Annotated in this window: 55 protein-coding genes and 1 riboswitch (1 of these 56 only partly in view); of the genes, 32 read left to right on the top strand and 23 right to left on the bottom strand. The window is 64.8% G+C overall.

Going from position 1 to position 55,212, the window contains the following annotated elements; all coding sequences use genetic code 11:
- Window positions 1-410: 410 nt before the first annotated feature.
- Window positions 411-1,115 carry a glutathione binding-like protein gene (locus ACMGF8_RS16705; RefSeq protein WP_102864156.1) on the bottom strand — a complete coding sequence of 235 codons (705 nt, stop codon included), beginning with the start codon at window positions 1,113-1,115 and terminating at the stop codon, window positions 411-413.
- Between the two features lie 218 nt (window positions 1,116-1,333).
- Between ACMGF8_RS16705 and ACMGF8_RS16700 the strand changes: the two genes are divergently transcribed.
- Window positions 1,334-1,996 (top strand): histidine phosphatase family protein, encoded by a 663-nt coding sequence (locus ACMGF8_RS16700; RefSeq protein WP_115582094.1) that lies wholly within the window; start codon window positions 1,334-1,336, stop codon window positions 1,994-1,996.
- On the opposite strand, the gene ACMGF8_RS16695 is transcribed toward ACMGF8_RS16700, so the two are convergent.
- From ACMGF8_RS16695 to ACMGF8_RS16680, 4 genes are read right to left on the bottom strand one after another with little or no spacing between them, the layout of a single operon-like run.
- On the bottom strand, window positions 1,997-3,286 hold the full coding sequence (locus tag ACMGF8_RS16695) for an NAD(P)/FAD-dependent oxidoreductase (protein WP_416756800.1): 1,290 nt from the start codon (window positions 3,284-3,286) through the stop codon (window positions 1,997-1,999).
- Window positions 3,283-4,029, bottom strand: coding sequence for an amino acid ABC transporter ATP-binding protein (locus ACMGF8_RS16690; protein ID WP_060838613.1), 747 nt, complete (start codon window positions 4,027-4,029; stop codon window positions 3,283-3,285). Before ACMGF8_RS16690 ends, ACMGF8_RS16695 begins: the two co-directional genes overlap by 4 nt.
- Entirely contained in the window at window positions 4,026-4,682 is a 657-nt protein-coding gene (locus tag ACMGF8_RS16685; protein WP_011060581.1) for an amino acid ABC transporter permease, read from the bottom strand. Before ACMGF8_RS16685 ends, ACMGF8_RS16690 begins: the two co-directional genes overlap by 4 nt.
- Before the next feature lie 60 nt (window positions 4,683-4,742).
- Window positions 4,743-5,507: an ABC transporter substrate-binding protein gene (locus tag ACMGF8_RS16680; protein WP_416756799.1), complete on the bottom strand. Its 765-nt coding sequence runs from the start codon at window positions 5,505-5,507 to the stop codon at window positions 4,743-4,745.
- A 170-nt stretch (window positions 5,508-5,677) separates the two neighbouring features.
- On the opposite strand from ACMGF8_RS16680, the gene ACMGF8_RS16675 reads away from it, so the two are divergent.
- The 3 genes from ACMGF8_RS16675 to ACMGF8_RS16665 all read left to right on the top strand — a co-directional run bounded on the left by ACMGF8_RS16675 (window position 5,678) and on the right by ACMGF8_RS16665 (window position 8,959).
- Window positions 5,678-6,454, top strand: coding sequence for an IclR family transcriptional regulator (locus tag ACMGF8_RS16675; RefSeq protein ID WP_060838611.1), 777 nt, complete (start codon window positions 5,678-5,680; stop codon window positions 6,452-6,454).
- Between the two features lie 709 nt (window positions 6,455-7,163).
- Entirely contained in the window at window positions 7,164-8,219 is a 1,056-nt protein-coding gene (locus ACMGF8_RS16670) for a permease (protein WP_416756798.1), read from the top strand.
- Between the two features lie 398 nt (window positions 8,220-8,617).
- Window positions 8,618-8,959, top strand: coding sequence for a DUF3077 domain-containing protein (locus tag ACMGF8_RS16665; protein WP_416756796.1), 342 nt, complete (start codon window positions 8,618-8,620; stop codon window positions 8,957-8,959).
- Between the two features lie 52 nt (window positions 8,960-9,011).
- Here the strand turns inward: ACMGF8_RS16665 and mnmH are convergent, their stop codons facing one another.
- From mnmH to ACMGF8_RS16650, 3 genes are read right to left on the bottom strand one after another with little or no spacing between them, the layout of a single operon-like run.
- Window positions 9,012-10,112: a tRNA 2-selenouridine(34) synthase MnmH gene (gene mnmH, locus ACMGF8_RS16660; protein WP_416756795.1), complete on the bottom strand. Its 1,101-nt coding sequence runs from the start codon at window positions 10,110-10,112 to the stop codon at window positions 9,012-9,014.
- On the bottom strand, window positions 10,112-11,146 hold the full coding sequence (gene selD / locus ACMGF8_RS16655) for a selenide, water dikinase SelD (RefSeq protein ID WP_060838607.1): 1,035 nt from the start codon (window positions 11,144-11,146) through the stop codon (window positions 10,112-10,114). The genes mnmH and selD overlap by 1 nt, the downstream gene beginning before the upstream one ends.
- 45 nt (window positions 11,147-11,191) lie before the next feature.
- Window positions 11,192-11,557 carry a DUF4440 domain-containing protein gene (locus ACMGF8_RS16650; protein WP_416756792.1) on the bottom strand — a complete coding sequence of 122 codons (366 nt, stop codon included), beginning with the start codon at window positions 11,555-11,557 and terminating at the stop codon, window positions 11,192-11,194.
- 250 nt (window positions 11,558-11,807) lie between these two features.
- Between ACMGF8_RS16650 and ACMGF8_RS16645 the strand changes: the two genes are divergently transcribed.
- The 3 genes from ACMGF8_RS16645 (at window position 11,808) to ACMGF8_RS16635 (ending at window position 14,261) form a co-directional block, all read left to right on the top strand.
- Complete coding sequence (locus ACMGF8_RS16645; protein ID WP_102864139.1) at window positions 11,808-12,755, top strand: nucleoside-specific channel-forming protein Tsx; 948 nt, start codon at window positions 11,808-11,810, stop codon at window positions 12,753-12,755.
- 108 nt (window positions 12,756-12,863) lie between these two features.
- Complete coding sequence (locus ACMGF8_RS16640; protein WP_416756790.1) at window positions 12,864-13,892, top strand: purine-nucleoside phosphorylase; 1,029 nt, start codon at window positions 12,864-12,866, stop codon at window positions 13,890-13,892.
- Between the two features lie 141 nt (window positions 13,893-14,033).
- Window positions 14,034-14,261 (top strand): DUF6555 family protein, encoded by a 228-nt coding sequence (locus ACMGF8_RS16635; protein ID WP_011060569.1) that lies wholly within the window; start codon window positions 14,034-14,036, stop codon window positions 14,259-14,261.
- Between the two features lie 46 nt (window positions 14,262-14,307).
- Here ACMGF8_RS16635 and ACMGF8_RS16630 read toward each other — a convergent pair whose 3' ends face one another.
- Entirely contained in the window at window positions 14,308-14,478 is a 171-nt protein-coding gene (locus ACMGF8_RS16630; RefSeq protein ID WP_102864137.1) for a metallothionein, read from the bottom strand.
- Window positions 14,479-14,730: 252 nt separating this feature from the next.
- Between ACMGF8_RS16630 and glcD the strand changes: the two genes are divergently transcribed.
- Genes glcD through glcF form a run of 3 tightly spaced genes read left to right on the top strand, consistent with a single transcriptional unit; the run spans window position 14,731 to window position 18,515 of the window.
- A complete protein-coding gene (glcD, locus tag ACMGF8_RS16625) occupies window positions 14,731-16,230 on the top strand; it encodes a glycolate oxidase subunit GlcD (RefSeq protein ID WP_115582089.1) in 1,500 nt (499 codons plus the stop codon).
- Entirely contained in the window at window positions 16,230-17,294 is a 1,065-nt protein-coding gene (gene glcE / locus ACMGF8_RS16620) for a glycolate oxidase subunit GlcE (RefSeq protein WP_102864135.1), read from the top strand. Before glcD ends, glcE begins: the two co-directional genes overlap by 1 nt.
- A 3-nt stretch (window positions 17,295-17,297) precedes the next feature.
- The gene (gene glcF, locus ACMGF8_RS16615; RefSeq protein ID WP_416756789.1) at window positions 17,298-18,515 is read left to right on the top strand and encodes a glycolate oxidase subunit GlcF; all 1,218 of its coding nucleotides are present in this window, start codon (window positions 17,298-17,300) and stop codon (window positions 18,513-18,515) included.
- Window positions 18,516-18,592: 77 nt separating this feature from the next.
- Here the strand turns inward: glcF and ACMGF8_RS16610 are convergent, their stop codons facing one another.
- Complete coding sequence (locus tag ACMGF8_RS16610; protein ID WP_102864133.1) at window positions 18,593-19,042, bottom strand: DMT family transporter; 450 nt, start codon at window positions 19,040-19,042, stop codon at window positions 18,593-18,595.
- A 2-nt stretch (window positions 19,043-19,044) separates the two neighbouring features.
- The gene (locus ACMGF8_RS16605; protein WP_249735905.1) at window positions 19,045-19,470 is read right to left on the bottom strand and encodes a DMT family transporter; all 426 of its coding nucleotides are present in this window, start codon (window positions 19,468-19,470) and stop codon (window positions 19,045-19,047) included.
- Window positions 19,471-19,662: 192 nt separating this feature from the next.
- Between ACMGF8_RS16605 and ACMGF8_RS16600 the strand changes: the two genes are divergently transcribed.
- Entirely contained in the window at window positions 19,663-20,610 is a 948-nt protein-coding gene (locus ACMGF8_RS16600; protein ID WP_416756788.1) for a LysR family transcriptional regulator, read from the top strand.
- Between the two features lie 80 nt (window positions 20,611-20,690).
- On the opposite strand, the gene ACMGF8_RS16595 is transcribed toward ACMGF8_RS16600, so the two are convergent.
- Window positions 20,691-22,010, bottom strand: coding sequence for an Nramp family divalent metal transporter (locus ACMGF8_RS16595; protein ID WP_416756787.1), 1,320 nt, complete (start codon window positions 22,008-22,010; stop codon window positions 20,691-20,693).
- Between the two features lie 157 nt (window positions 22,011-22,167).
- On the opposite strand from ACMGF8_RS16595, the gene ACMGF8_RS16590 reads away from it, so the two are divergent.
- Complete coding sequence (locus ACMGF8_RS16590) at window positions 22,168-22,629, top strand: thiol-disulfide oxidoreductase DCC family protein (RefSeq protein WP_416756786.1); 462 nt, start codon at window positions 22,168-22,170, stop codon at window positions 22,627-22,629.
- A 22-nt stretch (window positions 22,630-22,651) separates the two neighbouring features.
- Here ACMGF8_RS16590 and ACMGF8_RS16585 read toward each other — a convergent pair whose 3' ends face one another.
- From ACMGF8_RS16585 to folE, 3 genes are read right to left on the bottom strand one after another with little or no spacing between them, the layout of a single operon-like run.
- A complete protein-coding gene (locus tag ACMGF8_RS16585; protein ID WP_102864128.1) occupies window positions 22,652-23,179 on the bottom strand; it encodes a DUF3833 domain-containing protein in 528 nt (175 codons plus the stop codon).
- 24 nt (window positions 23,180-23,203) lie between these two features.
- Window positions 23,204-23,731 (bottom strand): chalcone isomerase family protein, encoded by a 528-nt coding sequence (locus tag ACMGF8_RS16580; RefSeq protein WP_115582084.1) that lies wholly within the window; start codon window positions 23,729-23,731, stop codon window positions 23,204-23,206.
- The gene (gene folE, locus ACMGF8_RS16575; RefSeq protein WP_102864126.1) at window positions 23,732-24,292 is read right to left on the bottom strand and encodes a GTP cyclohydrolase I FolE; all 561 of its coding nucleotides are present in this window, start codon (window positions 24,290-24,292) and stop codon (window positions 23,732-23,734) included.
- A 439-nt stretch (window positions 24,293-24,731) separates the two neighbouring features.
- On the opposite strand from folE, the gene ACMGF8_RS16570 reads away from it, so the two are divergent.
- The 5 genes from ACMGF8_RS16570 to ACMGF8_RS16550 all read left to right on the top strand — a co-directional run bounded on the left by ACMGF8_RS16570 (window position 24,732) and on the right by ACMGF8_RS16550 (window position 29,979).
- Window positions 24,732-25,514 carry a hypothetical protein gene (locus ACMGF8_RS16570; RefSeq protein ID WP_115582083.1) on the top strand — a complete coding sequence of 261 codons (783 nt, stop codon included), beginning with the start codon at window positions 24,732-24,734 and terminating at the stop codon, window positions 25,512-25,514.
- Window positions 25,515-25,611: 97 nt separating this feature from the next.
- A complete protein-coding gene (locus ACMGF8_RS16565) occupies window positions 25,612-26,388 on the top strand; it encodes a helix-turn-helix domain-containing protein (RefSeq protein WP_115582082.1) in 777 nt (258 codons plus the stop codon).
- A 99-nt stretch (window positions 26,389-26,487) separates the two neighbouring features.
- Window positions 26,488-27,402, top strand: a complete 915-nt coding sequence (locus tag ACMGF8_RS16560) for a DMT family transporter (protein ID WP_416756784.1) — start codon at window positions 26,488-26,490, stop codon at window positions 27,400-27,402.
- 187 nt (window positions 27,403-27,589) lie between these two features.
- On the top strand, window positions 27,590-29,233 hold the full coding sequence (locus tag ACMGF8_RS16555; RefSeq protein ID WP_242553918.1) for a B12-binding domain-containing radical SAM protein: 1,644 nt from the start codon (window positions 27,590-27,592) through the stop codon (window positions 29,231-29,233).
- Between the two features lie 167 nt (window positions 29,234-29,400).
- Window positions 29,401-29,979, top strand: coding sequence for a hypothetical protein (locus ACMGF8_RS16550; protein ID WP_115582079.1), 579 nt, complete (start codon window positions 29,401-29,403; stop codon window positions 29,977-29,979).
- Here ACMGF8_RS16550 and ACMGF8_RS16545 read toward each other — a convergent pair.
- The 4 genes from ACMGF8_RS16545 to ACMGF8_RS16530 form a co-directional block, all read right to left on the bottom strand.
- Complete coding sequence (locus ACMGF8_RS16545; protein ID WP_305948333.1) at window positions 29,973-30,371, bottom strand: hypothetical protein; 399 nt, start codon at window positions 30,369-30,371, stop codon at window positions 29,973-29,975. The two genes, ACMGF8_RS16550 and ACMGF8_RS16545, sit on opposite strands and share 7 nt — an antisense overlap.
- Window positions 30,372-30,493: 122 nt before the next feature.
- On the bottom strand, window positions 30,494-31,606 hold the full coding sequence (locus ACMGF8_RS16540; protein WP_305948332.1) for a M14 family metallopeptidase: 1,113 nt from the start codon (window positions 31,604-31,606) through the stop codon (window positions 30,494-30,496).
- Between the two features lie 114 nt (window positions 31,607-31,720).
- A complete protein-coding gene (locus ACMGF8_RS16535) occupies window positions 31,721-32,500 on the bottom strand; it encodes an ABC transporter substrate-binding protein (protein ID WP_102864119.1) in 780 nt (259 codons plus the stop codon).
- A gap of 273 nt (window positions 32,501-32,773) precedes the next feature.
- The gene (locus tag ACMGF8_RS16530; RefSeq protein WP_102864118.1) at window positions 32,774-33,208 is read right to left on the bottom strand and encodes a rhodanese-like domain-containing protein; all 435 of its coding nucleotides are present in this window, start codon (window positions 33,206-33,208) and stop codon (window positions 32,774-32,776) included.
- A gap of 103 nt (window positions 33,209-33,311) precedes the next feature.
- Here ACMGF8_RS16530 and ftrA point away from each other — a divergent pair, with 103 nt between their 5' ends.
- Window positions 33,312-34,280 carry a transcriptional regulator FtrA gene (gene ftrA, locus ACMGF8_RS16525; RefSeq protein ID WP_115582076.1) on the top strand — a complete coding sequence of 323 codons (969 nt, stop codon included), beginning with the start codon at window positions 33,312-33,314 and terminating at the stop codon, window positions 34,278-34,280.
- Window positions 34,281-34,340: 60 nt separating this feature from the next.
- Here ftrA and cobF read toward each other — a convergent pair whose 3' ends face one another.
- Window positions 34,341-35,102 carry a precorrin-6A synthase (deacetylating) gene (gene cobF, locus ACMGF8_RS16520; protein WP_416756781.1) on the bottom strand — a complete coding sequence of 254 codons (762 nt, stop codon included), beginning with the start codon at window positions 35,100-35,102 and terminating at the stop codon, window positions 34,341-34,343.
- Between the two features lie 87 nt (window positions 35,103-35,189).
- A complete protein-coding gene (locus ACMGF8_RS16515; RefSeq protein ID WP_102864115.1) occupies window positions 35,190-35,753 on the bottom strand; it encodes a histidine phosphatase family protein in 564 nt (187 codons plus the stop codon).
- Between the two features lie 212 nt (window positions 35,754-35,965).
- On the opposite strand from ACMGF8_RS16515, the gene ACMGF8_RS16510 reads away from it, so the two are divergent.
- The 11 genes from ACMGF8_RS16510 (at window position 35,966) to ACMGF8_RS16460 (ending at window position 50,036) form a co-directional block, all read left to right on the top strand.
- On the top strand, window positions 35,966-37,963 hold the full coding sequence (locus tag ACMGF8_RS16510; protein WP_416756779.1) for an EAL domain-containing protein: 1,998 nt from the start codon (window positions 35,966-35,968) through the stop codon (window positions 37,961-37,963).
- A 650-nt stretch (window positions 37,964-38,613) separates the two neighbouring features.
- Window positions 38,614-39,468, top strand: a complete 855-nt coding sequence (locus ACMGF8_RS16505) for a MurR/RpiR family transcriptional regulator (RefSeq protein ID WP_102861851.1) — start codon at window positions 38,614-38,616, stop codon at window positions 39,466-39,468.
- Between the two features lie 2 nt (window positions 39,469-39,470).
- Window positions 39,471-40,115, top strand: a complete 645-nt coding sequence (locus ACMGF8_RS16500) for an isochorismatase family cysteine hydrolase (protein ID WP_102861852.1) — start codon at window positions 39,471-39,473, stop codon at window positions 40,113-40,115.
- Entirely contained in the window at window positions 40,112-41,467 is a 1,356-nt protein-coding gene (locus ACMGF8_RS16495) for a glutamine synthetase (RefSeq protein WP_416756778.1), read from the top strand. The genes ACMGF8_RS16500 and ACMGF8_RS16495 overlap by 4 nt, the downstream gene beginning before the upstream one ends.
- Entirely contained in the window at window positions 41,451-42,203 is a 753-nt protein-coding gene (locus tag ACMGF8_RS16490; RefSeq protein ID WP_115582070.1) for an N-formylglutamate amidohydrolase, read from the top strand. Before ACMGF8_RS16495 ends, ACMGF8_RS16490 begins: the two co-directional genes overlap by 17 nt.
- Window positions 42,204-42,387: 184 nt before the next feature.
- On the top strand, window positions 42,388-43,737 hold the full coding sequence (locus ACMGF8_RS16485) for an APC family permease (RefSeq protein ID WP_102861855.1): 1,350 nt from the start codon (window positions 42,388-42,390) through the stop codon (window positions 43,735-43,737).
- A gap of 174 nt (window positions 43,738-43,911) precedes the next feature.
- Complete coding sequence (locus ACMGF8_RS16480) at window positions 43,912-44,928, top strand: arginine N-succinyltransferase (RefSeq protein ID WP_115582069.1); 1,017 nt, start codon at window positions 43,912-43,914, stop codon at window positions 44,926-44,928.
- A gap of 49 nt (window positions 44,929-44,977) precedes the next feature.
- Window positions 44,978-46,051, top strand: coding sequence for an arginine N-succinyltransferase (locus ACMGF8_RS16475; protein WP_102861857.1), 1,074 nt, complete (start codon window positions 44,978-44,980; stop codon window positions 46,049-46,051).
- A gap of 33 nt (window positions 46,052-46,084) precedes the next feature.
- Window positions 46,085-46,288, top strand: a riboswitch (cobalamin riboswitch).
- Between the two features lie 97 nt (window positions 46,289-46,385).
- Complete coding sequence (locus tag ACMGF8_RS16470; protein WP_240321969.1) at window positions 46,386-48,362, top strand: TonB-dependent receptor plug domain-containing protein; 1,977 nt, start codon at window positions 46,386-46,388, stop codon at window positions 48,360-48,362.
- 11 nt (window positions 48,363-48,373) lie between these two features.
- Entirely contained in the window at window positions 48,374-49,126 is a 753-nt protein-coding gene (locus tag ACMGF8_RS16465) for a (2Fe-2S) ferredoxin domain-containing protein (RefSeq protein ID WP_416756774.1), read from the top strand.
- On the top strand, window positions 49,119-50,036 hold the full coding sequence (locus ACMGF8_RS16460; protein ID WP_102861860.1) for an ABC transporter substrate-binding protein: 918 nt from the start codon (window positions 49,119-49,121) through the stop codon (window positions 50,034-50,036). The genes ACMGF8_RS16465 and ACMGF8_RS16460 overlap by 8 nt, the downstream gene beginning before the upstream one ends.
- A gap of 186 nt (window positions 50,037-50,222) precedes the next feature.
- Here the strand turns inward: ACMGF8_RS16460 and ACMGF8_RS16455 are convergent, their stop codons facing one another.
- Window positions 50,223-51,305 carry a diguanylate cyclase gene (locus ACMGF8_RS16455; RefSeq protein WP_207167408.1) on the bottom strand — a complete coding sequence of 361 codons (1,083 nt, stop codon included), beginning with the start codon at window positions 51,303-51,305 and terminating at the stop codon, window positions 50,223-50,225.
- A 276-nt stretch (window positions 51,306-51,581) separates the two neighbouring features.
- Between ACMGF8_RS16455 and ACMGF8_RS16450 the strand changes: the two genes are divergently transcribed.
- Complete coding sequence (locus tag ACMGF8_RS16450; protein ID WP_416756772.1) at window positions 51,582-52,976, top strand: VOC family protein; 1,395 nt, start codon at window positions 51,582-51,584, stop codon at window positions 52,974-52,976.
- 146 nt (window positions 52,977-53,122) lie between these two features.
- Window positions 53,123-54,529: an FAD-binding oxidoreductase gene (locus tag ACMGF8_RS16445; protein ID WP_115582065.1), complete on the top strand. Its 1,407-nt coding sequence runs from the start codon at window positions 53,123-53,125 to the stop codon at window positions 54,527-54,529.
- Window positions 54,530-54,544: 15 nt separating this feature from the next.
- Here the strand turns inward: ACMGF8_RS16445 and ACMGF8_RS16440 are convergent, their stop codons facing one another.
- On the bottom strand, window positions 54,545-54,901 hold the full coding sequence (locus tag ACMGF8_RS16440; RefSeq protein WP_240321968.1) for a hypothetical protein: 357 nt from the start codon (window positions 54,899-54,901) through the stop codon (window positions 54,545-54,547).
- Window positions 54,902-55,103: 202 nt separating this feature from the next.
- On the opposite strand from ACMGF8_RS16440, the gene ACMGF8_RS16435 reads away from it, so the two are divergent.
- Window positions 55,104-55,212 carry the 5' end (the start) of a hypothetical protein gene (locus tag ACMGF8_RS16435; RefSeq protein ID WP_250330318.1) on the top strand. It continues 278 nt past the right edge of the window, so 109 of the gene's 387 nt are visible here — the first part of the coding sequence; it begins with the start codon at window positions 55,104-55,106; its stop codon lies beyond the right edge, outside the window.

The raw sequence follows: 55,212 nt of genomic DNA, 5'->3' as shown, positions 1-55,212 counted from the left end.
CCCAGCCGGCCGAGCGCAGGCGTTGCGTAGGGGGCAGCTCGGCATGGATGCCGAGCTAGCCGCCACCCGGCCATGGATGGCCGGTTGGCGGCGGGCCCCCGGAGCAATGCCGAAGCGAGGGAACCCCGAGCCCCAGCGAGGGGCCCATGGAGGGGCAAGCGTTTTTTGGTTCCTTTTTTTGGCGTTTGAAAAAAAGGGACTCGCCGTAAGGGCGAAACCCTAAGCAGCCGCACCCGCAGGAATGGATATGTCCCCCCTCCCACTCGCTGCAAGAGCGAAACCTTATGCGGCCGTTACCACAGCACCGGATATGTACCCCATCAACCTCGCCACAAAGACAAAACCGCCAGCCGCAACACCCGCAACACCGAATGTGTACCCCCCTTCACGCCCCACCCTAAAAAAACACCTCAAACCACCTTGGGAATCTCCAACCCACGAATCACCGCCGGCCGCGCCACAAACTTGGCCAGCACCCGCTGCACCTGCGGGAAGCTATCAATCCCCACCAACCCGCCCGCCTCATAAAACCCGACCAGATTCCGAATCCACGGAAAAGTCGCAATATCGGCAATGGTGTAGCGCTCGCCCATGATCCACTCGCGCCCCTCCAGGTGCTTGTCCAACACCCCCAGCAACCGCTTGGCCTCGTTCACATAACGCTCCAGCGGCCGCTTGTCCTCGTAGTCCTTGCCGGCGAATTTGTGGAAGAACCCCACCTGCCCGAACATCGGCCCGATGCCGCCCATCTGGAACATCAGCCACTGGATGGTTTCATAACGCGCCGCCGATTCCTGGGCCAGCAACTGCCCGCTCTTGTCCGCCAGGTAAATCAGGATCGCCCCCGATTCGAACAATGCCAAAGGCTGGTCGCCAGGACCATGGGGATCGAGAATCGCCGGGATCTTGTTGTTCGGGCTGACGCTGAGGAACTCCGGGGTCATCTGGTCCTGGGTCTCGAAGCTGACCCGGTGCGCTTCATAAGGCAGGCCGATCTCTTCGAGCATGATCGAAACCTTGACCCCGTTGGGGGTCGGCAGGGAGTACAGCTGAATCCATTCGGGGAATTGCGCAGGCCATTTCTGGGTAACGGCAAAAGCGGAAAGATCGGTCATGACAGGCTTCCAATGACAGTCAAAGGGGGGCGCCACACGAGGCAACGGTCGGCGATTATCCGCCGGGTTTTCTTAAATCGGCAACATACCGCGGTTAGTCTGGCGCCTCATCGAACCAAACGCCGTCCAGGGACTCAGAAGCACTGCCTTCACCGGCCGTGATGACAGGGAACACACAGGTTTGTCAGCCTCCACCCCTTGCGCTGAAGAATCCCGCCATGCCCCTGCTCCGCCGCTTCAAGAACCGCGCCTACCTGCTGCTACCGGCCTTGCTGCTGGGCAGCGCCCTGTGCCTGTCGCTGGAGTCCAGCGTCAGCCGCGCGCAACCGGTGGACGGCACTCAGACCCTGGTGTTCCTGCGCCACGCGGAAAAGCCCGCCGGCGGCCTCGGCCAGCTCAACTGCCAGGGCCTGAACCGAGCCCTCGACCTGGCCTCGCTGCTGCCGGAAAAATTCGGCAAGGCGCAGTACGTGTTCGCCGCCAACCCGACACGCAATGTCGAGGAAGGCGAGCTGGACAACTCCTACAGCTACATCCGCCCCTTGATGACCATCAGCCCCAGCGCCATCAAGCTCGGCCTGCCGGTCAACATCGATTTTGCCGCCAACGACACCAGCGACCTGGCGGACGAGCTGCTGCACAACCGCTACCACAACGCGATCATCTACACCGCCTGGTCCCACGGTTACCTGCCGGAGCTGATCAACAAGGTCGCCGAAGAGGCCGTGGGCCAGAAGCGCCCGATCACCGAGGACTGGGCCTCCAGCGACTTCGACTCGCTGTACGTGCTGACCCTGACCTGGCGCAACGGCAAGGCCAGCCTGCACAGCCAGAGCTACAAGCAGGGCCTGGACGGCGGCGAGCAGGATTGCCCGAGCTGATCAGCCCAGGGCGTCGAGCAACCGGTACCAGGCAATCCCCGCCCCCAGGTAGAGGCGTTGCAGGCCATGCAGCGGAATCGGCCGCACGGGCGTGAGCGGAAACGGAAAGGCCTGCCCCGCTCCCGTCAGCCGCGCCGCCAGGTGTTTGCCCAGCAGGGTCGACAAGGCAATGCCGCGCCCGTTATAGCCCAGCAGGATCGACAACCCCGGCGCCGGTTCGTGCAGCTGCGGCAGAAAGCTCGGGGTCAGGGCCACGCGCCCGCTCCAGCGGTACTCGATGGGGGTGCCCGCCAACTGGGGAAACAGGTTCAGCAACGAGCGCTCCAGATGGTTCCAATCGGCATCCCGGCGCGGCTCGGAAAACGGTCCGCGCCCGCCCAGCAGCAGGCGTCCCTGGGCGTCCTGCTTGAAATACAGCAGCAGGCGCCGGGCATCGGAACACACCTCGCCGCCCGGCAGGATGCTCTGGCGCAGCTCGGCGGGCAGTGGCCGGGTGGCGATGATGAAACTGTTGGCGGCGATCACCGTCTGGCGCAGCCCCGGCCACAGGTCGTCGGTGTAGCCATTGGTGGCCAGCAGCACCTTCGGGGCGCGCACCCGCGCGCCACAGTCGGTCTCCAGGGTCCAGCGCCCGCCGTCGCGCTGCAGCTGCCGGACCCGGCTCTGGCCGTGAATGCTCACCCCCAGCCCCATCGCCACCCGGGCCAGGCCCCGGGCGTAGTTCAGCGGGTGCAGGCTGCCAGCCCGCGGGTCGACCCAGCCGCCCAGGTACTGCGGGCTGCCGATGCGCTGGCTTACCGCCGCCTTGTCCAGCAACTCCACGGCCACGCCGCGCTCGCGCCACTGCTCGGCGCGCTGCTCCAGGGTGCGCATCGCCGCGCCGGAAAACGCCGGCTGGATCCAGCCCTTGCGCGTGGCGTCGCAGCGAATGCGGTGTTCCTTGATCAGCTCGAACACTTCATCGGCCGCCGAGCCCACGGCTTCGATCAGTGCCTCTCCCCGCACCTGGCCGAATTTGGCCAGCAGTTGCTCGGGGTCGAACTTGAGCCCGGGGATCACCTGCCCGCCATTGCGCCCGGAGGCGCCCCAGCCGGGCTCGCCGGCATCCAGCACACAGACACGGGCACCGCTCTGGGCCAGGCGCAAGGCACTCACCAGCCCGGTGTAGCCGGCGCCGACAATCGCCACATCGACCTCCCGGTCCTCGGTCAGCGCCGGGGTGTGCTCGGCCGGCATGGCCGTGGCCGCCCACAGCGAGGGCGGCATGCGCAGAGGCTCGGACGCACTCATGCCTGCACCTCCGCACCCTGGTTGAGCAGGCGCCGCAGGAAGTCCTGGGTGCGCGGGTGGCTCGGGGTGCTGAGCACAGTGCGCGCCGGCCCGGCCTCGACGATGCGCCCGCTGTGAAGGAAGCACACCTGGTCCGCCACGTCCTGGGCAAAGCCCATTTCATGAGTGACCACGATCATGGTCATGCCCTCGTCGGCCAGCTTGCGCATCACCGCCAGCACCTCGCCCACCAGTTCCGGGTCCAGCGCTGAAGTGGGCTCGTCGAAGAGAATCGCCTCCGGGTCCATGGCCAGTGCCCGGGCAATCGCCACCCGTTGCTGCTGTCCGCCGGAGAGCTCGTCCGGATAGGCGTGCATGCGATGGGCCAGGCCGACCTTTTCCAGCAGGGCCTCGGCCCGCAGGCGTGCTTGCCGGGGGTCCTGCTTCTTGACGTAGATCGGCCCCTCGGTGACGTTCTGCAACGCCGTGCGATGGGGAAACAGGTTGAAGCGTTGGAACACCATGGCCACCCGGGTACGCAGCTCGTGGATGCTCTTGGCCTGCCGCTCGACCCGCGCCCCGCTCACCAGGATGTCGCCCTGCTCGTAGCTTTCCAGGCCGTTGATACAGCGCAGCAGGGTCGACTTGCCGGACCCCGAGGGGCCGATCAGGCACACCACCTCGCCGCTGCGCACCTCAAGGTCGATGCCTTCGAGCACCGCCACGTTGCCAAAGCTCTTGTGTACGCCCTTGATCTGGATCATGGCTTTCTCCGGGTGCTGATGCGCGCCTCCAGGCGGCGCAGGGCAAAGGACAGCGGCAGGCTCAGGGCCAGGTAGAGCAAGGCCACCAGGGTGTAGACGGTCATGTTCTCGAAGGTCGAGGACGCGATCAGCTGCCCGGCCCGGGTCATCTCGGCCACGGTGATGGTGGACACCAGGGACGAATCCTTGAGCATCATCACCAGGGTGTTGCCGTAGGGCGGCAAGGCGATGCGCAGGGCCTGGGGCAGCACCACCCGACGCATGATCATCGGCCCGCGCATGCCGATGGATTCGGCGGCCTCGATCTGCCCCTGGTGAATGGCCTGGATGCCGGCGCGGAAGTTTTCCGCCTGGTACGCCGAGTAGGCGATGCCCAGGCCGATCACCCCGGCCTGCATGGCGGTGAGCTGGATGCCGAAATCCGGCAGCACGAAGTAGATGTAAAACAGCTGGACGATGATCGGCAGTCCGCGAATGACGTTGACCACGCCGATGGCGAACAACGCCACCGAGCGCACCTTGGACACCATCATCAAGGCGAAGACCAGGCCGATCAGCGAACTGAGCACGAATGAGCCAACAGTGACCTGCAGGGTGACCACTGCGCCTTTCAATAGAATGGGCAGGAAGTCCAGAGCGTTCTGGAGAAACATGGAGAGACCCGTTTAATCAGCAAGAAAGGGACCCGGGCCAGGTGCCGGGCCGCGACTGGATCAGTTGAGCTTCCAGTGCTCGATGATGCGCTCCAGGGTGCCGTCGTCCTTGATCGCAGCGATCCCGCGATTGACCTCGGCCAGGGTCTGGGCATCGCCCTTGCGCACGATCAGGCACACATCGCCCATGACCACCGGCTGGTAGCCCTTGACCAGCCGCACCTTGTTCTGGGTGCCCTGGGCCAGTTGGTAGGCGAGGATCGGCCGGTCGGCGAAACCGGCCTTGATCCGCCCCAGGGCCAGGTCGCGCATCAGGTCGGGAATCGAGTCGTAGCCGCGTACTTCCTTGAAGATCCCGCGCTTGTTCAGCTCGTCGATAAACACCGTGCCGACCTGGGCGCCGACGGTTTCCCCGGCCAGGTCCTCCATGCGGCGGTAGTCGCCGGTGTCGTCGACCTTGACGATCAGGCCCTCGCCGTAGCTGAACACCGGATCGGAGTACTGCACCACTTTCTCGCGCACCGGGGTGCGCAGCATGGCGGCGGAGATGATGTCGATCTTGTTCGAGGTCAGGGACGGGATCAGCGCGGCGAAGGTGGTCTGCTGGATGTCCACGGCGAAACCGCCAGCCTTGCCCACGGCCCGGGCGGCATCGATCATCATGCCCTCGATGCTCTGGCTCTTGACGTCAAGAAAGGTGAAGGGAATGCCGGTGGCGGTGGCCCCGACCTTGTACAGCGGCTCGGCCTGGGCCGACAGCGAGAGGCCCAGGGCACAACAGAGTGCGAATACAGCGGGCGCAAGGACACGAGTGCGGGTATGCATGGCGAATCTCCCATTGGACGGTTTTATTGTTTGAAGTCCGTGATGGATAGCCTCTGGTGTGGAAGGCAGGAGGCATGGACCCGACTATAAACAATTTACAAAAATCGTAAAGAGATTTATAAATATCGAATATCGATATTCAAAACATGAAATAGCCAGACAGGACTGTCATGAGCGATAACAACAATTCCCTATTCAACCAGTCGCTGGAGAAAGGCCTGGCAGTGCTGCGGGCCTTCAACGCCGCGCAACGAACCATGAACCTGGCGGAAATCGCCGCGGCCGCCGACATCAACAAGAGCTCGGCGCAGCGCATGATTCACACCCTGGAACAGCTGGGCTACGTGCGTAAGCACCCGCAGACCAAACGCTTCCAGCTGACTCCGCGGGTGATGGAGATCGGCTACAACTACCTGGCTGCCGACACCCTGGTGGACGTGGCCAACCCGTTCCTCGCCGAACTGGCGCAGATCACCGGAGAAACCACCAACCTCACCGAGCCCGATGGCCTGGACATGGTCTATGTGGCGCGCTTCGTGGCGCCCAAGTTCATCCCCATCCACATGCCCATCGGCAGCCGCATCCCCATGTACTGCACCGGCTCCGGGCGCGCCTACCTCAGCGCCCTGCCCGCCGCCGAGGCCACACAGATCCTCGAAGCCAGCGAGCGCAAGGCTCATACCCGGCACACCCTGACCGAGCTTGCGGATATCCAGCGCGAGATCGAGCTCACCCAGCGCCGCGGCTACGCCCTGAACCCGGAGGAACTGTTCCTGGGGGACATGAGCATTGCCGCACCGATCCTCGGCAGCCAGGGCCTGCCGGTGGCCGCCGTGCACGTGGTGGTGCCCAGCAGCCGCTGGACCCTGGAGGAAGCTGAACGCAAGCTCGCGCCTTCAGTGATCGAATGCGCCCGGGCCATCCGCACCTCGATTCGCACCCTCTGAAAATCGCTCCCCTGTGGCCGCTGCCGCAGGCTGCGAATGGCCCGCAGGGACGCGGCCTTCTCAAAACCGACAGAGCTCCGACGGGAGATCGCCAAGCAAGGCCCTGCGGGCCTTCGCGCAGCCTCGCTGACGCTCGGCAGCGGCTACAGTCCAATGCCGGACGAGATGGGTGTAGCCGCTGCCGCAGGCTGCGAACGGCCCGCAGGGACGCGGCGCTCTCAAGACCGACAGAGCTCCGACACGAGATCGCCAAGCAAGGCCCTGCGGGCCTTCGCGCAGCCTCGCTAACGCTCGGCAGCGGCTACAGTCCAATGCCGATCCGAGATCGGTGTAGCCGCTGCCGCAGGCTGCGAACGGCCCGCAGGGACACGGCGTTCTCAAGACCGACAGAGCTCCGACGGGAGATCGCCAAGCAAGGCCCTGCGGGCCTTTGCGCAGCCTCGCTGACGCTCGGCAGCGGCTACAGTCCAATGCCGATCCGAGAGTGGTGTAGCCGCTGCCGCAGGCTGCGAACGGCCCGCAGGGACACGGCGCTCTCAAGACCGACAGAGCTCCGACGGGAGATCGCCAAGCAAGGCCCTGCGGGCCTTTGCGCAGCCTCGCTGACGCTCGGCAGCGGCTACAGTCCAATGCCGGGCGAGATCGGTTCGCGGCGCACCGGCGCCAGCGGCTACAATTCGCGCTTATTGTCTTGTGCGGAATTCCCTTCATGTCCAACCTCGCCTCCACCCAGCCCACCCGCGGCTGGGCGTTCTGGTGCAAACCCCTGCTGTTCCTGCTGGTGGCCGCCATCGGCCTGTATTACGTGAAGTGGTCGCCCTACTACCTCAAGGCCTTTGTCGCCGCCGACAGCCACAGCATCGGCGCGTCGATCCTCAACGATCAGCAAAGCTCGCCCTGGAGCGCCGCCCTGGCCTATTCCCAGGTGTACTTCCTGGCCATCTGGAAAGCCGCGGTGCTGGCGGTGATCTTGGGCTCGCTGCTGCAGGTGCTGATTCCAAGGGACTGGCTGCTGCGCCTGTTCGGCCGCGCCGGCTTCGGCTCGACCCTGCGCGGCGGGCTGTTCGCCCTGCCGGGCATGATGTGTTCCTGCTGCGCCGCACCGGTGGCCGCCGGGCTGCGGCGGCAGAAGGTTTCGGTGGGCGCGGCCCTGGCGTTCTGGATCGCCAACCCGGTGCTCAACCCGGCGACCCTGGTGTTCATGGGCTTTGTTTTGGGCTGGGGGTTTTCCGCCCTGCGCCTGGTGGCGGGCATCGTCCTGGTGCTGGGCGTGTCGCTGGTGGCGCAGCGGGTCGCCGGCCCCGAGCAACTGCCGGAAGCCGCGGTGGATGCGGTGGTGGAAGCCAGCACGGTGAACGAGCAGCCGTTCCTCAGCCGCTGGGGCAAGACCCTGTGGCAACTGTTCTGGAGCACCATTCCAATCTACGTGCTGGCGGTACTGGTGTTGGGCGCGGCGCGAGTCTGGCTGTTCCCGCACATTGACGGTGCCATGAGCGACAGCCTGTGGTGGCTGGTGCCCCTGGCGATTGCCGGGACCCTGTTCGTGATCCCTACGGCGGCAGAGATTCCCATCGTCCAGACCATGATGACCCTGGGCCTGGGCACCGGGCCGGCGGTGGCGCTGCTGATGACCCTGCCAAGCATCAGCCTGCCGTCGCTGCTGATGCTGCGCAAAGACTTCGATGCCAGGGTACTGGTGACCGTGGCCGTGCTGACCATGCTGGTGGGGATTGTCTGCGGATTGATTGGTGCGGTGTTGTTGTAGAGCCCTGGTTATCGTCTTGAAACACATTGATCAGGGAATGCCGCTCCAGAAACCAGAGTTTTCGCTTTGTTTTGTAAGGCTTGTCCGAGAGAATCGCCAACGCCTTTGAGCGGCTTGTGCCCTGGGTGTTCGTCAGGCAGTCTCCCCCGGTCGCTGCGCAATCAGCGGCTCGGATGTGGAAGTCCGGAAGGGTCATAGGTACAACGCTTCAACGCGCCTGCCGACGCTTTGCGCCTGCGGATACGTGTTATGGCGGCCATGCGTGGGGCACCTTCGGGTGCGCCGGGTTTTGGGTACCAAAAGACTCCCCGGTCTTCCACACCCACGCACGGCTGCCACCCTCTCGTGTGGAAGCGAGACCGGCGGCTCTACTTAACCTTAGAGTCGTAGGTACCCCAATGAAAAAGCTCGTCCCCGATCCACCCCGCCCGCTACGCGATCCCGAGCTGGATAGCGCCAACGCCAACCTGCTCGCCGCACTGAAACCGACCCAGGCACGCCCGTTCGGCCTGCGCGATGCCCAGGGCAATGCCCTGTTCAGCGTGCAAGCCGGGGTCAACGCCGAACAGGCCTTGAGGCACGTCGCCCTGCTGCTCAAGTGCGCCGAGGAGGTGTCCGATGAAATCACCGAGCGCGCCAGCGGCATCGAACGCGGCCTGATCTGGTCCATGGTGCATTCCGTGGAAATGGCCCGGGCCGTGGTCGAGGCCTTGCTCGACCGTCCACGCCCTGCCGGCTGACGCCCGCGCACACCGCGCGCTCAGGTGCTGTGAGCGCGCGGATCATTGAGCGCTAGCGCGAGGGCGACTGGCGCTGGCGCAGGTAATCGAGCACCGCGCCGTGCTCGCCCATGAACTCGATCCGCGCGCCCTTGCTCTCGCGTTGGTAGGCGTACATCGGGTCGTAGTATTCGCCGAGCAGGCCTTCGATCCAGGCCCGGTGCAGCTCCACATCGCCGCTGCGGGCCTGTTCCGCCAGCGCGGCTTCCATCAGCAGGAACAGGCGCTGGTGACGCTCGCCACCCAGGCGCTTGTGGATCTTGTTCAGGCTCTCCAGCAGGCGTTCGGCAAACAGGGAAAAACCTTCTTCGCCATGCACGGCCACGAACTCGGCGCTGAGGTTGACCACGTAATCGTCAAGGATGCGCTGTACCCGGCTGTCGAGGCGGTCTTCCAGCCAGACCATGGGCAGGCCCTGCATGCTCTGATACAGCGGCAGCGGCAAGGCGCAGCTGCCGATCATGCGGTTTTCGTCTTCCAGGACAAAGCTCTGCACGCCGCGCTCACGCTTTTTCAGCAGGTCCACCGCCAGGCGGTTTTCGAAGTCGATGTTGCTCGGCTGCCTGGTGGCGCGGCGGCCGAAGCTGGAGCCGCGGTGGTTGGCGTGGCCCTCCAGGTCCAGGGCGTTGTCCAGCTGGCCCAGCACTTCGGTCTTGCCGGTGCCGGTCATGCCCCCCAACAGGACAAAATCGCACTGCTGCAGGGCCTGTTCGGTGGTGTCCAGAAGGAAGGTCCGCATGGCCTTGTAGCCGCCGCCGACCCGCGGGTAGTCAATGCCCGCTTCCCTGAGCCACTGCTGGACGATCTGCGAGCGCAGGCCGCCACGGAAGCAGTACAGCAGGCCGTCGGAGTGAGCCCGGGCGAAATCGGCCCAGGCCTGGACCCGCTGTTGCTTGATGTCGCCGGACACCAGCTGATGGCCCAGGACAATGGCCGCCTGCTGGCCCTGCTGCTTGTAGCAGGTGCCGACCCGCTGGCGTTCCTGGTCGGTCATCAGCGGCAGGTTGAGCACCCCGGGAAAGGCGCCCTTGGTGAATTCGATCGGCGCCCGGGTGTCCATCATCGGCCGGTCGTTGAGGAAGATCTCGCGGTAGTCGGTGCAGTCCAGAGGCATCAGAACACCTCGACCGCGTGGCTCTGTCGCTCCACCAGTTCACCGATGGGCGCCAGTTCCAGGCCCAGCTCCGCCGCCAGGGCGAGGAACTCGGCATTGCCTTCAGGCGTCACCGCCACCAGCAGGCCGCCGCTGGTCTGCGGGTCGCAGAGCACGCGCTTGTGCAGCTCCTGGACCCGGCCGATCTTCTCGGCGTAGCTGCTGTAGTTGCGCAAAGTGCCGCCGGGCACGCAGCCCTGATCCAGGTAGTACTCAACCCCGGGCAGGCGCGGTACGCGGTCGTAGTGGATCTGTGCGGTGAGGCCGCTGCCATCGGCCATTTCCACCAGGTGCCCGAGCAGGCCGAAACCGGTGACGTCGGTCATCGCGGTCACCCCTTCGAGCTTGCCGAAACGGCTGCCGGGCTTGTTCAGGGTGCACATCCAGTCCCGGGCCAGACCGATGTCGGCGTCGCGCAGCTTGCCCTTTTTCTCGGCGGTGGTGAGCACGCCGATCCCCAGGGGCTTGGTCAGGTACAGCAGGCAACCGGCGGTGGCGGTGTCGTTGCGTTTCATGAAGCGCTTTTCCACCAACCCGGTCACCGCCAGGCCGAAGATCGGCTCCGGTGCGTCGATGGAATGGCCGCCCGCCAGGGGAATGCCCGCCGCGTCGCACACGGCGCGGCCGCCGCGGATCACTTCCCGGGCGATTTCCGGGGCCAGCACGTTCACCGGCCAGCCAAGAATGGCGATGGCCATCAGCGGGTCGCCGCCCATGGCGTAGATATCGCTGATGGCGTTGGTGGCGGCGATGCGGCCGAAGTCGAAGGGGTCGTCGACGATGGGCATGAAAAAGTCGGTGGTGGAGACCACGCCGCGCTCTTCGTCGATGGCGTAGACCGCCGCGTCATCGCGCGAAGCGTTGCCGACCCACAGCTTGGGGTCGAGGTTCTGCGCCCCGCTGCCGGCCAGGATCACCTCCAGTACCTGGGGGGAAATCTTGCAGCCGCAGCCGGCTCCGTGGCTGTACTGGGTCAGGCGAATCGGCTCGCTCATGGGGCACCTCGTCAAGTTCGGGACGCAGGATTCTAGCAGAGGGGGTCAGGCCCCGGGCCGGGGCGTGCCCTGGTGGAACAGCATCTGCCAGCGCCCTTCGCGGCAGCGCCACAGCGAACTGCGCCAGGCGCTGCCGGCCGCGCGCCCGCCGGCTGCGGCGTTATGGCACAGGTAGGTGACCTGGGCCAGATCGGCCGCCAGAAGCTGCAGCGAGAACTCGCTGATGCTGCGCTCGATGAAGTCCTGCTGGGGCAGGCTTTGCAGCACCTGGGCCTTGTTCCAGCGTCCACCGCTGGCGCCGAACTCGAGAAAGTCGTCGGCCAGCAAGGCCTCCAGCGCCTGGCGATCGGCGCGCACTTCGGCCTGCTGCAGGCGGGTTTCCAATTCCAGCAAGAGTTGATGCAACGCCATGGTCGAGCTCCGCAGAAAATCCAGCCCCGGACTTTAACAGTGCCCCGCTTTCGCGCGCACCGCCCCCTGCCCGGGCATTTTTTGACCCCAGAGCCAGCTTCCGAGGCGTTTCCAATTGTTTTTCAACCGCCTATTTCAAGTTGGTACGCCATGTGCAAACGTTTGCGAGTTGCAAATTTGTGGGTGTTCGCCACCGCCACGCGCGCGAACGGACATCAGGGACTTCACACCGCACGAACAGGGACTTTCCATGCACAACCGCTTCCCCCGTCATGGCCAATGGGCTGTTTCCCTCGGGCTGGCCGGCGTTACGGGTCTACTCAGTCACGCCACGCTGGCCCAATCCCCCGCGCCGGACGCGTCAGCCCAGGGCGAAAGCCTGAGCGCCGATGTGCAATCCGCGAAACAGGGTGCCTACCTTTCCGACTGGTACAACCAGGACCTGATGCTGATCGGCAGCAAGGACATCAGCTTCGGCCCGCGCCCGGCGGACGACATCTACCTGGAGTACGAATACTTCGGGCGCAAGGGCCCCTTCGAGCTGTACGGCTACATCGACCTGCCGAAGATCCTCGACATCGGCAACAGCCACGACAAAGGCATCTGGGACCACGGCTCGCCGCTGTTCATGGAGCACGAACCGCGGATCTCCATCGATTACCTGGCCGGTCGCAGCCTGGCCATCGGTCCGATCAAGGAGTGGTATGTGGCCTTCGACTGGATCTACGACCACGGCAGCCGCACCGCCAACCGCGCCAACACCCTGTACAGCGGCCTGGGCACCGACATCGACACCCATTCGCGGGTCAATCTCTCGGCCAACTTCTATGGCCGCTACCAGTGGGAAAACTACGGCGCCAGCAACGAGTATTCCTGGGACGGCTACCGCGCCCAGCTCAAATACATCGTGCCCATCGACAGCTACAGCAACGGTGCCTCGCTGACCTACATCGGCTTCACCAATTTCGATTTCGGCTCCGACCTGCACAAGGACAACCCGGCGCGCACCGCCAATGCCACGGTGGCCACCAACGTGCTGCTGTACGCCTTCACTCACCTGCGCTTCACCCTGGTGGGCCGCTACTTCCACAACGGCGGCAACTGGGAAGACGGCAGCGTGCTGAATTTCGGCGACGGCGAGTTCCGTGCCCGCTCCAATGGCTGGGGCTATTACGCCGGGGTCGGCTATCAGTTCTAGAGCAATGGCAAGCTTCGAGCGGCAAACGGCAAGACAAGAACGGTTGCGATGAGTTGCAACCTGGACCAGGCAGGATAAGCGCCGGTTAACGGCAGTCATGGAGGTTGTATGCGTGGGATTACAAAGGTTTCGTGGGTATTGGGACTGGGGGCTGTGCTGGCAGGCGGCGCCTGGGCCAATGAGGCGCCAATCAAGCCCAAGGTGGTGCTGATCAGCATGTTCGCGCCGGAAGCGCAGCACTGGATCGAGCGCCTGGAGCTCAAGCGCGAGATTCGCGTGCCGGGGCTGGCGGCGGAGTATCCGAGCATTCGCTGCAATGACCGGGACGTGTGCCTGTTGACCACCGGCATGGGCCAGACCAATGCCGCGGCGTCGACCCTGGCCCTGGCCCTGTCGCCGAAGTTCGACCTGCGCAAAAGCTATTTCCTGATTGCCGGGATCGCCGGCATCAGCCCGCACCACGGCACCCTCGGCACCGCGGCCTGGGCGCATTACCTGGTGGAGTTCGGCACCCAGTGGGAACTCGACTCCCGGGATGCGCCCAAGGACTGGCCCACCGGCTACCTGGGGATCAACACCAAGGGCCCCAACGAAAAACCGCCCCTGGACTACAAGACCGAAGTCTTCGAGCTCAACCCCAAGCTCCAGGCCAAGGCCTTCGCCCTGAGCCAGCGGGTGACCTTGAGCGAGAGCCAGGAATCGGCGGCCTGGCGCCTGAAATACCCCAAGGCCCCGGCCAACCAGCCGCCGGTGGTGACCCGCTGCGACACCCTGGCGGGCAACACCTGGTTCTCCGGCACTCGCCTGAGCGAACGGGCCGAAGTCTGGACCCGCCTGCTGACCGACAACAAAGGCACCTACTGCACCACCCAGCAGGAAGACAACTCCACCTACGAAGCCTTGCTGCGGGCCAGCCGCGAGGGTCTGGTGGACATCCAGCGCCTGGCGGTGCTGCGCGCCGGTTCCGATTTCGACCGCCCGGCGCCGGGGACCAGTGAAGTGGACAACCTGCTCAAGTACGCCGACCAGGGCGGCTTTGTCCCGGCCCTGGAGAACCTCTACCGGGCCGGCAATCCGCTGGTGCAGGACATTCTCAACAACTGGTCGACCTGGGAAAAAGGCGTCCCCGACGCCTGATCCGTGGCAACCCGCAGGAGCCGGCGTGCCGACGAAGGCGCGCTCAGGGCCATGACCGTTGGCGCCAGAGTCGGCCAATCAAAGTGAATTTTTGCGCCTGCGGGGGATCACTCAAGGATCACAGGGAGGAACAGAGGCTTTATGAACAACGCAAAACTCTTCGTCATCGAATACACCCTTCACGGCGCTCCCAAGTCCTTCATCATCCGCCAGGAAAAGATGGACAACGCCGAGGCCTGGCACTGGGCAAGCTGTGATGCGGGAGTGGGCCGCATCGGCCGTTTCGGCCGGGAACGGGTGAAGAAGACCAGCAAGCCCATGGCGGAAAAGTTCGGTATCGAGAATGTCACCTGGCGGCCTTCGGTCTAGGCCCGCCGCAAACGGGTGGGGCCGCAGCCCCACCCGTTTGCGCTCTTCAGCCGTGGGCGCCTTGGGCGCATTTGCACCCTTGGGTGGAAGCACAAGGCTCACCATGAGCGTGATGATCGGCGCAAGCCTGACAGCAGTAGTGCTTGCCGTGACGGACAATCGCATGGGGCCCCAGCTTGCAGGTGCAGGCCGGACAGGCGCAGGTTTCATTGGACATGGCAGGGTTCCTTTTTATCAGTCTTTCAGGGGACTCGATCGCCGCGCCACCTCAGACAATGGCAGCCACTGCACGGTACGAGCCCTCCAAAGACTAGGCCAACCCAGCCCCCCTGCCACGCCAACAGCGACTAAAGTGATTCGGCCAGCGCCCGCATGGACCGATGGCCACCCCGGTCCGGCCAGCCAATGATGCAGGCCGTGGTCATGCTGTCTCGACCTGACAAGAACAACCCAAGGTCATTCGCCGCCCATGACGATTCTCTATGACGAAACCCTCGACGGCGCCCTGCCCGACGTCGACCAACAGGCCCTGATCCGGGCCTTGCGCAGCCAATTGCCGGACCTGGAACTGCTGGACCAGGAGCCGCAGCTCAAGCCCTACGAATGCGACGGCCTCAGTGCCTATCGCACCACACCGATGCTGGTGGCCCTGCCGCGGCATCTGCACGAGGTCCAGCGCTTGCTGCAGATCTGCCATGAGCACCGGGTGCCAGTGGTCCCCCGAGGGGCCGGTACGGGTTTGTCCGGAGGCGCCCTGCCCCTGGAAAAAGGCCTGCTGCTGGTGATGGCGCGCTTCAAGGACATCCTGCAGATCGACCCGGCCGCCCGCTGCGCAAGGCTCCAGCCGGGGGTGCGCAACCTGGCGATTTCCCAGGCGGCGGCGCCTTTTGGCCTGTACTACGCCCCCGATCCTTCATCACAGATCGCTTGCTCCATCGGCGGCAACGTCGCGGAAAACGCCGGGGGCGTGCATTGCCTGAAATACGGCCTGACCGTGCACAACCTGCTGCAGGTGCAGATGCTCAGCGTCGACGGCCAAGCCATGACCCTGGGCAGTCAGGCCCTGGACGCGCCGGGGTTCGACCTGCTGGCGCTGGTCACCGGCTCCGAGGGCCTGTTGGGGGTAATCACCGAGGTCACGGTCAAGCTGCTGCCCAAGCCGCCGATCGCCAAGGTGCTGCTGGCGGCCTTCGATTCGGTGGAAGCCGCCGGCCGCGCCGTGGCCGAGATCATTGCCGCGGGGATCATCCCCGGCGGCCTGGAGATGATGGACAACCTGGCGATCCGCGCCGCCGAGGACTTCATCCACGCCGGCTACCCGGTGGACGCCGAAGCCATCCTGCTGTGCGAACTGGACGGGGTTGAGGCTGATGTGCATGACGACTGCGAGCGGGTGCGCCAGGTGCTGGAACGCGCCGGCGCCAGGGAGGTGCGACTGGCCCGGGACGAAGCCGAGCGCGTGCGCTTCTGGGCCGGGCGCAAGAACGCCTTTCCAGCGGTGGGCCGTTTGTCCCCGGACTACTACTGCATGGACGGCACCATTCCCCGGCGCCAGCTGCCGGGGGTGTTACGGGGCATTGCTCGTCTCGCCGCCGAGCATCAACTGCGGGTGGCCAACGTGTTCCATGCCGGCGACGGCAACATGCACCCGCTGATCCTGTTCGATGCCAACCGGCCGGGCGAGCTGCAGCGGGCCGAGGCCCTGGGCGGCAAGATCCTCGAACTGTGCGTGGCGGTGGGCGGCAGCATCACCGGCGAACACGGCGTGGGCCGGGAGAAAATCAACCAGATGTGCGCCCAGTTCAACGCCCACGAGCTGGCGCTGTTCCATGGGGTCAAGGCCGCCTTCGATCCCGGCGGCCTGCTCAACCCCGGCAAGAACATCCCGACCCTGCAACGCTGCGCTGAATTCGGCGCCATGCATATCCATCATGGGCAACTGCCCTTCCCCGAACTGGAGCGCTTCTGATGACGGCGCCTCCCGACGGCGATGCCAGCGCCGCGCTGCTGGAACAGGTCCGCAACGCCTTGCAGGACAGCACCCCGCTGCGCATCCAGGGCTCCAACAGCAAAGCCTTTCTCGGCCGCGAGTGCGCTGGGGAAATCCTCGATACCCGCAGCCATCGCGGCATCGTCAGCTACGACCCCACGGAGCTGGTGATCAGCGCCCGGGCCGGCACCCCGCTCAGTGAGTTGCACGCCACCCTGGAGGCCGCCGGGCAGATGCTGCCCTGCGAGCCGCCATCGTTCGGCGCTGGGGCCACCCTGGGCGGCATGCTCGCCAGCGGCCTGTCCGGACCGCGTCGACCCTGGGCCGGCGCGGTACGGGATTTCGTCCTCGGCACCCGGATCATCAGCGGCAGCGGCCAGCACCTGCGCTTTGGTGGCGAGGTGATGAAGAACGTCGCCGGTTACGACCTGTCGCGGCTGATGGCCGGCAGCTACGGCTGCCTGGGGCTGATCACCGAAGTCTCGCTGAAGGTCCTGCCCAAGCCCCGGCAATGCCTGAGCCTGAGCCTGGAAATGGACCGCCGGCGCGCCCTCGCGCAACTGGCCGAATGGGGCCAGCAGCCCTTGCCGATCAGCGCCGCCTGCCACGACGGCGAGCGCCTGCACCTTCGCCTGGAAGGCGGCGAAGGCTCGGTGGCGGCGGCCCATGAGCGCCTGGGCGGCGAGCCTCTGGATTCGGGCTACTGGGGCCAGCTCAATGAACAGCAGTTGGACTTCTTCAACCCCGGCCTGCCGCTGTGGCGCCTGTCACTGCCACACAACACGCCGCTGCTGGCACTGCCCGGCGAACAACTGCTGGACTGGGGCGGCGCCCAGCGCTGGCTGAAAACCGCTGCACCAGCCAGCGAGATCCGCGCCGCCGTCAGCGCCGTCGGCGGCCACGCCAGCTGCTACAGCCACGGCCTGCAGGACAGCCCGTTCCAGCCCCTGGCGCCGACCCTGCTGCATTACCACCAGCGGCTCAAGGCGCAGCTGGACCCGCAAGGGATCTTCAACCCCGGCCGACTCTACGCGGAGCTCTAGACCATGCAGACCACCCTCAGCCCCGAGGCCCGGCAACTGCCCCGGGCCGCCGAAGCCGAGCGCATCCTGCGCAGCTGCGTGCACTGCGGTTTCTGCAACGCCACCTGCCCTACCTACCAGTTGCTGGGCGACGAACTGGACGGCCCCCGCGGGCGCATCTACCTGATCAAGCAGGTGCTCGAAGGCGCCACCGCCACCGCACAGGTCCAGCAACACCTGGACCGCTGCCTGGCGTGCCGCAACTGCGAAACCACCTGCCCGTCCGGAGTCGATTATCACCACCTGCTGGACATCGGCCGCGCCGTGGTGGATGCCGCCCTGCCCCGGCCCGCCGGCCAGCAACTGCTGCGCCGCGGGCTGCGAGCGCTGAGTGCCAACCCGCAGCTGTTCAAGGCCCTGATCCAGGGCGGCAGCCGCCTGCGTCCGCTGCTGCCCCAGGCGCTGCAGGACAAGCTGCCGCGCCAGTTGCCCAGCGCCAAGCCGCGTCCGCCCCTGCGCCATGCACGGCGCGTGCTGTTGCTCGAAGGCTGCGTGCAACCGGGGCTGTCGCCCAATACCAATGCCGCGGCGGCGCGAGTCCTGGATCGCCTGGGCATCAGCGTGCAGCCGGTCGCCGAGGCCGGCTGCTGCGGCGCCGTGGACTATCACCTGGACGCCCAGGAAGCCGGCCTGCAGCGCGCCCGACGCAACATCGACGCCTGGTGGCCGCACCTGCAACAGGGCGCCGAAGCGATCATCCAGACCGCCAGCGGCTGCGGCGCCTTCATCAAGGATTACCAGCACCTGCTGGCCCATGACCCGGCCTACCGCGACAAGGCCCGGCAGGTCAGCACCCTGGCCCGGGACCTGGTGGAAGTGTTGCGCGCCGAACCTCTGGAGCAGCTCGGCGCCCACAGCGAACAGCGTCTGGCCTTCCACTGCCCCTGTACCCTGCAGCACGCGCAAAAGCTCGGCGGCGCCGTGGAAAGCCTGCTGCAGCGCCTGGGCTTCAACCTCACTGCGGTGCCCGACAGCCACCTGTGCTGCGGCTCGGCGGGCACCTATTCACTGACCCAGCCGGCGCTGGCGCGGCAACTGCGGGACGACAAGCTGCGCGCCCTGGAAAGCGGCCAGCCGGAGTTGATCGTCACCGCCAACATCGGCTGCCAGACCCACCTCGATGGCGCCGGCCGCACCCCGGTCCGCCACTGGATCGAGGTGCTGGAAGACGCGCTGAGCTGAGCTAAGCGACAAGCTCCGAGCTGGAAGCTGGAAGCTGGAAACTTGTGGCGTGTGGCGCGTGGCCTGCCACTTGCAGCTCAGGACCGTGCCTTGCTGCGGTACATGAACAACAGCGCCAGGGCCAGGCACAGCAGCGCCAGCAGGCGGTTGGACGACAGCTCGATGGCCGGGTTGCCGAACCAGCCGAAGTTGTCGATCAGCATGCCCATGGCCAGTTGTCCGAGGATCACCGCCACCGTGGCCACCGCGGTGCCGACCCGGGGCACCGCGCCGACCATCACCAGCATGTAGACCACGCCAAACAGCGCGCCAGTGAGTTGCCATTTCGGCGCCTGCAACAGGCTCATGGCCTGAGGGGGCTGGAAAAACACAATCAGCAGCCCGGTGATCAGGGCACCCACGGCAAAGGTCAGCAGGCTGCTGCGCAATACCCCCACGCTTTCACCCAGGCGGCCATTGATCGCCGCTTGCACACTGAGCACCGCACCCGCAGCCACCACCAGGACCAGCAAAAGAATCAGGTTCATGTTCAACCTCGGGCGATCAGGATCAGGGCCACGACAATCAGCACCAGGGCCAGCCAGCGTTCGCCATTGACCGGCTTGCGGGCGCTGCCGAACCAGCCGAAATGGTCGATCAGCACGCTCTTGCCCACCTGCCCGGAGAGGATCGCGATCATGGTCATGGCAATGCCGATATGGGGCGTGGCCAGGGTCAGCACCACCACGTAGATCGGTCCCAGCACCCCGCCGAGCAATTGCCAGCGCGGCAGTTGGCTGAAGGCCGGCCCCGGCTGCGGACCGCTGAACAACAGCAGCAGAAACAGCAATGCCGTGCCCACGCCGAAGATGCTCAAGGTCGCCCACAAATGCCCGACCTGGGCGCCCAGCGGGCCGAGCAAGCCGGCCTCCACCGACAGGCCCATGCCCGCCAGAATCACCAGGGGCAACAACATCAAGCGCTGCCAGCCAGCGCGGGGGTCAACCTGGGCCGCCGGAGTCGGCAGCACTGGATCTAACACATTGGAGGACATGCAACACCTGCTTGGGAATCAAGGAATGGCGGGCATTATCGATTGCGCCCTCTTTGCGATAAATGGGAGCATGCCGACAACACCTTTGCGTAAAACGCACAGCAAGGATTTCCTATGCAAGGCTTCAACGACCTGGGCTTCAAGGCCCTGCGCCTGTTCATCGCGGTGCTCGACCAGGGCAGTTTTTCCGCCGTGGCACGCCGCGAGGGGCTGGCGCCTTCGTCCATCTCGCGGCAGATCCAGCTCATGGAACAGGCCCTGGGCCAGCAGTTGCTTTATCGCCACACCCGCGCCGTCAGCCCCACCGAGGCCGGGCGCTTGCTGGGCCACCATGCGCGGCGGGTGCTGGCGCAATGGGAAGAAGCCGAACAGGCGCTGCAGGAACAGCAGGACGAACCGGCCGGGCTGGTGCGGATCAATGCTCCGGTAGTGTTTGGCCAGCGACACCTGGCGCCCTGGCTGGGCGAGCTACTGGGCCGCTACCCCAAGCTGCAACTGGAGATCCAGCAGACCGACAACTACATCGATCCTTTGCAGGACGGCACCGACCTGCTGTTTCGCATCGGCACCCTGGAAGATTCCTCGATGCAGGCACGCCTGCTGGCCCCGCAGCGCTACCGGGTGGCGGCCAGCCCCGCCTATCTGGAACGCCATGGCACGCCACAGCACCCGCAGCAGTTGCAGCAGCACCAGTGCCTGGCCTACAAGGGCGAAACCGGCCAGCAGCGCTGGTTCTTTCGCCGGGGCCGGGAAGACTGGACGCCCTACAGCGTCAAGGGCCCCCTGACCGGCAACCACGCCGACACCCTGACCCAGGCCGCCGAACAGGGCCTGGGGCTGGTGATGTTTCCTTCCTGGCTGATTGGCGAGGCCCTGCATCAAGGCCGCCTGGTGGCCTTGTTCGAAGACTTCGACGTGGCCACCAGCCTCGAGCCGCAGCAGATTGCCGCCCTTTGGCCCGGCAGTCGGCGCCTCTCACTGAAAGTGCGCACGGTGATCGACTTCTTCGTCGAGAAATTCGGCCCGGAGCCCTATTGGGATCGCCGCGCCCCCGCCCCGTAACCCTAGGAGCTGGCTTGCCAGCGAAAGCGCCGGCAAGCCCTGCACAAGACTCAGCGGCCCCTTCGCCGGCCAGCCGGCTCCTACAGGAAGAGTTGAGCGATCAGCCAGGCGTTGGCTGCGCTGATGACAGCAAACAGGCTCCAGGCCAGCCATCGCGTCGGCCAACGGTTGACGAATTCGCCCATCAGGCGCCGGTCGTTGGTCATGCGGATCAGCGGGTACAGAGCAAACGGCAGTTGCAGGCTCAGCACCACCTGGCTCAACACCAGCAGTTGGCCCACTGCGCCATCCCCCAGCAGCCAGACGCCAATGAACGCCGGGATCAGCGCCAGCCCGCGGGTGATCAGGCGCCGTTGCCAGCAGGGAATCCGCAGGTTCAGGTAGCCCTCCATGATCACCTGCCCGGCAATGGTCCCGGTGAAGGTCGAGCTCTGCCCCGAGGCCAGCAGCGCCACGCCGAACAGCACGCTGGCCAGGGCTCCGCCCACCAGTGGGTCGAGCAGATGGTAGGCATCCTGGATCTCCACCACGTCGCTGTGGCCGGTGTTGTGGAAGGCCGCGGCGGCGAGGATCAGGATCGCCGCGTTCACCAGCAGCGCCAGGGCCAGGGAGCCGATGGTGTCGATGCGCGCCAGCTTGATGGCGTCGGCACGACTGGCCCGGTCCTGGCCGATCAAGCGGGTCTGCACCACCGAGGTGTGCAGGTAGAGGTTGTGGGGCATCACCGTGGCGCCGAGGATGCCAATCGCCAGGTACAGCGGTGCGGCGTCGCTGATGGCCGAGAGCGACGGGGTGAAGCCCCGGGCCACGTCCGGCCAATAGGGTTTGATCAGCAGCAGTTCAATGAAGAAACACACGCCGATGGTCGCCACCAGCGCCAGCATGATCGCTTCCAGCCGGCGAAAACCGCGGTTCTGCAAGGCCAGCACCAGCAAGGTGTCGAAGGCGGTGATGACAATCCCGGTGCTCAGGGACACCCCCAGCAGCAGGTGGAACGCCAGGGCACATCCCAGCACTTCGGCCAGGTCGGTGGCGATGATCGACACCTCGGCCGCCAGCCACTGGGCCCGGGCCGAACGGCGGCTGTAGCGCTCCCGGCACAGTTGCGCCAGGTCGCGCCCGGTGGCGATACCCAGGCGTGAGCACAGGCATTGCACCGCCATCCCCGCCAGGCTTGCCAGCAACACCACGAACAGCAGGTTGTAGCCATAGCGCGACCCCGCCTCGATGGCGGTGGCCCAGTTGCCCGGGTCCATGTAGCCGATGGAAATCAGCAACCCGGGGCCGGCAAAACGCAGCAGGCGCTTGAACAGCGAAGCGCTGGGATCGACGGACACGGAGCCCGCCACCTCCGGCGGACAAAAGGGGGCGGTGGCTATTTTCGGTAGGCTGAATTTCACGGGGATTTCCACGACGAATTGACGCAAGGGCTCAGCTTAGAGGTTTCAGCACAGCCACCCAAGCCTGATTTTTCACCCTGAAGGCGAGTATGCTGCTGCCACTCCAGACCCTTGCGACGCCTGCTGCAGGTATCGATTTCCCGCCCAAGGTGGCCCCGTGAACAGCGCTGCGACACCCCCCGAACCCGACACCCAGCCCCCCTTCCTGCAACCCGGCGACCGGGTGCTGCTGTTCGATGGGGTCTGCAAGCTGTGCAATGCCTCGGTGCGTTTCGTCATCCGCCACGACCGCCAGCGACGTATCAAACTGGCATCGATGCAATCACCCCAGGGCCAGGCGCTGCTGAAATGGTTCGGCCAGCCCACCGAGCAGTTCGACAGCGTGCTGCTGATCGAGGACCAGGGGCTGTCGCAACGCTCCGAGGCCTTTATCCGCCTGATGGCGCAACTGCCTGCCCCCTGGTGCTGGCTGCGCCTGTTGCGCTGGATTCCCCGGCCGCTGCGGGACTGGGGCTACGACCGTATCGCCGGCAACCGCTACCGCTGGTTCGGCCGGCATGACGTCTGCCTGCTGCCCAGCCCCGACCATCACGGGCGCTTTCTCGACGAGCCGTCCTGAGTCCGGAGCCGGCCAGCGCGCCTCAGCCGGGCTGACGGCGGAAGAACAGGGTCACCTGCCCCAGCTCGAAACCGAACTTGGTCATGTAGGAACGATTGGCCAGGGTGTTTTCGTCCAACAGGTACATCCAGTCATCGAAATGCACCTGATAGGTGGTGCCGTCCACCGGCAGGTTGAGCACGTAACGCCAGCGCAGGGCATTGCCGGAGACTTCGCCCCGGGCCTCGCCGACCACGTCGTCGGCGGTCCCGCGCCACAGACCGGGCCCCGTCGGGACCAGGGTCCAGATCCGGGTCTGGCGGGTGCCATCGCTGTAGGTAAAGTCCTCATGCATGATGAACTTCTCGCCTTCGCTGCGGCTGTTGATCTGCACATGGAAGCGCTTGATCACCTCACCGGAGCGCTTCTGGAACAGGCCCCAGGCCTCGACCCGGCCACTGAAGAACTGCCGCAGTTCCAGCTCGGGCTTCTGGTCACGGTACTGCTTGACGTCGGTGTCGCTGCAAGCAACCAGGCCAAGGCACAGCACCAGCAAGTATTTCTTGAACATGGAACATCTCCTGTGCTGCGCCCGCTATCGGCCCAGCAGTTGTGCGCGCAACTGCGGATTGCGGGTGCGCGGGTCGAGCCAGATGGCAAAGAACGCTCGGGCGAAGGCCTCGTCGTCGACCACGTGCTGCAAGCGCTGGTCGACAAAGAACTGCACCCCGCGACCGGGCAGGAACACCCCGGTGATGCGCTGGCCCGGTTCGACATCGACGAAGGCGCGCTGCATCTGCGCCTGCCAATCCTTGAGTTGCTCCGGGCTGACTGCAGTGCCGGACAAACGCTGGATCTCATCCAGGCTGGTCTGCACCAGCTCGTCACGACGGATCGTGCGCCGATAAGTCAGCTCCAGGGCAAAGGGGCTGTCGGCCGTCAACGGCAAGGCCGTGCCCCAGAGCCGGGCGTTGTAGACCTTGAAGCCGAACCAGCTGAACTCACCGCTGCCCAGCAGCCGTGCATTGGGCAGCGACTCTTGCCAGCCGGCACTGGCGGTGGCGCTGAACAACACCAGCAGCCACAACAACCGCGCCGCGAGCACTCGCCGGATGCTGTTCATTCAAGACCGCCTGGGCAACAGCTGGAGAAATTCCTGGCGGGTACTGGCGCAGTCGCGAAAGGCCCCGAGCATCACTGAGGTGTTCATCAGCGAGTTCTGCTTCTCGACCCCGCGCATCATCATGCACATGTGCCGCGCCTGGATGACCACCGCCACCCCGGCCGCCCCGGTCACTTCCTGGACCGCCTCGGCAATCTGCCGGGTCAGGTTTTCCTGAATCTGCAGGCGTCGCGCATACATGTCGACGATCCGCGCCACCTTGGACAGCCCCAGCACCTTGCCGGTGGGGATGTAAGCCACATGGGCCTGACCGATGAAGGGCAGCAGATGGTGCTCGCACAGGGAATACAGCTCGATGTCCTGAACCATCACCATCTCGTCGCTGGTGGAACTGAACAACGCGCCGTTGACCAACTCTTCGAGGCTGGTGTCGTAACCGTGACACAGATAACGCAAGGCCTTTGACGCTCGCTGCGGGGTATCGCGCAGGCCCTCGCGGGATGGATCTTCACCCAGCCCCTGAAGAATGCAGTGGAAATGCTCGGAGAGAGGATCGTACATGGCGCACAGGTTCCGCAAAGTGAATGAGGCGGGCAAATCCTTGCACGCGCCAAGGGGAAAAAGAGGGCCCCGAGGTGACCAACCACACAACTGGCCCAGCCCTGATTCCACCAGGGCTTGACCTCGGGAACCCCAAAGTGTGGAGAGTGACAGCCTGGACAGCTAAAACTGGCCAGTGATCACCTCATCTCACACTGAAAAACCTATACGAGAATTTCATTTTTGTACAACTTTTATCGATTAAAACCCGATAAAACCCGTAAATACTTGTACAAAAAAACTCAAAAACCGATTCAGCCTCATTATTTCGTACAAGAAAAACCCGCACCAGCCTGCTCTCTCCGGTGCTTCGCTTTTTGCCAGATACACGTGCCAGATACGCGTCAGATGCAGGGTTGGATGCTAGGGTGGCGCACCGTTCATCCACCGAGCCCCCCCCATGCTGCTGTTGAAACTGCTGACAGTTCCCGGATTCCTGCTGTTGATTTCCCTGGCGAGCAAGCGCTGGGGGCCGAATGTTGCCGGCTGGCTTGCGGGTTTTCCCGTGGTGGTGGGGCCGATCCTGCTGTTTCTGGCCCTGGAGCAAGGTCCGGTGTTCGCCACCCACGCCGCAGTGGCTGCCCTCTCGGCATTGTTCGCCATGATCGCTTTCAGCGTTGCCTACACCCATGCCGCGCAGACCCTGGCCTGGCCTGGAGCCCTGAGCATCGCCACCCTGGTCTGGGTGCTGCTGGCCAGCGTGATCGCCCAGGTCCCGCCCTCCCTGGGGTTCTCGATTTTCTGTGCCGCCAGCGCCCTGTTGCTGGCGCCCCGGGTGTTTCCCCGGGTCAAGACTGTGCCCGCCCTGCCCGGCACCCAGTCGGACAAGCTGGTGTACCGCATGCTCGCCGGGGCCCTGCTGACCCTGGCAGTCACCTTGCTGGCCAGCACCGTTGGCGAACGCTGGAGCGGCATGCTCGCAGTCTTTCCGGTGCTCGGCAGCGTGCTGGCGGTGTTCTCCCACCAGAGTCACGGCGTGGCCTTCACCACTGTGCTGCTGCGCTCGCTGAGCACCGGCCTGTATTCCTTTGCGGCGTTCTGCCTGGTACTGGCCCTGGCCCTGCCGAAACTGGGAATGCTCGCCTTTGGATTGGCAGTGGCGGTGTCAATGCTGGTGCTGGGTTTGAGCAAGCGCCTGTTGGCGCGAAGCACCATCAGTTGCGCCGCCAGACAACATCCTTGAACCGCAAATAAACCGGCACAAAACCTCGGCATACAGAGACTGGCGCCGAACTCAGGCACTCATGCATCATGCGTCGTCAGTCTTATGGAAGAGTGTGATGAGCAACATAGAACCCCCAAAGGCTTCATTGGCCTTGCGATCCTACTCCGGCCAGATTGAGCTGCATGACCACGACTATCACCAGATCGTGCTGCCGCAATCAGGCTCCATGGAGATAGAGGTCGATGGCCGTGGCGGCAAAGTCGACTGGAGCCAGGGCGTGATCATCCCGGCAGGTTGCTCTCATACCTTTTCCGCCAGTACCGCAAACACTTTCCTGGTCCTTGATGTTCCGCTTTCATCGCCCCGCACCCAAAAGTTCGAAGCTGAAACCATCAAGAGGCTCAACGAAAAAAGCTTCTTTCCGGTAAGACCGGAGATTCGTCACCTGCTTGACTACGCCACACGCAGCGTTCCATTGCTGACCAGCTCACCTGAGGTGGCTCAATCCTGGAGTACTTTGTTGATGTCGTCTCTGGTCCAGCCCCACAGCCACACCCCTGACCACGGACAGTTCACCCTGGCCAGGGCGCTGACCCATATCGAAAACAATCTGGACACTCATCTGACCGCCTCTGAAATAGCCCGAATCTCAGGCACCAGCGAACGACGCTTGTACATACTCTTCGAGCAACACCTGAAAACCACGCCTTTTGCCCATGTGACGCGGCTGCGCCTGGACTTGGCCATTGACCTGCTGCGCGATACTCGACTGTCGATCACGGAAATTGCTCATCGAGTGGGTTACGCAGACCAGAGCGCCTTGAACCATGCGCTGAAAAAAAACCGCAACCTGACACCGGCATCGGCTCGAAGGCGCACCATAACCTGCTGAAACATGCAGCCTGGAACAAGTATTAGGCAGCACAGGCCAATACCCGACCGACCGTCCTTCCTATCATCCCCGCTTCGAAACGCTCATCGGGCGGGACCCATGACACAAGCAACGACGTCTACCAAAACGCTCACACCCCCAAGATCTGCCGCCTCGGCAACCGCCATTGGGGTGATTGCCGTGTTTCTGTGGTCCTGCCTGGCCTTGCTCACCACTCTGACGTCAGGCATCCCGCCTTTTGAATTGCTGGCGTTGAGCTTTGCCGTAGCCTTTCTGGCAAGCCTGTTCATTCTCGGGCTGCGCGGTGCTGAGGGCTTTCAAGGCTGGCGTCAGCCATGGAAGGTGTGGGCCACAGGCTTTCTGGGAATCTTCGGCTATCACGCGCTGTATTTCTTCGCACTCAAGGCCGCCCCCCCGGCCGAGGCCAGCCTGATTGCCTACCTCTGGCCCCTGCTGATCGTCTTGCTGGCCGGTGTCAGTGGCGGCCAGCGACTGCGCCCGCGACAACTGCTGGGAGCACTCCTGGGGCTCGCCGGTACGGCGTTCATCATGCAGCAACGCTCACAGTCCGGCGTGGCCAGCATGCCGATCGCTGGCTATGCGGCTGCCTTGCTCTGTGCCTTGGTCTGGTCGGGTTACTCGGTGATCAATCGACGCTTCAGCAACGTTCCCAGCAGCATCATCGGGGCAATCTGCGGCCTGGTGGCCGTGGCCGGAGCGCTTTGTCACCTGGCGTTCGAAACCACGGTTCAGCCTGACTACGGGCAATGGGCGGCGATCATCGGCCTCGGGCTGGGCCCGGTTGGCCTGGCGTTCTTTGCATGGGATCACGCGACCAAACACGGCAACCTGGCGAGTCTCGGCGCTCTTTCCTATCTCGCCCCACTGTTTTCCACCCTGTTGCTGATCCTGGTCGGCCAAACCCACGCCAACCCGATCCTGCTCATACCGGCGCTACTCATCATCGCTGGAGCGGTGATCGCTACCTCACGTCGACGCACCTCCGGCGCCTGATTCTCTGTACCAACAAGGAACTCAAAAAATGCATCTGATTGCCTCCCAAGGGGCTGAGAGGCTCGATCGTACCGGCCCGTTTTTTTCGGTAGCCCCCACCAGAGCGACCCTGCAGCATCTGGGGCTCCCCTCCCGAACGACCAGCCATAGCGCCACACGCCGCCGCTCCCATGGCGAAGCCCCAAGAGTGCTGCTATTCGTTCCGCCCTACACGCGCCTGGTCGAACCGGCACCGAAGGACAGCGCATTCACCCAAATCGGCATCGATACCTTTGAAGTGATGAAGCGTGCAGGTACTCCCATCGGCCTGCTGCGCATCGCTACAGTGGCCAGGCGCGCGGGTTACGACGTACAGATCATCGACGCCCCCTTCGCTGGCTGGGAACAGGAATCCCCACTGGTGCAAGTCGATCAGGGACACCTGCTGCGCTACGGCCTGAGCGATGCGCAGATGCGCACTATCATCGAGACGGCACAACCCGATATCGTCGGCATCCAGTGCAACTACACCGTGCAATGGGGCAACGCTCGGGCGCTGGCGGATCTGATCAAGTCCATTGATCCCAACCTGGTACTGGTGACAGGCGGCGCGCACTCCAGCGGCGATTGGCAGAACGCGCTGCTGGACTCCGCATTTGATTTTGTCCTGATCAATGAAGCAGACCGGGCCTTCACCCTGTTGCTTGACGCCTTAAGCCATGACGGCGGCGACATTCATGCAGTTCCGGGGGTCGCCTATCGTGGCCAGCAGGGACAACTGGTTCGCCCGTCGCGCAAATCCAGCTACTTGAGCATTGTCCCTGGCCGCCAGGGTCTGGAGGAGCGTCTTGGGGTCATGCCCTTGCCCGACTTCAGTTTCCTGGATATGAACCACTATCTGCAGCCCTATCACTCCTCCGGCGCTCGGGTGCACAAACACGGCGCCTGGGCACAGATTTTCTCCACCATTGGCTGCAATGTGAACTGCAACTTCTGCTACATACCCAAGATCAACGGCCCATGGCGTGCCCTGGGGTTGGATTGGTTCGACCTGCACTTGGCGGACCTGGTCAGTCAGGGCGTGAGCGAGGTACTGATCGAGGACGACCACCTGATGCACGATCCGCTGTATGCCATGGAAGTGGGACGCCTGCTGAAAAAACACAACCTGCCCTGGGTCGAAGAAGGTGGTCTGAGCCTGTTCAATCTGGTGCTACTACACAAAGGAGAGCGCTTCCTCGCTGAGCTGGATGATCAGGAACTGAAAAGTCCGCAATACCGCAACGTCATCGCCGCGATCAAGGGCGGACTGACAGCCCGGCAGTTCATTCGCTCGATTGCCGAAAACGGCTGCTACAACATCTACCTCGCCGTGGAGAGTGCCAACGAGGAAAGCCTGATCAACTCCAACAAGTCGCGCTTCAACGCGATTCAGCAAGCCACCTTTGAAATCATCGAGATATTCACCGCGCACGGCATCCAAGTCACTGGCGGTTTCATGTTGGGCTTTGTCAATCCGCCCGCCACTCCGGGCGCCAAACCGTTTATCGAAAGCCTGGAATTGATAGAAAGAACCACCGACTACGCGGTCAGCCTAATGGGTGCGGGAATGGCCTACGCCAACCCGTTTATCGTGACGCCCATTCCTGGCACTGAAATGTGGGAGTACCAGCAGCAGTATGTGGTGCGTCACTACGACAATGGCTGGTCCCATGAGAAGGCCACGATGGCAACCGAGTTGTGGAGCGCTGAGGACATCGAAAAGGCCAGGCTGGAACTTCTAGTCCGTGCCAATGGCGCAGATCGAGTCAAAGAGATGGTTCGGCGCGGCACTTGGCCGGTCAATACGTAACCAGCTCCCCGAGAAGTAGAAACCCGATTGCCACTGTTCGGTGTCTTGTAGACCTCAAGAACCGAAACAGCTTGTGGTCATTGATCCACCACGAAAAATCCTTCTGGAGCCTTCTGTAACGACCGTGGGATGATGCGCACCCCTGATCCCATGCCCGGAGATTGTGCATGTCATCCTTCGCTAGAAAAGCCCTGGTCCTGGTGTTCGCCGCAGTGGCGGGCTTCGGTGCGCTGAACGCGGTTGCCGCCGACAAGTCCGCGGCCAAAGCGGCGCCGGGAGAAAAAGTCTCGATGCTCGACGGCAAGCTGTCCTTCACCCTGCCCAAGGGCTTCAGTGCCTCGGCCCTGCCGGCCGGCAGCGAGGCCGACGGCACCGCGGGCGCCAGCGGCACTCTGTATTCCAACGCCACCACCCGCACCGTGGTGATCGCCGCGCAGAACAGCATTCCCAATGCGGCTCAGGTCAAGGACAACGACAGCGCCTTTCTCGATGCCGCGGTCAGCGGGTTCCTGTCGCAACAGGCCGCAGCGCTGCCGGACTTCAGCAAGCAGAGTGAAAAGAGCATGACCCTCAAGGGCCTCGGTGTGCGGCAGATCGACAGCACCGCGACCCAGGGCGGCGGCCAGACCCTGAACTCGACCCTGATCGCCGGCTCCGGCACCCGCATGGCGGTGATCCAGGTGATTTCCCGGGCCGCCGACAAGGCCGGCCATGCGGCGCTGATGAAGCACATCCTCGGTCAGTAGACCCGCTTCAACTCAGGGGGTGAGCCCAGCCCCCTCCAGGCCAAAGGCAGCAGCACCAGCACCGCCAGCCCGAACCCCGCCTGGGACAGGTAGAAGGTTTCCAGCCACTGGCTGTGGGCCGCCACATAGAAACTGTTGTGCACGACATCCAGCACGATGATCGCCAGGGTCAGCACCAACCCCCAGCGCGGGCGCACCCACAGCAGCAACGCCGCCAGCGGATCAAAAAAGGTCAGGGCGCCCCAGAAGGTCCGGCTGGCCAGGGGCGTGTCGACGCCATAGCCATAGTCCCAGAGCAACCCATGGTCCAGGGCGGCGCGCAGGTGATTGAAGCCGGCTGCCAGCAGGCACAGGGTGAACAGCAGGCGGATAGACACGGACACTCGGGACATGGACACATCTACTGTATGAGCCGGCTTGCCGGCGAGGGCGCGATGGCGGATCGAGGGCCGACGCAGCCGAGCGTTCCCTGGCAACCCAGTTGCTGCGCCTCGTCAGCGTCGCCCCTGGCGGTTCAGTCGTTGATCAGCTTGCCGGCGCGAATCGCCTCGCGGCCGGCCACCTTGGCCAGCCAGATGCCCGGCTGGGTGTAGCGCCCGCGGTCCAGGGCAAAGAGCACGCCGCTGGTGCCGGCACGCACGGTGCTGACCCTGTCGTTCAAGGGGTCCACCACTTCGAACAGGGCATCGCCGCGCTCCACCCACTCGCCGGCATCGCGCAGAAAACTGACCACTCCGGGGTGCGGTGCGAACAGGTATTGGGTGCCTTCGAAAGGCATGCCTTCACAGCAGTGATCCGGTGCAGCGGGCCACTGGCCACTGATCAGGCCCTGCTCGGCCAGAAAGCCGAGGATGGCCTCGCAGTGGGCTCGCGCCTGCTCGACCCGGGTGTCGCCCATGCTGCCCAGCTCCAGGGTGGTGGCCAGGTTGGCCGGGGGAATCGCCGCCTGGGGAAAGTCCCGGGCCAGGCGCAGCCAGGGCGAGGAGCAGGATTCGTCGAAAGAGCTGCCGCCGGAGTCCTCGCAAAGCAACGCCACACCAGCCTTCAGACGCGCCGCCAGGGACTGCCACCGCGGCCAGTGCTGGGGCAAGGCATAGAGGTGGATCGCCGCTTCGAAATCGCAATGCAGGTCGAGGGTGATATCGGCGTCGCAGGCATGGCGCAGCAGCAATCGGTGCAGGGCTTGCAGCTGCGAGTCTGGAGCCGGCAGCTCATCCAGCACCTGGACCATGGTGCGGCGGATCAAGGCGATATTGACGGCGGCATCAGTGCCCAGTTGCTTGCCGATCAAGTCGCCCACCGGACCACTGAGCTCGACGAAGGCACGGTTGAAGTTCTTGCCGCTGCCCAGTTCGAAACGCCCCAGGTGACTGCCCTGAACCTGCTGGTCGAGGCCGATGGGGTTGGCCACCGGCACCAGTTCGATCACAGCCTGCAAACGCCCCTGGCGCTCCAGTTCCGTCAGGCGCTGCTTCAGCTCCCAGGCGGTGCGCATGCCCGGCAGCTCATCGGCGTGCAGGCTGGCCTGGATGTACACCTTGCGGCCACCGCTGCCGAAGCGAAACACGCTGAGCTGGCGCGCAGTGCCCAGGTGGCCCCAGGGCAAGGAATGGTCGATGCGTTGCATAGTGGCTCCAGGGATCAAAAAAGGCGTGGCGCAGAATAAAACAGCGGCGCACAAAAAAGGTGGCGACCGGATCACGGGCGCCACCTTTTTTACCCAAGCTTTGCAGCCTGCGGCTTACTCGCCGTAGACATCAAAGTCGAAGTACTTGTCCTGCACTTGCTTGTACTTGCCGTTGGCGCGGATTTCGGTGATGGCCGTGTTGAATTTCTCTGCCAGCTCCTTGTCGCCCTTGCGCACGGCAATGCCGGCACCGCCACCGAAGTACTTCGGATCGTTGTACTCGGGACCGACAAAGGCAAAGCCCTTGCCGGCGTCGGTTTTCAGGAAACCGTCGTCGAGGTTGACCGAGTCCGCCAGCAGCGCGTCGACACGACCGGACACCATGTCCAGGTTGGCTTCCTGCTGGGAACCGTAGCGCACCAGGTCGATGCCGGCCGGCACCAGCACTTCAGTGGCGAAACGGTCATGAGTACTGGCGCGCAGTACGCCGACTTTCTTGCCCTTGAGCTCGGTCAGCGGGTCCTTGACCGTGGTGCCGGCCTTCATCACGAAGCGCGCCGGGGTGTGGTAGTACTTGATGGTGAAATCGACGTTCTTCTTGCGATCGTCGGTGATGGTCATGGACGACAGGATGGCGTCGATCTTCTTCACCTTCAGCGCCGGGATCAGGCCGTCGAACTCCTGCTCGACCCAGGTGCACTTGACCTTCATCTGCTCACACAGGGCATCGCCCAGGTCCACGTCGAAACCGGTGAGCTTGCCGTCGGGCGTCTTCATCGAGAACGGTGGGTAGCCGGCTTCGATACCGATACGGATCGGCTTGGCCTCATCGGCCGAAGCGGTCAGGGAAAACAGCGACAGTGCCAAGGCACCAAACAGCGCAAACTTATTCATTTATAACTCCAGGAGGCGGAGACTTTTATTGGCTGGTTTCGATTATGGGCAAATCGAAGTGGCCAGCAGTCTAGAGCGGCTCCCGGGAAGCAAATTGTGTTTATGCGACAAATACTTATAAAAAACACGCTGCCGCGATTCTGCGCCCTCCCCCTCGCCCCGGCGTGGTGCATTTGACCCTGAAACACCCGACGTTCGCCTCAGAACGGACCATTTTTACCGACACATCCTGCGCTAGCCGCAGCCTGGGGCCGCCGCCAGCGCAGTGGCCCCTCAGCAGGCGCAGGACAGATCCGGCCCCTCGCTACGCGGTTGCCCGGTGCTGAGCTCGAAGCCCTCATCGAGCCAGCCGGTGACCCCACCGATCATCTCCTTGACCGGGTATTCCAGGGCCGCCAGCTTGACCGCCGCCTTGTTCGCACCGTTGCAATGAGGACCGGCGCAATACACCACGAACAGGGTGTCGCGGGGATAACCGGCCAGCTGTTCGACGGTGAGCAAGTGCCCGGGCAGGTTGATCGCCCCGGGGACATGGCCGCGGGCAAAGGCCTCGGGGCCCCGCACATCCACCAGGACAAAATCCACTTCACCGGCCTCCTGGCTGCTGTAGACGTCGGAGCAGTCGGTCTCAAAGGTCAGGCGGTTGCAAAAATGCATCAGGGCAATGGCCGAAGGGGCGGCGGCAATGCTGCGGACCAGGCTGGTCATGGGCGTCTCCAGAACGTGGCGATTAAGGTGGGAAGAACTTTATCGGCCCTGCCCCACCGCGTTAAAGTGGCGCTCCGGACACCCACTGGTAACTTTCCGCCAAATGCACAATCCTCCCGGACTGGTCGCGATCCTGGCTTATGACGGCCTTTGCACCTTCGAATTCGGCATCGCCGTGGAAATCTTCGGCCTGGCCCGGCCGGAGTTCGACTTTCCCTGGTATGAGCACTGCATCGTCGCCGTGGACCCGGGGCCGATGCGTGCCGCGGGCGGTATCCGGATACTGGCCGATGGCGGCCTGGAACTGCTGGAGCAGGCCCGGACCATCATCATTCCCGGCTGGCGCAGCCGCGACCAGGCGCCGCCGCCCGAGCTGATGGAAGCCCTGCGCCGGGCCTACCACCGCGGCGCGCGGCTGCTGTCGATCTGCTCGGGGGTGTTCGCTCTGGCGGCCAGCGGCCTGCTCAACGGCCTGGGCGCCACCACCCACTGGCGCTACACCCAAGAGCTGGCCGAGCGCTTCCCGGACATCTGGGTGGACCCGGATGTGCTCTACGTGGACGCCGGCCAACTGATCACGTCTGCCGGCAGCGCCGCCGGGATCGATGCCTGCCTGCACCTGGTGGCCCGGGACTTTGGCACTCGGGTGGCCAACAGCGTGGCCCGACGCCTGGTGATGTCGCCCCAGCGGACCGGCGGCCAGGCCCAGTTCATTCCGGCTCCGGTCAGCCGCACCCCGCGCAGCGACCTGTCGCAGGTCATGCAATGGGCTCGGGAGCGCCTGCATGAGCCGCTGACGGTGAGCGATCTGGCGGCCCGGGCGCTGATGAGCGAACGCACCTTCCTGCGACGTTTCAGCGCCGCCACCGGCGCCACGCCCAAGGCCTGGCTGCAACATGAGCGACTGGCCCGGGCCCGGGAACTGCTGGAAAGCGGCAGCCAGACCACGGAAAGCATCGCCCTGCATTGCGGTTATCGTTCGGTGGAAAGTTTTCGCGTGGCCTTTCGCAGCCTGGTGGGCCTGCCGCCCTCGGCCTACCGCGAACGCTTCGGCCAAAAATCCCCCTCGTAGGAGCTGGCTTGCCGGCGAAGAACACCACGCTTATCCGGTGGTATCCATTCCGGCCAGTGTCTAAGGCTCCGGTTTGCGCAGAAGGTAGGTATCCATGATCCAGCCATGCGCCTCGCGCGCTTGGCGACGGACCCGCTGGATATCGTCGGCGACCTCGTCCAGGCGCCCGGCAATGAGGATTTCGTCCGCCGTGCCCAGGTAGGCGCCCCAATAGATGTCCAGGTCCTGATTGCGCAGCTGGCGGTAGGAGTCCTCGGCATCGAGCATCACCACCCGGCTGTCGGCATCACCGACCTGTCCCGCCGCCACACGCCGCCCGGTGGTGATTTCCACTGAACGGCCAATACGGTTCAACGCCACCTTGTGTTGCGCCGCCAGGGCCTGGACGCTGGTGATGCCGGGGATCACCTGATACTCGAACTGCGCCGCACCACTGGCCAGGATCTGCTGCAGGATGCGCAGGGTGCTGTCATACAGCGACGGGTCGCCCCAGGCCAGGAAGGCACCGGTCTGGCCCTCTGCCAGTTCCTCGTTGATCAGCCGCTCGAAGACCTGCTGCTTGTCCTGGTTCAGGGCCTGGACGCTGGCCTGGTAGTCCACATCGCCGCGCTGGCGTTCCGGGGTCTGGGCTTCGACGAAGCGATAAGGACGCTCGGTGAGATAACGCTGGCACAGCTCGCGCCGCAGATCGATCAGCGAGTCCTTGCTCGGCCCCTTGTCCATCAGGAACACCACGTCACTGCGGTTCAGCGCCTTGATCGCCTGAATGGTGATGAAATCGGAATTGCCGGCGCCGATGCCGATGATCAGGAGGGTTTTCATGGGGATCTGGTTCTCGCTGCTGTGCCAGGGGGCAAGTATGGGCGGCTTTGGCGCCCGGAGAAATGCCCCGAACGCCGGGCACAGCTCTCAGTCACGGCCATCCAGGCGCAGGCGCCAGCGACCGGCATGGCTGAGATCGATCCGCGACAGGGGCTCGATATCCATCAGGTTGAAACTGCCCAGGGGCGCCTGCAGCAACTGCAGCAGCACCGCACGCATGACAAAGGGATGAGTCACTGCCAACCAGTGCCCCGGACGCTGGGCCATCTGCTCCAGCCACTGCGCCACGCGCCGGCACAACCCGGCGACCGACTCGCCTCCCGGCGGGGCGCTGTGAGGGTCATCCAGCCAGGCCTGCAAGGCTTGCGGCTGCTGGCGTTGCAGATCGCCGATCCCCATCCCCTGCCAGGCACCGAAGCCATAGTCACGCAGGGCTTCCTGCACTTGCGGCGCTGCGCTGAACAGCGCCGCCGTCTGACAGGTTCGCCGCTCCGGCCCGCACAGCACCTGCGGGTGGTGCCTGAACTGCGCAGCCCGGCTCAGGGCCTGGGCCTGCCAATCCATCTCCACGGCTTCGTCCAGGGGAAAGCGCCCCAGCTTCTGGGCGGCGGTACGGGCGTGGCAGATCAGCGTCAAACGGGTGGCCGGCAAGGGGTTATCTCGACAAAGGAACATCAGGGCTGAGGCCGGTTTTTAGCACGACCACGGGGCTATTTCCCAGCAGGGGACAGGTTGAAAATTCCTCAGAAACTCAAGAAAAGCCTGATCACCAAACAAGAAATGGCTTATAGGCAACCCAAACAGTACGCCTTTATTCTCCGCGAAGTTCCCACACTTCGACTCGAATCAGGTACCTCGACACCATGCACAGCGGTATGTGGGAGCTCCTGTCTCTCGACCTTGCGCTCAACGCCTCGCTCCAACCCATCGTCCTGCTGCAATACGTTGCCCTGGTAGGGATCTTCAGCATCCTGCTGATGCTGCGTCAGGACGCCCAGCGCCTGATCAAGTCGAAAAAGATCCTGCTGGGTTTGATCCTGGGCACCAGCAACGCCGCCTTGATCGCCCTCGCCTCCGGGTTCATGCAGACCCCGGTGAAGATTTTCCTGAGCAACGACATGCTGTTTCTCGCCGGTTTGCTGGGAGGCTGGTGGGGCGGCATGACCTGCCTGGTCCTGGTGGCACTGGCTCGTTACTGGATTGCCGGCGCCGCGCAGTTCGAAGAGGCGCTGTTCAGTTTTAGCCTGGTGGCCCTGGGGGGCATGCTGCTCCATCGCTGGTTCGAAACCCGCGACCTGAGCGCCCTGAGCCTGAAGGACATGCTGCTGGTGATCCTGGTGCGACTCGGCGCGGCCATCGTCCCGATGCAGATCATCGACTGGATGGGCACGGTCAGCTCCAGCATCACCGCGCAACTGCTGTCCTTGCGACTGAGCTCGACCCTGCTCTCCCTGCCCATGATCATCCTGATATTCGCCATGCTGCGCCGCGAGGCGCGCTACCAGTTGGCCCAGCAAAGCCTGCTGCAACAGGCCCTGACCGATCCGACCACCCAACTGCCCAATCGCCGTGCCCTGCGCGACCACCTCGACCAGATGCTGGAGCAAAACAAAGAGCGGCGCATCCCCCACACCCTGATCGTGATCAAAATCAGCAACCTCAAGGACCTGGTCGCCATCCACGGCCATGACTGGACCGACCAGTTGCTGATCTCCCTGGCGCAAGAATTCAGCAGCGGCGCCTCCAGCCATGCCCTGCAAGCCAGCGCCGCCCACCGCGCCTTCATGTTCTCGGACCTGAGCCTGGCACTGGTGGTGCCTTACCGCTCCATCCAGCAGGTCGAAGAATCGGCGCTGCTCGCCACCCTGCAGATGACCTTGCAGGCCGGGTTGCCCAGCGACGGCAGCCTGTCGCCCAAGCTGCAGTTCTGCGTGATCGATGCCTGCGCCGGAGACAGCGCCAACGTCACCTTGCGCAACATCAGCCTGGCCCTGCAGGACAACAGACAGCCGGTGCGGTACCTGCACCAGTCGCTGATCGAACAGGCGCAAAACAACGAACGCATCCGCCAGCAACTGCTGGAGTGGGTGCGATCGAACACCCCGCCGCTGTATTACCAGCCCAAGTTCTGCCTGAGCCAACGCACGATCATCGGCGCCGAAGCCCTGCTGCGGGCCCAGGACGACCAGGGCGCGGCGATTTCCCCCTTGCTGATCCTGGAAGTGATCCGCCACCACGACCTGCAGCAAGCCTTCGAATGGGCGACCATCGAAGCGGTGATCCGCGACGCCCGGTACTACATCGATGCCGGACTCCAAGGACCGCTGGCGGTGAACGTCTCGTCCTCGACCCTGAGCGATGCCAACTTTGCCGTCCTGCTGATCCAGCGCCTCAAGGAAGCCGGGCTTCCCGGCGCTCGCCTGACCCTGGAACTGACCGAGAGCACCCTGCTGCAAGACACCCAGCAAGTGGCGCACAACATGCTTCTGCTCAAGGATCACGGCGTGGGATTGTCCCTGGACGATTTCGGCACCGGCTACTCGGCCCTGAGCATCCTGGCCAAGTATCCTTTCAGCGAAGTGAAGATCGACCACTCGATGATTTCCCTGCTGCACTATGAACGGATGCGCACCGCGGTCTCCATCGCCCAGGAAAGCGCGCGCCTGTACCAGGCGACACTGACAGCCGAAGGGGTCGAAACCCAGGAGCAGATCGACATTCTCCAGAGCATTGGCATCCGCTGCGCCCAGGGCTACATCTTCTCCCCGGCAGTCCCCCTGGCCGAACTGATCGAACTGGATAGCGACGGGCCAAAGAAAGCGCCCCTCGATCGACCAGTGGGCAGCGTGGGCAAAGCCTGAGCGCCTTGATCGAACGCCTTTCGCCCAGCGCCTCATTGCCCACCTTGTTGAACCATTCCGTCAGGGCAAGATCCGGCTTGCCGGCGAAGAGGCCCGCAAGACCTGCAGCGCCTGTGCGGACGCCCTCGCTAGCAAGCCAGCTCCTACGGAGGCCCAACCACCGCAGCTCCTACAGAAACGCACGACCCTTAGCTTCAGGCCGGCCGCAAGGCCGCCGTCTGGCTCTTGATCTTGATCTTGATCTGAACGCCCCGTTAACCACGATGGCCGAACGCAGGCTTTGAGCCGTGGGTAACCCGGCAGGGATGCCGGGTTAGCCGCCACCCGGCCATGGATGGCCGGTGGCGGCGGCCCACGGATCAATGCCGGAGTTCGGGCATGCCGAGCCTAGGCGAGGCACCGAGTGGAGGGGCAAGAGCCTTTGGTTACTTTGGGCTCTTTCCAAAGTGACTCGCCGTAAGGGCGAAACCGCCAACCGCCCCACCCGCAGCAACGGATATGTCCCCCCGCCTCAACTCCACCCCGCCCCGCCCCATTTCAGAGCATTTCACCACCAACGCAAATTTCACTAGACATGTAACGTCCATTACATAAATATCATTTAGCCATTTTATGAAACAAAAACGACACTCAGCTTCCAAGGCACCCCGATGCCCTCTCTCCGAGACCTGATCACCGACCCCGCCCTCGACCTGACGCCTTCAGAGCGCAAAGTCGTGCGCGCCCTGCTCGACCACTACCCGCGCAACGGATTGGGGCCAATGTCACGCCTGGCAGAACACGCCGGGGTCAGCGACCCGACCATCGTGCGCTTGGTGAAGAAACTCGGCTTCAGCGGCTACGGGGAATTCCAGGAAGCCCTGCTCAGCGACATGGACGACCGCCTGCGCTCCCCTAGCACCCTGCTGCGCCCACGCTCACAAGTGGCCCAGGGCGATACCTGGAGCCGCTACCTGGCGGACAGCCAGCGCGCCCTGCACGACACCCAGTCCCTGACCCAGCCCGAAGACATCCGCGTACTCATGGACTGGCTGCTCGACAGCCGTCATCAGCTGTACTGCTTTGGCGGACGCTTCAGCAGCTTCCTTGCCCACTACCTGCTCAACCACCTGCGGCTGATGCGCCCCGGCTGTTTCTTTCTTGAAGACAACGCGCAACTGCCGGACCGCCTGTTCGATCTGCAGCGCCAGGATGTGGTGCTGCTGTTCGACTACCGCCGCTATCAGTCCCAGGCCCTGCGGGTGGCCAGCGCAGCCAAGGCGCGCAACGCCCGGGTGGTGCTGTTCACCGATATCTATGCCTCGCCGCTGCGGGAGCTGGCGGACCTGATCATCAGTGCCCCGGTGGAGTCCCTGTCGCCATTCGACACCCTGGTCCCGGCGCTGGCCCAGGTCGAGGCGCTGATCGCCTGCCTGACCCCGCGCAGCGCCGATCTTGATCAACGCCTGGAGGGCATCGACGCCCTGCGGGCGCAATTTGATACCCATGTGCTGGAGGAGAAATAAGGATGTTCAGCCTGCCCCACCGTTCGCCCCGGGACTTGCCCTTCGTCGTCGATCACACGGCCCTGCTGCTGGTGGACATGCAGCGCGCCTGGCTCGAACCGCAGTTCGACCCGCACCTGCAAGGCCCCGAGGGCGAGGCCTTTCTCAAGCGTGCCCGGGAGCAGGTGATCCCCAACCAGCAACGCCTGCTGGCCGCAGTGCGCGAAGCACGGCAGAACGTGCTGCACACCATTATCGAAAGCCTGACCGCCGACGGCCGTGACCGCTCCCTGGACCACAAGCTGTCGGACATGCACCTGCCCAAGGGCAGCCCCCAGGCGGCAATCATCGACGAGCTGGCACCGGTGGAAAACGAGATCGTCCTGCCCAAGACCTCTTCCGGGGTGTTCAACTCCACCAACATCGACTACGTGCTGCGCAACCTGGAAACCCGGCACCTGATCGTCGCCGGGATCGTCACCGACCAGTGCGTGGACATGGCCGTGCGTGACGCCGCCGACCGCGGCTACCTGGTGACCCTGGTCGAGGACGCCTGCGCCACCTATAGCGATACTCGGCACCAGGCCTGCCTGAATGCGATCAAGGGCTACTGCTGGATCACCGATACCCAGACCGTGCTCGGCCGCCTGCGGGAGATCCGCGGATGAGCCGCGGCCAGGGCATCGAGGCCCTGACGCCACTGGCCATGACCAGCATCGTCACCACCGATTTGATCGGCGTCACCCGGGGCCGCTCCTTTCCCAGCGACGAGCTGGAGCGCTACCGGGTCGGCGGCTGTGGCTGGGTGCCGGCCAACAGCGCCCTGACGCCCCAGGACCTGATCGCCGAGGACAACCCCTGGGGCGCCTATGGCGACCTGCGGCTAATACCCGACCTGGACAGCCGGGTCACTGTCGGTGCCGGACCGGATGCCACGGCGGCGCCCCTGGACTTCATTCACGCCGACATCTGCGAGACTGATGGCCGCCCCTGGGCCGCCTGCCCGCGCACCCTGCTGCGCAACGAGGTCGAGCGCTACCGTGAGCTGGGCATCCAGATCACCGCCGCCTTCGAGCACGAATTCAACCTCGACAGCGGCGCCGCTCAGCGCGAGCACCTGGCCTTCTCCCTGGAGGCCCAGCGCCAGGGCGCGGCCTTCGGTGGCTGGCTGCTAGCGGCATTGCGGGCGGCCGCTGTCGAACCGGAAATGTTCCTCCCCGAATACGGCAAGCAGCAATACGAGATCACCTGCCGCCCGACCCAGGGCCTGGCCGCCGCCGACCGCGCGGTGAACGTGCGCGAGATCACCCGGGAGGTGGCCCGGCAGCTGGGGCAACGGGTCAGCTTCGCCCCCAAGACCGCGGCGGACGCCGTGTGCAACGGGGTGCACCTGCACCTGAGCCTGCAAGACCTGGACGGCACGCCACTGCTCTACGATCCCCAGGCGGTCCGCGGCGACGACCTGTCACGGCTGGGCCAGCACTGGGCCGCCGGGGTGCTCAAGCACCTGCCGGCACTGTGCGCCTTCACCGCGCCGACGCCGCTGTCCTATGAACGCCTGCAACCCCATCACTGGAGCGCCTCCTACGCCTGCCTGGGCCTGCGCAACCGCGAAGCCTCGCTGCGCATCTGCCCCACCGTGGACATCGGCGGCAAGCCCGTGGCGCCGCAGTACAACCTGGAATTCCGCGCCCTGGATGCCACCGCCTCGCCACACCTGGCCATGGCCGTGATCCTGATCGCCGGACGCCTGGGCCTTGAACAGAAGCTGCCGCTCAACGCAATGACCGACAAGGTCCCCGATGAGCTGAGCACCGAACAGCGCCTGGCCAGCGGCATCGTCCCCCTGCCCAGCACCCTGACCCAGGCCCTGGAATGCCTGCGCAGCAACACGGAATTGCTGCAGACCCTGCCGCCGGAGCTGCTGAGCACCTATTTCGCCGTCAAACAAAAGGAAGTGTCCCTGACCGAGCACCTGACCGCTGCCGATCTCTGTGAGCACTATGGACACCTGTACTAAATCCGCCGAGCACGGTTTCTATACCGAGCCGGCCTATCGCCTGTTCCGCGAAGACTCCACGCATCCGCTGATCCTGGTGTGCGAACACGCCAGCCACTACATTCCACCGGCCCTGCACGACCTGGGCCTGGACAAGGTGGCGGCCCGCGAGCATATCGCCTGGGACCCGGGCGCCCTGGAACTGGCCCAGAGCCTGTCCCAGGCCCTGGGCGCGACCCTGATCGCGGCCAACTATTCGCGCCTGCTGATCGACCTCAACCGGCCGCGGCATGCCCCCGACAGCATCCCGCTGCAGAGCGAGATCTATCAGGTGCCGGGCAACCAGCACCTGGACGAGGCCACCCGCGAGTACCGCCGCCAGCAGCTGTTCACGCCGTTCCACCAGCGTCTGCAGCGGATCATCGACCGGCGCCTGGCCGAGGGGCGCGAGGTACGAGTGGTGGGGATTCACAGCTTCACCCCGGTGTACTACAGCCAGCCACGCGCGCTGGAAGTCGGCGTGCTGTATGGCAGCGCCACCGCCTACGCGGCGCGGATACTGGAAGGTTTGTGGACCCTGCCGATAAAGGTGGCGGGCAACCAGCCTTATGAAATCGACCCCTTGAGCGACATGACCGTGCCGGTGCACGGTGATGCCCGGGGCCTGGAGTCGGTACTGATCGAGGTGCGCAACGACCTGTTGCGCAGCCCTGAAGCGGTGCAGCACTGGAGCGACTGTCTGGCGCCACTGCTGTAACGGATGTTGAAAGACGCTTGAACGCAACAAAGGCTGTTTGCAGGACAGGAACAACAACAAGAAAAACCGCTGTGGTGTGTCTTTAACCCTGCCAGGTTCAAACACAGGCCGGCGCGCGAGGCGTCAATGACGACCCTCGCCGCCGGATGCGCCCACTTACATTGGCTACAAGGAGAACTGCTTCATGGAGATTGAAGAATTCGGCTACAAACAGGAACTCAAGCGCGGGCTGAGCCTGCGCGACCTGGTGGTCTACGGGATGATTTTCATGATCCCCATCGCCCCGTTCGGGGTCTACGGCTACGTCAACCAGGAAGCCCCGGGCATGGTGCCCCTGGCCTACATCATCGGCATGGTGGCGATGGTCTTCACCGCCCTGAGCTACGGCGCCATGGCCCGCGCCTTCCCCATCGCCGGCTCGGTCTACTCCTATGCCCAGCGCGGCCTCAATCCCCATGTCGGGTTTCTCGCCGGCTGGCTGATGCTCCTGGACTACCTGCTGATCCCGCCGCTGCTCTACGTCTACGCGGCCATGGCCCTCAACCACCTGTACCCGGAAGTGCCCAAGGTCGGCTTCATCCTGGCGTTCCTGGTCAGCGCCACCTTCGTCAACCTGCGGGGCATCACCTTCACTGCGCGGATGAACATCCTGTTCCTGCTGGCGCAACTGGTGGTCCTGGGGATCTTCCTGTTCTACGCCTGGAACGCCCTGCACGGCGGCACCGGCAACGGCCAACTGACCCTGGCGCCGCTGTACAGCCCGGAAAACTTCCACTTCGGCATGCTGATGCAGGGCGTCTCGATTGCGGTGCTGTCGTTCCTGGGCTTTGACGCCATCTCGACCCTCGCCGAAGAGGTCAAGGGCGATCCCGGCCGCAGCGTCGGTCGCGCCGCCCTGATCACCCTGGTGGTGATGGGGGCGATCTTCGTGGTGCAGACCTGGATCGCCACGGACCTGGCCGCCGGCATGGGCTTCAAGTCCGCCGACACCGCCTTCTACGAGATCGCCGAACTGGCCGCCGGCAGTTGGCTGGCGACCCTCACCGGGGTGGCCACGGCGCTGGCCTGGGGCGTGGCGGTGGCCATCACCTCGCAAGCCGCGGTGTCGCGCCTGCTGTTCGGCATGGCCCGGGACGGCAAGCTGCCCAAGGTGCTGGCCAAGGTCCACCCGAAACACAACACCCCGCACATCAGCATCTACCTGGTGGCGGTGCTGTCGCTGCTGATCTGCTACCTGTTCATCAACTCGGTGGACACCCTGACCTCACTGGTCAACTTCGGCGCCCTGAGCGGCTTCATGCTGCTGCACATCACCGTGATCAATTTCTACTGGCGCCGGCAGAAGTCCGGCCAGGTGATCCGCCACCTGATCTGCCCGGTGATCGGCTTCGTGATCGTCAGCGCCATCATGTACAACATGGGCGTGGATGCGCAGAAGCTCGGCGCCATCTGGATAGCCGCCGGGCTGGTCTACCTGTTCCTGCTGAACAAGCTGGGCAGCGGTGCCGCCCTGCCCGATCCGCTCAAACCCTAAGTGAATTACCTGCGGCGCCGGATGGCGTCGCGCTTCCCCCCGAGGCAGCCGCCAAGAGCCGCCCGGGGACAGGCCGGCGGATCCCGCGGCCGTGGAACTGCGTGGTAACCGACAGTGATGTCTGGCCCATGTTCGCCCCCCGGGGCGAGCGGCCCTTGATACAGGAGTGCACCCATGCTGGCTTTGCGTCCCGTGGCGTTATTCGATCTGCCCCAACTGCTGCGCCTGGCCCGCCAACGCCTGCTGGGCGTAACGTCCCTGGTGGATGACGAAACCTACCTGCGGGAAAGGATCCTCGACTCCCTGGCGTCCTTTGCCAAGACCGAGGCCAGCCAGGGCCCGGAGAACTACTTTCTGGTGCTCGAGGACCCGGACAGCGGCCTGCTCCACGGCTGTTCCGACATTCTTGCCACGGCGGGCTTTGCCGCGCCGTTCTACAGCCTGCGCAACCGGCCCTTCATCAGCAGCTCCCGGGAGCTGAACATCGAACACGGGGTGCCGACCCTGTCCCTGTGCCAGGACCTCAGCGAACAAACCCTGCTGCGCAGCTTCCACGTGGACCCGGCGTTGTCGGGCACGCCCCTGGCGCAACTGACGTCCCGGGCGCGGTTGCTGTTCATGGCCGCTCACCCCCAGCGCTTTGCCGAGAGCACCATCAGCGAGATCGTCGGCTACAGCAACGCCGCCGGCGAGTCGCCGTTCTGGGAGGCGGTGGGCCAGCACTTCTTCGACCTGCCCTACATCGAGGCCGAACGCCTGTGCGCCCTTCAGGGCCGGGGCTTTCTGGCCGAACTCATGCCCCAGTACCCGCTGTACATCCCGATGCTGCCGCCGTCGGCCCAGGACTGCATCGGACGGATTCACCCCGATGCGCGAGAGGCCTGCGACATCCTGATCGACGAGGGCTTCGCGCCTACCCAGTATGTGGACCTGTTCGATGCCGGGCCGACCCTGCAGGCGCGCAATAACCAGCTACGCTCGATCGTTCAGAGCCGGGTCGCGACCAGCTACCTCAGCCCCCAGAGTGGCCAGGGTCGCCACTGGTTGCTGAGCAATGACCGACTGCAGGGATTTCGCGCCATTGTCGCGCCTCTGGATGAAGCCCCGGGCGATGTGGTCGGGCTCGACCCGTCGATGCTCCAGGCCCTGCAAGTGACACCGGGCGAACCGGTACGGGGAATCGCGTTATGAGTGGCCCGCCGCTTCTGCGCTGCCCGGGACTGTTGCAAGGAGTGCACCGATGATCGTCCGTCCGATCCGCGTCACCGATCTGCCCGGCGTGCTGGCTTTGCTGGAGGGCAGCTGTCGCGAGTTGAACAACCTCTCCACCGACCCCGAGCGCCTGGCCCATCGCTTGCGCTGGGCCCAGCGCACCTTCGCCAGCCGGGTGGAACGGGCCGATGCCGACTACCTGTTCGTGCTGGAGGACGACGACCAGCAAATCATCGGCATCTGCGGCCTGAGCGGCGCCATCGGCCTGCGCGAGCCTTGCTACAACTACCGGGTCGGCATCACCCGTGGCAGAGCCCCGGGGCTGGGTATCGACAAAGAGATCCCGACCCTGTTCCTGTGCAACGAGATGACCGGGCAATCCCAGCTGTGTTCGCTGTTCCTGCGCCGCGACCAGCGCCAGGGCTACACCGGCCGCCTGCTGTCCACTGCACGCTTGCTGTTCGTCGCCGAGCACCCGACGCTGTTCGGCGACAAGCTGGTGGCCGAATTGCGTGGCCAGCTCGACAGCCAGGGCTGCTCGCCGTTCTGGGACAGCCTGGGCCGACACTTTTTCAAGATGGACTTCCAGCAGGCCAATCGCCTGTCCAGCCATGGCAGCAAATCCTTCATCGCCGAACTGATGCCGCGCCAGCCGCTGTACACCTGCCTGCTCAGCCCACAGGCCCAGGCGGCCATCGGCCAGGCCCACCAGAGCACCGAGCAGGCGGTGAACATCCTGCGCGACGAAGGCTTCAGCCATCAGGGCTGCATCGATATCTTCGACGGCGGGCCGCTGATCGAGGCCGAAGTGGCGAAGATCCGCAGCGTGCGCGAAAGCCAGACCCTGCCTTTGCTGGTGGGCCGCCCGGACGAACAGGCGCCGGTGTGGCTGATTCACAACCGCCGCCTGGAAAACTGCCGCATCACCGCCGCCCCCGGGCGCCTGGTTTCAGGCTGCCTGCTGGTGGACCGCCTGACCGCCAAGCGCCTGCAACTGCAGCCAGGGGACTCGGTACGCGCCGTGCCACTGTTGGCCTGCCCGGCGCGGCCTCAGGGCCAGTCCGGGATCGCCCTCGCGCCGGACGCCGCCCTACCCCTGTAGCCACGAGATTGACGAACGCCGGGGCGAATGTTCATATGCCGCCCAGTTTCAGGTGCCTCATGCCGCCGTGCACGAGGTGAAACGGGAAACCGGTGCGCCCTTTCAGGGCCAGTCCGGTGCTGCCCCCGCAACGGTAAGCGAGTGCTGCATTCAACACGCCACTGTACCCAAGGTATGGGAAGGCGAATGCCGCCAGACTCGCAAGCCCGGAGACCGGCCTGAAACGTCTGTTTGGCAATCCTGCGGTGGGCGGGCATGGGCCGGTATGGTCGCGTGCCTGTGGCCGATACCTTCTCCTGCGTGCTTCCCGAAGTCACTTTCGAGAAGACCAAGAATGACAACAACTGACACCTTCCTTGCATGCGACTGGCGTGCACCTCGGCGCCCCCTCAGCGGTGCCCTGCTCGGCTGCCTGTTCAGCCCCCTGCTGCTGGCGGACGACACTCCCCTGACACTGGAGCGGCAATGGGTTTCCGCCCCTTCGGTGGAGTCCACCACAGTGGCCGAAATGGCCCGGTACGGCAGCAAGGTGGAGATCATCGACCGCCAGCAGATCGAACGCGCCGGCCCCAGCAGCGACATCACCCGAGTGCTGCAGATGTACGTCCCCGGCCTCTACGTCGCGCCGAAAAACGGCCCCTTCGACTACGGCACCTATTCACTGCTGGGGGGCCGCAACGACGACACCCTGATCCTGCTGGACGGCGTACGCCTGAACAACCGTCTGTACGGCGGCCTGTACCTGGACACCTTGCCGGCCAATGCCATCGAACGCATCGAAGTGCTCAAGGGCGGCCAGAGCCTGCTGTTCGGCACCCAGGCGGTGTCCGGGGTGATCAACATCGTCACTCGCAGCCCCCAGACCCGCGACACCTCCGGCGAGGTCAACCTGGGCCTGGACAGCTTCATGGGGCAAAGCGGCGATGCCCGGGTGGAGCGCATCCTCAGCAATGGTTTCGGCGACCTGGGCCTGCTGGCCTATGTCAGCCACAACGTCTCCGATGGCTACCAGCCCTATCGCAACAGCGCCTACAGCGCCAGCACCCGGGACAAGAAGCGCGGCTATGAAGTGACCACCTTCGGTGCCAAGGCGATCCAGGGCTTCGCCGACGATTCGCGCCTGGAACTGTTCTACCAGTACAGCGATGCCAACCTGGATTTCGCCCGCCCGGTGAACAACCAGAAGACCACCAACGACCGCATCCAGCAGATCGCCACCGCGACCTTCGAGCAGCGCCTGAGCGAGCGTTTCAGCTACTTCGTCAAGGGCCATGTCAACGACTGGGACACGCGCTACACCAAGATCGACAGCCTCAAGGACGGCCGCCTGGTGAGCAAAAACCGTAACGACTACTGGGGCTTCACCGACTGGGGCCTGCAGGCCGAAGGCAAGGCCGAGCTGGACGGCGGCCATGTGCTGGTGTTCGGCACCGACAACCAGTGGTTCAAGGGCCAGGACGATGTGCTCAAGATCGACAATAACCAGGCCCAGGCCAATGCCCTGTACACCCAGTTGCGCCCGGTGTTCGCGGCGCTGCCCGACTGGCACCCGAGCCTGGGCATCCGCCACGAGAAGATGAGCGGCGGCGAAAGCGCCACCGTGGGCATGCTCACCTCCCTGTACGACCTCAACGCCCATTGGCAACTGCGCGGCCAGTACGGCAGCGCCTTCAAGCTGCCCAACGCCGAGCAGTTGTTCGTCAACGAGGACTACGAACAAGGCAACCGCAACCTCAAGCCGGAAAAGAGCCTGAATGCCGAGCTCGGCCTGGACTACAAGGGCAGCCTGCTGGCCGGCGAGTTCAACGCCAGCGTCACGGCCTTCCAGCGCAAGATCGACGACCTGATTGCCCTCGATGGCATCCACTGGGTCAATGGCCAGGGGCGGATCAAGGTGCGCGGCATGGAGGTCGACGGCCGCTGGCAGTTCAGCCCGCGATGGAACCTCTCGGCGGACCTGACCCGCAATCTGCTGGAGTCGCGCAACGGCGTGACCCTGAGCAACATTCCCGGCTTCTTCGCCCGCTCGCGACTGGGCTACGAGTCCGAGGATGGTCAGTGGGGCGTGGGGGGCGCGATCCGCTACATCGGCCAGATCGACAGCGCGAAGAAGGTCGACTACGGCCACTACTCGGTGGTGGACGCCGATGCCTATCGCTACCTCGACAGGGCCCAGCAACATCGCCTGAGCCTGCTGGTGGAGAACCTGTTCGACCGCGACTACACCACCAGCATGACCAGCAGCGCGCCGGCGGTGGACAACCTCGGCCGGCCCTTTACCAGCGAAGTGCGCTACACCTACCGCTTCTGAGGCCCAACGACATGCACAAGGACTATCAACGGGTGCTGTTCGTCGGCCCCGGCCTGCACGGCGGCACCCTGGGCGAAGCCTTTCGCCGCGAGCTCAAGGCGCTGCGCAACGAGGACGCCGGCACCCGGGTGATCGACACCCTGGACGGTTTCGACAGCCTCTGGGCCGCCCTGGAGGAACCCTTGCCCGAGGACGGCGCGGCGCTGCTGGTGGTGGACCTGGAGCCCAGTTCCGACAGCGCTTACCTGGACTGGCTGCGCGATGAGCTGGGACGCCTGGCCCGGGCCCATCCCCAGGCGCCGCAGCTGTGGATCACCGCCCAGGCCCTGGGCCGTCGCGGGCTGGATGCAGCGCTGGCCTGCGCCAGCATCGCCCAGCACGAGCGGCACCTGCCCTGCGATCAGGTCAACGCCGTGGCCAGCGACCCGGACTGGTCGCGGGTGCCACCCCATGCCCGGCAGGTGTTCCTGTGCACCGGCCCGCGCTGCGTGCGCCGCGGTGCCCTGGCGCTGTGGAAGACCCTGCGCCGTGAACTGCTGCGCCTTGACCACATGGAAACCCCCGGCGGCGTGCTGCTGACCCGCACCGCCTGCCAGTTCCCCTGCAACCTGGGGCCGGTGCTGACCGTGCACCCCGATGGCTGCTGGTACCGGGTCAGCGACGACCGCCAGGTCGTGCGTCTGGTGCAGGGGCATCTGCTGGCAGGTGAGCCGGTGCAGGATCTGCTGATCCCTTCGCCGTATGCGGGGGTGACGGATGCCTAGGAAGATCCTCGGCCTCCTGCTATGGCTGGCGACCGGGCCGGCCCTGGCGGCCAGCTACGACAACTGCGCCAAGACCTGGACCGTCGAGGACCCTCCCCGGCGCATCGTGGCCCTCAACCAGCACAGCGCCGATCTGCTGCTGGCCCTGGGCGCCGGGCCGTCGATGATCGGCGTCGCCTACCTGGATGACGACAGTCAGGCCCAAACCCAGGGGCAGTACCACGGCGTGCCGGTGATCGCCCGGCAATACCCGTCGGCGGAGGTGCTCTACAGCCTGAAGCCCGACCTGGTGGTGGGCGGCTTCGCTTCGGCATTTCCCGACAACTTCAGCTCCCGGGAGCGCCTGGGCCGCATCGGCATTGCCAGCTACCTGCTGGAGTCGGCCTGCGCCGGGCATGATGAGGACTACTTCGGGCATATCCGTCGCGACCTGCGGACCCTGGGCCGACTGTTGCAGCAGCCAGCCCGGGCCGAGCAACTGATCGCGGCCATGGAGGCCGACCTTGCTGCGGCAGCAGCCTTGTACCGGGGCCGCGACACGCCCGCGGTGTTCTACCTGGACAGCGAGGTCAACGGCCTGGCCAGCCAGGGCCAGCGCGGTTTTGTCGGGGTACTGCTGCAAGCCGCCGGCGCCCGCAACAGCTTCGCCGCCATCGACCGCCCGCGCCTGACGGTCGACAGCGAAACCCTGCTGAGCAACGACCCGGACGTGCTGCTCCTGGCAGACGCCCTGTGGTCACCGGCCACGCGCAAACGCCAGCTGCTGCAGCGAGACCCGGTGCTGTCGCGGTTGCGGGCGGTGCGCGAAGAGCGGCTGATCGACATCCCCTTCGCCCAACTGGTGCCGGGCATCGCCAGCGGCCGCACCGCGCTGGAACTGGCGCGGCGCCTGCACCCTGCTCCCCCGTAGGCGCCGGCTTGCCGGCGAAGCGAGCACCGCCAGCCCCCGCGACGCGCCACCCGACGCCTTCGCGGGCAAGCCCGCTCCTACAGACCGCACCCACTGTAGGAGCCGGCTTGCCGGCGAACGGAACACCGCCAATCACGCGGCGTACATGCCGACGCCTTCATGGGCAAGCCCGACCAGAGGCAGGTATTACAGAGGATTCAACACCCGGCGCGAAGGCCGCTCCGGCGGATGGCAGGTGACGTTGTTGCGACCAGCGGTCTTGGCGGCATACAAGGCCTGATCGGCATCGTTCAACCAATCCATGGCGTCCTCGTGCATGGGGTTGAACGCCGCCAGGCCAATGCTCAGGCTCACCTGCAACGCCGGATTCTGTTCGTAGCCCAGGGCCGCGAAGCGCCCGCGCAGCGCCTCCATCAGATCGGCGGCGTGCTCCAGCGGCACGTCCGGCAGGATCACGCAGAACTCATCACCGCCATAACGCCCGGCCTGATCGCTGGCCCGCAGGTTCTGCCGGAGGAGCTTGCTCAACTGGCGCAGCACCACATCCCCGGCCACATGGCCGTAGGTGTCGTTGATGGCCTTGAAGTGATCGATGTCGATCAGGGCGATGGCGCCACCATGGGCCTGGCGCTGGCAACGCTGGAACTCGATCTCCAACTGGTCCTTCCAGGCGCCGTGGTTGAGCAGCCCGGTCAGGCTGTCGGTGCGACTCAGGGCCAGCAGCTCGCGCTTGTGCCGGCCCAGGGTCGCCGCTTGCTGGTAACAGATGTAGCCCAGCACCATCGGGTACAGAGTCAGCATCGGCAGGCAGGCATACAACTGCTGCGGCGTGGTCAGGGGAGTGAACGACAGCCCGAACACCCCCAGGCCGATGCCAATGCCCAGGACCTGGGCCCCACAGCCGGCAAGAAAAAAACGCACCCCGCCCAGGGCGATGTTGTTCATCGCCATCATCCCCAGGGTGGTGGCCAGCGGCAGCGGATTGAACTGCATGGCCGCGACCCAGAACCCGCCCAGCAGCGAATCCACCAACAGGTTGCGGTACTCGGCGCGAAACGGCACCTGGGACCATCGGGCCCACTGATAGGCCAGGTGCGGCCAGACCAGGGCGTTGAACAGCATCAAGCCCCAGACCCAGGGCGCCGGTTGCAGCGGCCACATCCCGGCGGCCACGCACAGCAAGCCCAGGCCAAGGCCCAGAATCCGCGATTTATACAGCCTCCTGGCCAATGACAGTCCCTTGCCTCTGGTGTAATGCGCAGGGGCCAAGTTGCCTCCGTCCAGCGATGGGAAAGATGCAGCGAGCGATAGGTGAGCTTGACCGTTGCAAGTCTAGCCACGCGGATGCAAAACGCCATCAGTGTACACAGCCTGCCCGCTCAAGACGGGCCCGCTGAGCGGGAATCTGCCCGCCGGCCCCATGCATTCATTTGCAGAATGAAGTTCAGAGGAAACTTCGTTTGTCAGCCCCGGCACCGGCCAGCAGAATCGGGGCCGATCCGTACTTCTCTCGTTTCGATATCCACTGCCACGGGAACCTTGTCCATGAGCAACCAGCACTTCGTCAGTCCTGATCTGATCCGCCAGGGATTTTCCCGGGCCATGTCGGATATGTACCGTGAGGAGGTGCCCCTCTACGGCGCCCTGATGGAGCTGGTGGCCCAGGTCAATGCCCAGGTCCTGGAACAGCAGCCGGCCATTGCCCGGCACTTGCAGCACAGCGGCGAACTGCAGCGCCTGGACCTGGAGCGCCACGGCGCCATCCGTGTCGGCAGCGCCGCCGAGCTGGCGACCCTGGCCCGGCTGTTCGCGGTCATGGGCATGCAGCCGGTGGGCTACTACGACCTGACCCCGGCCGGGGTGCCGGTGCACTCCACGGCCTTTCGCGCGGTGCACGAAGAGGCCCTGCACGTCAGCCCGTTCCGGGTCTTCACCTCGTTGCTGCGCCTGGAACTGATCGACAACCCCGAACTGCGGCGCTTTGCCGAACAGGTGCTGGCCCAACGCTCGATCTTCACCCCCAAGGCGCTGGAACTGATCGAACAGGCCCACGCCCAAGGCGGCCTGGATGAGCAGGATGCCCAACGCTTCATTCAGGAAGCCCTGGAGACCTTCCGCTGGCACCACCACGCCACGGTGACCGCCGCCCAGTACGCCAGTCTCAGTGCCCAGCACCGGCTGATCGCCGACGTGGTGGCGTTCAAGGGGCCGCACATCAACCACCTGACCCCACGCACCCTGGACATCGATGAAGTGCAACGGCTGATGCCCGAGCACGGCATCACCCCCAAGGCGGTGATCGAAGGCCCGCCACGCCGGGCGTGCCCGATCCTGCTGCGCCAGACCAGCTTCAAGGCCCTGGAGGAACGGGTGGCCTTCACCGATCAGGACCTGCCCCAGGGCAGCCACAGCGCCCGCTTCGGCGAGATCGAGCAACGCGGCGCGGCACTGACACCCAAGGGCCGGGCCCTCTACGACCGCCTGCTGAATGCGGCCCGCGACGCCCTGGGCGACTTCCCCAGCGAGAGCAACGCCCAGCGCTACAACCAGCTGATGCAAGCGCACTTCGACGAATTCCCCGACAACCACGACGCCATGCGTGAACAGGGCCTGGCCTATTTCCGCTACTTCGTCAGCGACGCCGGGCTGGCGGCACGCCACCAGCCCCAGCGGCCCACCACCTTGTCAGCGTTGCTGGCCGCCGGGCACCTGCGGGCCGAACCCCTGGTGTATGAGGACTTCCTGCCGGTGAGCGCCGCCGGGATCTTCCAGTCCAACCTGGGGGACGACAGCCAGAGCCACTACGCCGCACACTCCAACCGCCAGGCCTTCGAAACGGCCCTGGGCCGCGCCACCCTGGATGAGTTGCAGCTCTACGCCCAGACCCAGCAGCGCTCCCTGGAGCAATGCGCCGCCAGCCTGGGCCTGCCAGCGCTCTAAGCCCTGTCCGGCATCGGCCTTGCGGGTCGGTGCCGGATTCCCCCTTCGTCGTTTTGCCCCATGGTCATGGCCTGGCCGGGACGCTATTGTGCCGGAACTTGCGCCCGAGCCCGCGGCGCGCCACCACCAAGGATGGACACGGCGACATGAGATTCGCGACCGGCCTGTTTTTATGCTGCGCCCTCGGCGCCGCGCTGAGCACCCACGCAGCAGAAACCGTCAACGACATCACCCAGCTCAACCCCATCGTGGTGGACCAGGTGGCCCGGCCCACCACCCTGGAGCAGATCGTCAAACGGGTGGCCGAACACCCCGGCCCCATCGCCATCGGCGGCGGGCGCTACAGCATGGGCGGCCAGACTGCCACCGAGCATGCCTTGCAGATCGATATGCGCGGCTTCGACCGGGTGCTCGATTTCTCCCGCGAGCACAAGGAAATCACCGTGCAGCCCGGCATCACCTGGCGCGCCCTGCAGAGTTTCATCGACCCCTACGATCTGTCCGTGAGCATCATGCAGAGCTACGCCAACTTCACCGTCGGCGGCGCCCTGAGCGTCAACGCCCATGGCCGCTATGTCGGCTATGGGCCGCTGGTGACCTCGGTCAAATCCATCAAGCTGGTGCTGGCCGACGGCCAAGTGGTCGAGGCCAGCCCGCAAAGCAACGCCGAACTGTTCTACGGCGCCATCGGCGGTTACGGCGGCCTCGGGGTGATAGTCGAAGCCACCTTGCGCCTGAGTGACAACGTGCGCCTGCTGCGCAGCTTCGAAGAAATGCCCCTGGGCGACTACCGCCCCTTTTTCTTTGCCCGGATCGAGCACAACCCCAAGGTCATCCTGCATAACGCCGTGCTCTACCCCGACCAGTACCAGACCCTGCGCGCAGTGTCCTACAGCCAGACCGACCTGCCGCTAACGGTCAAGGAACGCCTCACGCCCCTGGACCAGAACTACTGGAAAGAACAGAAAGCCCTGAAAGTGGTGAGCCAATGGCCCGGGGGCAAGGCCCTGCGCCAGGAGGTGATCGACCCCCTGGTGCTGAAGAAACCCCAAGTCTCCTGGCGCAACCACGAGGCCAGCCTCGACGTGCGCGAACTGGAGCCCGACTCCCGGAGCAAGCGCACCTACGTGCTGCAGGAATACTTCGTGCCCACCGACCAGCTGGAGAGTTTCGTCCAGGAGATGGGCGCGACCCTGCGGGCGCACAGGGTCAACGTGATCAACCTGTCCATCCGTCACGCCAAGGCCGACCCCGGCACCTTGCTGGCCTGGGCCAAGACTGACGTGTTCGCCCTGGTGCTGTATTACCAGCAGAGCACGGCAGAGGCGGAGCGGGACGCCGTGCGGGAATGGACCCGGGCCCTGGTGGACAGCGCGATCAAGCGCGGCGGCAGCTACTACCTGCCGTATCAGATCCACGCCACACCGCAGCAGTTTCGGGCGGCCTATCCGCGGGCCGGGGAATTTCTCGCGCTCAAGGCGCGGGTCGATCCGCACAACAAGTTTCGCAACAAGCTGTGGGACGCCTACGGCACCGACAGCCAGGGCAAATAGGTCGCGCCCCGGGGCTCAACGGGCCCCGGACTTGCCACCGGCCAGCACCTTGCGTTGCTGAAGGAAAATCACCCCGTCACCGTCAAAGGCGATCACGTCGTCAGCGCTGAACGGAGCACCGTCGCCGTGCTCATGCCGCAGCCAGCCCTCGGACCACAGGTCGCCGCTTTCATAACGGATCTGGACGAAGTAGTAAGGCGCTTCGCTGCGGGTGACTTCAACGTAGTGCCCACCATCGACGCCGCCCTGCCACCGGGCCCGGGGATGTTCCGGCAATGTGTGCACGGCTTCTTTGAAAAGGCCCGTCCAGGCCATCCCGAGGGCAACCAGTATCAGCGTCAGTGCGCCGATCGACATGAGAAAACGCTTCAACCAGATCAATCCAGGATCTCCACTACCATCCACCTCCGCGAGCGGTCCCGCGGAGCAGTCGGCCATTTTGTTGAAGGCCCCGCGACTGCGCAATGAAAAACCGCAGGCACTTGCCAGACGCCGGCAGAGCCTTCAGCCTTGCCCGGCGCGACAACCGTGCAAGCGGCTTGGCGCCACTTCAACTCTATCGAGACACCCTGGCATGCGTATCACCCTGACGGACATCCGCCTCACTGCGGCGCAAGACCTCTGCGTCGGCTTCTGCTGTGCCTTCGGCGAGGGTCGCGGCCAATGGCTGGGCCCCTCGCCGA

This window comes from Pseudomonas sp. BNK-7 (assembly GCF_048072025.1).
In the GTDB taxonomy this organism is placed as follows: Bacteria; Pseudomonadota; Gammaproteobacteria; order Pseudomonadales; family Pseudomonadaceae; genus Aquipseudomonas; species Aquipseudomonas danubii.
Note: the sequence above shows the minus strand (reverse complement) of the source record. Positions and strands in the feature narration are given on the sequence as shown.

Excerpts from the sequence above, each read along its gene's own strand:
- ACMGF8_RS16500 (WP_102861852.1), top strand. The coding sequence starts at position 39,471 with ATGTTCAGCCTGCCCCACCGTTCGCCCCGGGACTTGCCCTTCGTCGTC.
- folE (WP_102864126.1), bottom strand. The coding sequence starts at position 24,292 with ATGTACGATCCTCTCTCCGAGCATTTCCACTGCATTCTTCAGGGGCTG.
- ACMGF8_RS16505 (WP_102861851.1), top strand. The coding sequence starts at position 38,614 with ATGCCCTCTCTCCGAGACCTGATCACCGACCCCGCCCTCGACCTGACG.
- mnmH (WP_416756795.1), bottom strand. The coding sequence starts at position 10,112 with ATGCCTCTGGACTGCACCGACTACCGCGAGATCTTCCTCAACGACCGG.
- glcD (WP_115582089.1), top strand. The coding sequence starts at position 14,731 with ATGACGATTCTCTATGACGAAACCCTCGACGGCGCCCTGCCCGACGTC.
- ACMGF8_RS16580 (WP_115582084.1), bottom strand. The coding sequence starts at position 23,731 with ATGAACAGCATCCGGCGAGTGCTCGCGGCGCGGTTGTTGTGGCTGCTG.
- ftrA (WP_115582076.1), top strand. The coding sequence starts at position 33,312 with ATGCACAATCCTCCCGGACTGGTCGCGATCCTGGCTTATGACGGCCTT.
- ACMGF8_RS16475 (WP_102861857.1), top strand. The coding sequence starts at position 44,978 with ATGATCGTCCGTCCGATCCGCGTCACCGATCTGCCCGGCGTGCTGGCT.
- ACMGF8_RS16685 (WP_011060581.1), bottom strand. The coding sequence starts at position 4,682 with ATGTTTCTCCAGAACGCTCTGGACTTCCTGCCCATTCTATTGAAAGGC.
- ACMGF8_RS16460 (WP_102861860.1), top strand. The coding sequence starts at position 49,119 with ATGCCTAGGAAGATCCTCGGCCTCCTGCTATGGCTGGCGACCGGGCCG.
- ACMGF8_RS16550 (WP_115582079.1), top strand. The coding sequence starts at position 29,401 with ATGTCATCCTTCGCTAGAAAAGCCCTGGTCCTGGTGTTCGCCGCAGTG.
- ACMGF8_RS16485 (WP_102861855.1), top strand. The coding sequence starts at position 42,388 with ATGGAGATTGAAGAATTCGGCTACAAACAGGAACTCAAGCGCGGGCTG.
- ACMGF8_RS16545 (WP_305948333.1), bottom strand. The coding sequence starts at position 30,371 with ATGTCCCGAGTGTCCGTGTCTATCCGCCTGCTGTTCACCCTGTGCCTG.
- ACMGF8_RS16650 (WP_416756792.1), bottom strand. The coding sequence starts at position 11,557 with ATGGCGTTGCATCAACTCTTGCTGGAATTGGAAACCCGCCTGCAGCAG.
- ACMGF8_RS16510 (WP_416756779.1), top strand. The coding sequence starts at position 35,966 with ATGCACAGCGGTATGTGGGAGCTCCTGTCTCTCGACCTTGCGCTCAAC.
- ACMGF8_RS16465 (WP_416756774.1), top strand. The coding sequence starts at position 48,374 with ATGCACAAGGACTATCAACGGGTGCTGTTCGTCGGCCCCGGCCTGCAC.
- ACMGF8_RS16695 (WP_416756800.1), bottom strand. The coding sequence starts at position 3,286 with ATGAGTGCGTCCGAGCCTCTGCGCATGCCGCCCTCGCTGTGGGCGGCC.
- ACMGF8_RS16690 (WP_060838613.1), bottom strand. The coding sequence starts at position 4,029 with ATGATCCAGATCAAGGGCGTACACAAGAGCTTTGGCAACGTGGCGGTG.
- ACMGF8_RS16530 (WP_102864118.1), bottom strand. The coding sequence starts at position 33,208 with ATGACCAGCCTGGTCCGCAGCATTGCCGCCGCCCCTTCGGCCATTGCC.
- ACMGF8_RS16605 (WP_249735905.1), bottom strand. The coding sequence starts at position 19,470 with ATGTTGTTGCCCCTGGTGATTCTGGCGGGCATGGGCCTGTCGGTGGAG.
- ACMGF8_RS16640 (WP_416756790.1), top strand. The coding sequence starts at position 12,864 with ATGCGTGGGATTACAAAGGTTTCGTGGGTATTGGGACTGGGGGCTGTG.
- ACMGF8_RS16700 (WP_115582094.1), top strand. The coding sequence starts at position 1,334 with ATGCCCCTGCTCCGCCGCTTCAAGAACCGCGCCTACCTGCTGCTACCG.
- ACMGF8_RS16490 (WP_115582070.1), top strand. The coding sequence starts at position 41,451 with ATGGACACCTGTACTAAATCCGCCGAGCACGGTTTCTATACCGAGCCG.
- ACMGF8_RS16665 (WP_416756796.1), top strand. The coding sequence starts at position 8,618 with ATGAAAAAGCTCGTCCCCGATCCACCCCGCCCGCTACGCGATCCCGAG.
- ACMGF8_RS16645 (WP_102864139.1), top strand. The coding sequence starts at position 11,808 with ATGCACAACCGCTTCCCCCGTCATGGCCAATGGGCTGTTTCCCTCGGG.
- ACMGF8_RS16540 (WP_305948332.1), bottom strand. The coding sequence starts at position 31,606 with ATGCAACGCATCGACCATTCCTTGCCCTGGGGCCACCTGGGCACTGCG.
- ACMGF8_RS16470 (WP_240321969.1), top strand. The coding sequence starts at position 46,386 with ATGACAACAACTGACACCTTCCTTGCATGCGACTGGCGTGCACCTCGG.
- ACMGF8_RS16560 (WP_416756784.1), top strand. The coding sequence starts at position 26,488 with ATGACACAAGCAACGACGTCTACCAAAACGCTCACACCCCCAAGATCT.
- ACMGF8_RS16445 (WP_115582065.1), top strand. The coding sequence starts at position 53,123 with ATGAGATTCGCGACCGGCCTGTTTTTATGCTGCGCCCTCGGCGCCGCG.
- cobF (WP_416756781.1), bottom strand. The coding sequence starts at position 35,102 with ATGAAAACCCTCCTGATCATCGGCATCGGCGCCGGCAATTCCGATTTC.
- selD (WP_060838607.1), bottom strand. The coding sequence starts at position 11,146 with ATGAGCGAGCCGATTCGCCTGACCCAGTACAGCCACGGAGCCGGCTGC.
- ACMGF8_RS16610 (WP_102864133.1), bottom strand. The coding sequence starts at position 19,042 with ATGAACCTGATTCTTTTGCTGGTCCTGGTGGTGGCTGCGGGTGCGGTG.
- ACMGF8_RS16570 (WP_115582083.1), top strand. The coding sequence starts at position 24,732 with ATGCTGCTGTTGAAACTGCTGACAGTTCCCGGATTCCTGCTGTTGATT.
- ACMGF8_RS16495 (WP_416756778.1), top strand. The coding sequence starts at position 40,112 with ATGAGCCGCGGCCAGGGCATCGAGGCCCTGACGCCACTGGCCATGACC.
- ACMGF8_RS16565 (WP_115582082.1), top strand. The coding sequence starts at position 25,612 with ATGAGCAACATAGAACCCCCAAAGGCTTCATTGGCCTTGCGATCCTAC.
- ACMGF8_RS16705 (WP_102864156.1), bottom strand. The coding sequence starts at position 1,115 with ATGACCGATCTTTCCGCTTTTGCCGTTACCCAGAAATGGCCTGCGCAA.
- ACMGF8_RS16675 (WP_060838611.1), top strand. The coding sequence starts at position 5,678 with ATGAGCGATAACAACAATTCCCTATTCAACCAGTCGCTGGAGAAAGGC.
- ACMGF8_RS16680 (WP_416756799.1), bottom strand. The coding sequence starts at position 5,507 with ATGCATACCCGCACTCGTGTCCTTGCGCCCGCTGTATTCGCACTCTGT.
- ACMGF8_RS16670 (WP_416756798.1), top strand. The coding sequence starts at position 7,164 with ATGTCCAACCTCGCCTCCACCCAGCCCACCCGCGGCTGGGCGTTCTGG.
- ACMGF8_RS16585 (WP_102864128.1), bottom strand. The coding sequence starts at position 23,179 with ATGTTCAAGAAATACTTGCTGGTGCTGTGCCTTGGCCTGGTTGCTTGC.
- ACMGF8_RS16630 (WP_102864137.1), bottom strand. The coding sequence starts at position 14,478 with ATGTCCAATGAAACCTGCGCCTGTCCGGCCTGCACCTGCAAGCTGGGG.
- glcE (WP_102864135.1), top strand. The coding sequence starts at position 16,230 with ATGACGGCGCCTCCCGACGGCGATGCCAGCGCCGCGCTGCTGGAACAG.
- ACMGF8_RS16480 (WP_115582069.1), top strand. The coding sequence starts at position 43,912 with ATGCTGGCTTTGCGTCCCGTGGCGTTATTCGATCTGCCCCAACTGCTG.
- ACMGF8_RS16535 (WP_102864119.1), bottom strand. The coding sequence starts at position 32,500 with ATGAATAAGTTTGCGCTGTTTGGTGCCTTGGCACTGTCGCTGTTTTCC.
- glcF (WP_416756789.1), top strand. The coding sequence starts at position 17,298 with ATGCAGACCACCCTCAGCCCCGAGGCCCGGCAACTGCCCCGGGCCGCC.
- ACMGF8_RS16600 (WP_416756788.1), top strand. The coding sequence starts at position 19,663 with ATGCAAGGCTTCAACGACCTGGGCTTCAAGGCCCTGCGCCTGTTCATC.
- ACMGF8_RS16635 (WP_011060569.1), top strand. The coding sequence starts at position 14,034 with ATGAACAACGCAAAACTCTTCGTCATCGAATACACCCTTCACGGCGCT.
- ACMGF8_RS16450 (WP_416756772.1), top strand. The coding sequence starts at position 51,582 with ATGAGCAACCAGCACTTCGTCAGTCCTGATCTGATCCGCCAGGGATTT.